38 protein-coding genes are annotated in these 40678 nt (G+C 47.2%); 11 read left to right on the top strand and 27 right to left on the bottom strand.

Translation table 11 applies throughout. From position 1 onward, the window contains the following. The first annotated feature begins 546 nt into the window (after positions 1–546). Together BLS03_RS22875 and modD are read left to right on the top strand one after the other, a co-directional pair. Positions 547–1773 carry an aldose 1-epimerase family protein gene (locus BLS03_RS22875; RefSeq protein ID WP_093279195.1) on the top strand — a complete coding sequence of 409 codons (1227 nt, stop codon included), beginning with the start codon at positions 547–549 and terminating at the stop codon, positions 1771–1773. A 169-nt stretch (positions 1774–1942) separates the two neighbouring features. After that, on the top strand, positions 1943–2767 hold the full coding sequence (modD, locus tag BLS03_RS22880; RefSeq protein ID WP_093279196.1) for a ModD protein: 825 nt from the start codon (positions 1943–1945) through the stop codon (positions 2765–2767). Between the two features lie 62 nt (positions 2768–2829). On the opposite strand, the gene BLS03_RS22885 is transcribed toward modD, so the two are convergent. The 3 genes from BLS03_RS22885 to BLS03_RS22895 form a co-directional block, all read right to left on the bottom strand. Further along, a complete protein-coding gene (locus tag BLS03_RS22885) occupies positions 2830–3834 on the bottom strand; it encodes a tetratricopeptide repeat protein (protein ID WP_093279228.1) in 1005 nt (334 codons plus the stop codon). 168 nt (positions 3835–4002) lie between these two features. Further along, positions 4003–4590 carry an outer membrane beta-barrel protein gene (locus BLS03_RS22890; protein WP_176765672.1) on the bottom strand — a complete coding sequence of 196 codons (588 nt, stop codon included), beginning with the start codon at positions 4588–4590 and terminating at the stop codon, positions 4003–4005. Between the two features lie 157 nt (positions 4591–4747). Beyond that, positions 4748–6196 carry a hypothetical protein gene (locus BLS03_RS22895; RefSeq protein WP_093279198.1) on the bottom strand — a complete coding sequence of 483 codons (1449 nt, stop codon included), beginning with the start codon at positions 6194–6196 and terminating at the stop codon, positions 4748–4750. 374 nt (positions 6197–6570) lie between these two features. Between BLS03_RS22895 and BLS03_RS22900 the strand changes: the two genes are divergently transcribed. Then, positions 6571–7323 carry a hypothetical protein gene (locus tag BLS03_RS22900; protein ID WP_093279199.1) on the top strand — a complete coding sequence of 251 codons (753 nt, stop codon included), beginning with the start codon at positions 6571–6573 and terminating at the stop codon, positions 7321–7323. A 75-nt stretch (positions 7324–7398) separates the two neighbouring features. Here BLS03_RS22900 and BLS03_RS22905 read toward each other — a convergent pair whose 3' ends face one another. The 3 genes from BLS03_RS22905 to BLS03_RS22915 form a co-directional block, all read right to left on the bottom strand. After that, on the bottom strand, positions 7399–7872 hold the full coding sequence (locus BLS03_RS22905; protein ID WP_093279200.1) for a hypothetical protein: 474 nt from the start codon (positions 7870–7872) through the stop codon (positions 7399–7401). Between the two features lie 151 nt (positions 7873–8023). After that, positions 8024–8254 carry a DUF3820 family protein gene (locus tag BLS03_RS22910; RefSeq protein WP_093279201.1) on the bottom strand — a complete coding sequence of 77 codons (231 nt, stop codon included), beginning with the start codon at positions 8252–8254 and terminating at the stop codon, positions 8024–8026. 96 nt (positions 8255–8350) lie between these two features. After that, positions 8351–8707 (bottom strand): helix-turn-helix domain-containing protein, encoded by a 357-nt coding sequence (locus BLS03_RS22915; RefSeq protein WP_093279202.1) that lies wholly within the window; start codon positions 8705–8707, stop codon positions 8351–8353. Positions 8708–8988: 281 nt separating this feature from the next. On the opposite strand from BLS03_RS22915, the gene BLS03_RS22920 reads away from it, so the two are divergent. After that, positions 8989–11046 (top strand): alpha-amylase, encoded by a 2058-nt coding sequence (locus tag BLS03_RS22920; protein WP_093279203.1) that lies wholly within the window; start codon positions 8989–8991, stop codon positions 11044–11046. Positions 11047–11164: 118 nt separating this feature from the next. Here the strand turns inward: BLS03_RS22920 and BLS03_RS25745 are convergent, their stop codons facing one another. Next, positions 11165–11338: a hypothetical protein gene (locus BLS03_RS25745; RefSeq protein WP_176765671.1), complete on the bottom strand. Its 174-nt coding sequence runs from the start codon at positions 11336–11338 to the stop codon at positions 11165–11167. Positions 11339–11573: 235 nt separating this feature from the next. Between BLS03_RS25745 and BLS03_RS22925 the strand changes: the two genes are divergently transcribed. After that, positions 11574–12428 (top strand): CPBP family intramembrane glutamic endopeptidase, encoded by an 855-nt coding sequence (locus tag BLS03_RS22925; RefSeq protein WP_093279204.1) that lies wholly within the window; start codon positions 11574–11576, stop codon positions 12426–12428. Between the two features lie 127 nt (positions 12429–12555). Beyond that, entirely contained in the window at positions 12556–12831 is a 276-nt protein-coding gene (locus BLS03_RS22930; protein ID WP_093279205.1) for a nitrogenase-stabilizing/protective protein NifW, read from the top strand. Positions 12832–12860: 29 nt separating this feature from the next. On the opposite strand, the gene pbpC is transcribed toward BLS03_RS22930, so the two are convergent. The 8 genes from pbpC to BLS03_RS22970 all read right to left on the bottom strand — a co-directional run bounded on the left by pbpC (position 12861) and on the right by BLS03_RS22970 (position 26599). Then, positions 12861–15047, bottom strand: coding sequence for a penicillin-binding protein 1C (gene pbpC, locus BLS03_RS22935; protein WP_143015678.1), 2187 nt, complete (start codon positions 15045–15047; stop codon positions 12861–12863). Beyond that, on the bottom strand, positions 15044–19861 hold the full coding sequence (locus tag BLS03_RS22940; RefSeq protein WP_093279207.1) for an alpha-2-macroglobulin family protein: 4818 nt from the start codon (positions 19859–19861) through the stop codon (positions 15044–15046). The genes pbpC and BLS03_RS22940 overlap by 4 nt, the downstream gene beginning before the upstream one ends. A 160-nt stretch (positions 19862–20021) precedes the next feature. Then, complete coding sequence (gene aroG, locus BLS03_RS22945) at positions 20022–21074, bottom strand: 3-deoxy-7-phosphoheptulonate synthase AroG (RefSeq protein ID WP_093279208.1); 1053 nt, start codon at positions 21072–21074, stop codon at positions 20022–20024. Positions 21075–21496: 422 nt separating this feature from the next. Next, entirely contained in the window at positions 21497–22588 is a 1092-nt protein-coding gene (locus BLS03_RS22950) for a DmpA family aminopeptidase (protein WP_093279209.1), read from the bottom strand. Positions 22589–22609: 21 nt separating this feature from the next. Then, complete coding sequence (locus BLS03_RS22955; RefSeq protein WP_093279210.1) at positions 22610–23443, bottom strand: ABC transporter permease; 834 nt, start codon at positions 23441–23443, stop codon at positions 22610–22612. A 33-nt stretch (positions 23444–23476) separates the two neighbouring features. Continuing rightward, positions 23477–24373: an ABC transporter permease gene (locus BLS03_RS22960; protein WP_093279211.1), complete on the bottom strand. Its 897-nt coding sequence runs from the start codon at positions 24371–24373 to the stop codon at positions 23477–23479. Next, a complete protein-coding gene (locus BLS03_RS22965; protein ID WP_093279212.1) occupies positions 24370–25482 on the bottom strand; it encodes an ABC transporter ATP-binding protein in 1113 nt (370 codons plus the stop codon). Before BLS03_RS22965 ends, BLS03_RS22960 begins: the two co-directional genes overlap by 4 nt. Before the next feature lie 52 nt (positions 25483–25534). Further along, complete coding sequence (locus tag BLS03_RS22970) at positions 25535–26599, bottom strand: polyamine ABC transporter substrate-binding protein (protein WP_218122043.1); 1065 nt, start codon at positions 26597–26599, stop codon at positions 25535–25537. Positions 26600–26884: 285 nt separating this feature from the next. Here BLS03_RS22970 and BLS03_RS22975 point away from each other — a divergent pair, with 285 nt between their 5' ends. Further along, complete coding sequence (locus BLS03_RS22975) at positions 26885–27760, top strand: MurR/RpiR family transcriptional regulator (protein WP_093279213.1); 876 nt, start codon at positions 26885–26887, stop codon at positions 27758–27760. Between the two features lie 90 nt (positions 27761–27850). On the opposite strand, the gene pncA is transcribed toward BLS03_RS22975, so the two are convergent. The 4 genes from pncA to pnuC all read right to left on the bottom strand — a co-directional run bounded on the left by pncA (position 27851) and on the right by pnuC (position 30831). Beyond that, entirely contained in the window at positions 27851–28471 is a 621-nt protein-coding gene (gene pncA, locus BLS03_RS22980; protein ID WP_093279214.1) for a bifunctional nicotinamidase/pyrazinamidase, read from the bottom strand. Positions 28472–28537: 66 nt separating this feature from the next. Next, a complete protein-coding gene (locus tag BLS03_RS22985) occupies positions 28538–29227 on the bottom strand; it encodes a Crp/Fnr family transcriptional regulator (RefSeq protein ID WP_093279215.1) in 690 nt (229 codons plus the stop codon). A gap of 138 nt (positions 29228–29365) precedes the next feature. Further along, positions 29366–30097 (bottom strand): nucleoside phosphorylase, encoded by a 732-nt coding sequence (locus BLS03_RS22990; protein ID WP_093279216.1) that lies wholly within the window; start codon positions 30095–30097, stop codon positions 29366–29368. Continuing rightward, entirely contained in the window at positions 30094–30831 is a 738-nt protein-coding gene (gene pnuC, locus BLS03_RS22995; protein WP_093279217.1) for a nicotinamide riboside transporter PnuC, read from the bottom strand. The genes BLS03_RS22990 and pnuC overlap by 4 nt, the downstream gene beginning before the upstream one ends. Positions 30832–31062: 231 nt before the next feature. Here pnuC and BLS03_RS23000 point away from each other — a divergent pair, with 231 nt between their 5' ends. Continuing rightward, positions 31063–31665, top strand: a complete 603-nt coding sequence (locus tag BLS03_RS23000; protein ID WP_093279218.1) for a type 1 glutamine amidotransferase family protein — start codon at positions 31063–31065, stop codon at positions 31663–31665. A gap of 73 nt (positions 31666–31738) precedes the next feature. Next, positions 31739–32122, top strand: coding sequence for a prenylated flavin chaperone LpdD (lpdD, locus tag BLS03_RS23005; RefSeq protein WP_093279219.1), 384 nt, complete (start codon positions 31739–31741; stop codon positions 32120–32122). Here lpdD and BLS03_RS23010 read toward each other — a convergent pair. From BLS03_RS23010 to BLS03_RS23020, 3 genes are all read right to left on the bottom strand, one after another. Beyond that, positions 32113–33129 carry a COX15/CtaA family protein gene (locus BLS03_RS23010; RefSeq protein WP_093279220.1) on the bottom strand — a complete coding sequence of 339 codons (1017 nt, stop codon included), beginning with the start codon at positions 33127–33129 and terminating at the stop codon, positions 32113–32115. The genes lpdD and BLS03_RS23010 overlap by 10 nt on opposite strands. A gap of 80 nt (positions 33130–33209) precedes the next feature. After that, on the bottom strand, positions 33210–33758 hold the full coding sequence (locus BLS03_RS23015; RefSeq protein WP_093279221.1) for a hypothetical protein: 549 nt from the start codon (positions 33756–33758) through the stop codon (positions 33210–33212). Then, positions 33751–34416, bottom strand: coding sequence for an SURF1 family protein (locus BLS03_RS23020; RefSeq protein WP_245696785.1), 666 nt, complete (start codon positions 34414–34416; stop codon positions 33751–33753). The genes BLS03_RS23015 and BLS03_RS23020 overlap by 8 nt, the downstream gene beginning before the upstream one ends. Positions 34417–34486: 70 nt before the next feature. Here BLS03_RS23020 and BLS03_RS23025 point away from each other — a divergent pair, with 70 nt between their 5' ends. Beyond that, positions 34487–34714, top strand: coding sequence for a DUF2909 domain-containing protein (locus tag BLS03_RS23025; RefSeq protein ID WP_093279223.1), 228 nt, complete (start codon positions 34487–34489; stop codon positions 34712–34714). A gap of 10 nt (positions 34715–34724) precedes the next feature. On the opposite strand, the gene BLS03_RS23030 is transcribed toward BLS03_RS23025, so the two are convergent. Genes BLS03_RS23030 through coxB form a run of 4 tightly spaced genes read right to left on the bottom strand, consistent with a single transcriptional unit; the run spans position 34725 to position 39002 of the window. Next, positions 34725–35609: a cytochrome c oxidase subunit 3 gene (locus BLS03_RS23030; RefSeq protein WP_093279224.1), complete on the bottom strand. Its 885-nt coding sequence runs from the start codon at positions 35607–35609 to the stop codon at positions 34725–34727. After that, positions 35606–36241, bottom strand: coding sequence for a cytochrome c oxidase assembly protein (locus tag BLS03_RS23035; protein WP_093279225.1), 636 nt, complete (start codon positions 36239–36241; stop codon positions 35606–35608). Before BLS03_RS23035 ends, BLS03_RS23030 begins: the two co-directional genes overlap by 4 nt. A gap of 8 nt (positions 36242–36249) precedes the next feature. Next, entirely contained in the window at positions 36250–37851 is a 1602-nt protein-coding gene (gene ctaD / locus BLS03_RS23040; RefSeq protein ID WP_425445128.1) for a cytochrome c oxidase subunit I, read from the bottom strand. A gap of 26 nt (positions 37852–37877) precedes the next feature. After that, positions 37878–39002 (bottom strand): cytochrome c oxidase subunit II, encoded by a 1125-nt coding sequence (gene coxB / locus BLS03_RS23045; protein WP_093279230.1) that lies wholly within the window; start codon positions 39000–39002, stop codon positions 37878–37880. Positions 39003–39380: 378 nt separating this feature from the next. Here coxB and BLS03_RS23050 point away from each other — a divergent pair, with 378 nt between their 5' ends. Beyond that, on the top strand, positions 39381–39794 hold the full coding sequence (locus BLS03_RS23050; RefSeq protein ID WP_093279227.1) for a VF530 family protein: 414 nt from the start codon (positions 39381–39383) through the stop codon (positions 39792–39794). Between the two features lie 161 nt (positions 39795–39955). Here the strand turns inward: BLS03_RS23050 and BLS03_RS25750 are convergent. Next, positions 39956–40678: hypothetical protein (locus BLS03_RS25750; RefSeq protein ID WP_176765673.1), on the bottom strand; the 723-nt coding region annotated here is incomplete at its 5' end.

A 40678-nucleotide genomic window follows, 5' to 3' on the forward strand; every position in this document is an offset into this window, starting at 1 on the left:
GGTCTGCTGCGCTACAATCACTTGCTCAAATGTCGGCCAAAAGGCGTCAAAATCAGCCTTTGTCATCGGTCTTATCACGTTGTATTCCCTTCCCTTAGTGATCAAAAAATCTTCGCGTAGCTAAATTAGCATATTTGTATCGCAAAACGCGCCAATAGCGTTGATTGATTCAAACCTTGCTCGATTCAATGCTGTGAAATAACACTATACCCAAAGTACTTGGAGTTGCAGGTAGGCGGCAAGTGAGTGAGGCCCCATGAGCATAGATAACTATGTGATTGGGGTGAACAAACGTAGCCAACACCGCTGCAGCTTCAAGTAAGACGGGTATATCAATAAAAATCATCCTATTGATAAATAACATAATATTTGCTGAACGTGATTCACCAATCATTGCTGCATGAGAAATTCATCAACTCAATGAACTGAATCACATTCGTTTGTTCAGCACTTTGATCCGCACATTTTGCTGAGTATCTTTTTAGCTGAATCGATTCAGTTGTAGTTAAAAGCATAAATAATAAAAAAACATAAAAGGATCATCAAATGAGAATTAAGCCACTGATTACTGCCCTCGCTCTACTATCTCCTTGCTACGCACAAAGCGCCGAATTTACTCTCACCGACGCGGCCAGTAACACCTACCTAGAGCACTGGAAAATCGATAACCAACAGTTAGGGTTAAATTCAAAAACGCCGTTTAGCATTGAGAAAATGCGTCTTCATGGCGGAAAACAAGAAGGGGTCGACGTCATCATCATTAACAATGGCGAACTGGAAGTCACTTTGATTCCGACTCGCGGTATGGGTATCTTCAACGTCAAAAAAGATGGCAAGCGCATACTCGGCTGGAACTCTCCGGTGAAAGAGATCGTCAATCCGGTGTATATCGATCTCGAAAGCCGCAATGGCTTAGGGTGGCTTGATGGCTTCAATGAAATGATGGTGCGTTGCGGATATGAATGGACCGGTCACCCAGGTGTTGACGACAATGGTCAGTTGCTTAGCCTACATGGCCGAGCGCAAAATACGCCAAGCTCGCTTATCAAAGTTAACATCAGCGAACAAGCGCCATACACGATTACCGTCGAAGGCCAACTCAGCGAGAAAACCTTTAAGAAAGCCAACTTGGTTACCCAAACCGCGTTTTCCATTACGCCAGGAGAAAACCGCTTTTCAATTCATGATGTGTTAACCAATCAAGCCGATTATAAAGACGAATACCAGATTATTTACCACTCAAATTATGGTCAACCGATTCTAGAACAAGGCGCCAAAGTCTACGCAGCCGCCAGCGAAATTTCGCCGTTTAACGATTATGCCAAACAAGGCCTAGCCTATTGGCAAACCTACCTTGGTCCAACCAAAAACTATGATGAGATGGTGTTTAACCTTAAGCCGATTGCCGACGCCAATGGCAATAGCCTAGCAGTGCTGCACAATAAAGCCGCCAACTTAGGGGTCGAAATGCAATTTAATACTCATCAGCTGCCGGTGCTAACGCTGTGGAAAAACACCGATACCTTGCAACAAGGTTACGTAACCGGCATCGAACCGGGCACCAGTTACGCGTACAACACCAAGTTTCAGCGTCCGCTGGGATTGGTACCCACCATCAACCCTGGCGAAAGTAAGCACTTTGATTTGACTTATACCGTGCTCGATTCAAAATCTGCAGTGACAAACGCAGTCAAAGCGGTCAACGACTTACTCGGCAATAACAGCGTTAAACAGGTCAGCACACCGCTTGTAGACTTAACCAAGGCTGAATAACACTTATCGCTCAAAATCTTATTGCGGCTCAGTGTAGAGCCGCAAATTCGACGCCACAGTGTTCTCTGTGCCTCAACCACGCTAAGTCTTGTTTTTGGTCATTGTTTGTCCAGCATTCGCGGCGCAAACTAACTGGCATATGCTAGTAAATCAAATTCAAGGAGGATGTATGCGCTGCGTATTACATGATCAACAGTTACTGGAATTGCTGGGCGACGATGTACCATTTGACGACTTAACCACCGAGCTGCTGATCCACAAAAACACTCATATTCAGATGGATTTTTCGGCGCGCTATGCGATGACCCTATGCGGCGTCGAAGAAGCGGCACGAATGCTGACGTTAAGCGGCGCACAAGTAGAACTTCTCCACCCATCCGGCAGTGAGCTTAACGCCGGGGATGGGATTTTGACGGCCTGCGGGCCTGGACACGTGGTGTTTTCGGTGTGGAAATCCGCGCAAGTATTGATTGAATGGGCAAGCGGCATTGCCAGCGCTGCAGCGGCGATGGTGGCGAACGCCCAAGGCGTCCCCATTACTTGCACCAGAAAACAGGTCCCCAATACCAAAGCGCTGTCGGTGAAAGCAGTGCGAAGTGGCGGCGCACAAATGCATCGCCTAGGCACATCGGAAAGTATTTTGGTGTTTGCTGAACATCGCCAATATTTATCAATGACGCCAGCACAAACTGTTGAACATTTACGACGCCACGCGCCGAAAGATCGTGCGGTGTTTGAAGTGCATGATGTGCAAGACGCGCTGGTTTGGGCCAAAGCGGGCGCAGAACTGTTGCAGCTCGATAAATTCAGCCTTGCGGATATTAAACACTGTAAAGCGCAGCTGATGGGATTAGGACTAACGCCGCAATTGGGGATTGCGGGTGGCGTAACACCGAGCAACGTTGCCGATTATGCCGCCGCGGGCGCAGATAGCATAGTGACGTCGTATCCTTATTACGCCAAACCCAAAGACGTTGAAGTGGTGTTTCACTAAGCACCATCGCAGTCGATGGTGCTTAGCCTTTGAACATCCAACCTACACTGAGACTGAGAACATTAAAACTCGTTTTCGATCGCTTCTTGAAGCTTGTTGGCTTTTTCGATGTCTTGGTCAGACATCTGGTTTTTCACTTCATCAATGGCAGATTGTGCATCGTCATAACCATATTCTAAAGCGATTTGAAACCAAGCCAGCGCTTTGACAAAGTTACTCCAGTCGCCGTGACCATTGCGATAGGCATAGCCGACTTGAAATTGGCTATAGCTGTCGCCTTCAAGCGCGGCGCTTTTGTAATAGCCAAGCGCTTTTTTGTAATCGCTTTTTTCCAACCCACAAGGTGCTTTGTATTCGGTGTAGGAGTAGATATCGCCAAGTTTGGCGTACGACAAAGCGTGGTCGTTCGACTCAATCGCTTGATTAAAAAGCTCCATCGCTTTTTTACAGTCTTTCCCTACCCCTTCACCGTTTAGGTACGAAATACCAAGGTTATACATGGCGCTTTCGTCACCTTCATCGGCGGCTTTTTGAAACCAGTAGGCCGCTTTTTGGTAATCTTGCTTAACGCCTTTGCCGTCGTTATAGGAAAACGCCAATTGGTACATCGCATCGGCGTAACCCGCATTGGCTGCCTGCTCGTAATATTGGTTGGCTTTTTGGTAATCCGGCTCAGTGCCTTCACCATCAAAATACATCACGCCCAAGCTGTATAACACGTAAGGATCTTTGTGACCTTCGGCTTGGTGATACCATTTCAGCGCATTAACGTAATCGTCTTCGCTGTAGTAATAGTCGGCTAACTCAACTTGCGATTCCTCATCGCCAAGCCCCGCCGCTTTGCTTAAGTATACCACGCCTTGGTCGACGTTTTCTTGCATCATCGAATCGTAAATCAGAATGTTCGCCGCTTCATTCAATACCGAAATATCACTAGATGTTTTCGCCTGCTTAATCACCGCCAGACTCTCTTGATCAAAATCTTCAATACTGAGGTCAAACGCGAGGGCGTGCGTGCCCCAAGTGAGTGCCATAGTGGCAAGGAGTAATTGAGGTCGTAACGTCATCATATCTAGACTCTTAAAAAATTTTTCAGCGCCGATAATAGCGCTGTATTCACGGTTATTATGCCTATTATTCACAAGCTTAACGCCAAAATGTGATATTGCGTTAAAACTCGATGAGCGCAGTTAAGTACGCGATAAAACGCCGCCAAAATCCGCTTGTCACCTGGTTTAAAAACGAAACCCCAAACCAGCAACACCAATCAGCGAGGTTTCGCTGATATCAATATCGCCCGAGCCTAAATCAACCGATTGCCAAGATCTGTATTGGCCGCTTAAACCAAGATGAAAACGCCAAGCTTCGGCGATATACAGCGCCATACCTGCAGTGATTTTTAGATTCATGGTACTGGCAGAATCATTCGAATAGACCGACGGGTCCAACTCAATGCTGCCAATACCAACCGCGCCTTGCACGTAAGGCGTAAAACCATAGCCGAGAGGATATTCACGCAAAAAGCCAACGTTAAGTGACGTCAGTTTCTTATTGCTGTTGTCGTAAATTCCGTGGTCAAACTCTTCACTCTGATACTCCAAAAAAAACGCGATATTTTTTGAGGTGTAGTAAGACAGTGTCAACGCGAGCGCCGTGCTGTCATTATCGTCGTCAGCACTGGCGCTGCTGGTGTCGAGCTCAAAAGTATTGGTGGAACTTAGGCTTTGAAAGCCGATCGCTAAATTTCGGCTATTGCGGGTGACGACATCCTGCGCCGCGGCAGACATCGATATCACCAGCATCATTAGAGCTGCAATTCTCATCGCTTTCCTCATTACAAACTTTTTTATAACAAGGCGACGCCATTGAGCAACAATCGGTACTTTATGGCGAAATGCTCTTCACAACGTGAAGCTGTGCGAAAAATGGGTAAAAAAAAGCCACATAACGTGGCTTTTCACTTCGAAACAGACCGAACCATTATTGGCTTAGCGATTTGCCTGCCACATAAATTTGATGGCCGTTGAACGACACTTGGCTAAGCTGTCCCTTAAATTCCGTCACATAGCTGTCCGCTGTGAGCGACCAATGGCTGGTATTATCTAAGCTCACCACCAACGACTGCGCTTGCTCGCCATTTGGATTTATCGCACCCGTATATTGCGCACCCTGCTCGAGATTTAACTCAAGCGCAGAGATAGGATCAACCCGGATATCTCCATCCGCTATCTGATTGAGCAAGTTCATCTCGCAAACGCCACCATTGGCCCCTACTCTTCCCCAACCACGCTTACCACTGTTACCAGCAATCACTAAAAGTTTACTATTAGCCGCTCGCTTTAAAATCACATGATTGAGGTTAATCACACTGTCGGTATTGGTGACATAGAACATATCGCCATTATTTGAGCGCAGCGATCCACCTTGCATGGTAAATCGGCTGGTACCGTTTTGCGCATCGCCAGACATGCTTTGATAGAGCATCACGTTACGAATCACATCATTGCTGTCTGGCTGATAATTGCCATCCATTCGCCCCGTCACCGCGCTGTCACGAATCGTCACCGAATTCAGCCCTTCAATCACCACAGCTTCAGAGTTGTGAGAATCTAGCGTCGCGTTATTGACTTCAATGTCTGCGGTACTGTAAATCGCGGGGGCACCCATACTGCCCTGAGTCGAATATTGACCGCCGTTAACCACGAGTTTACCGCCGCCGCGATCGCTGCGGATCGCCGCTTTAACTCGGCTATTAACCGTTAAGTTATTGGCATAAATTTCACCGCCACCAGCAACTTCGATACCTCCAGCATTGCCGCCAGAGACGTTGATTTCAGTATCGTTGAGATGGATCACCGCGCCATTGTAGGCAAATACGCCCGTCGAACCTTCGCTACTTGCGTCCACAGTTCCGCCGTTGATAGTGAGCGTCGCATTATCCAGAGCCAAAATGGCCGCATTTAAGCCGTAAAAGCTCGCCGCATCATTGCTCGATGGTTTTCCAGCCGTTTTGTGTACATGGACGCTGCTTAAGCTGGCGTTAATATCACCTTGCGCACGAAATACGTTTTGGTCATCTTGGTCAGATTGATATTGCCCACCAATCAGCTGTTCGCCATTTTTAAGTACATACAATCCCGAGCCAGTCACGACTTTGCTTGGCCCTCCCGGGCCTCCAGCAAATCCACCTAGCGGAAAACCGCCCGGTGGTGGACCCGGTGGTTTTTGCCCCATGGAAGGCGGCGGCCCTGGAGGCATCTCTGCGTTTGGTGATGAATTAGGCGGCGGAGGGGGCGGCCAATGTTCGCTAGCCAGCACGTTCGCATGAGCAGAATCTGCGGTTTGTGGATTGCCATCGACTTGAGAAGGGCTCGGCGCGCAGCCGCTAAGCGCAGCCAAAACCGCGACTGTGATGATTTGTCGTTTCATTTCAAAGCCTTTTTTATAAATCCCTGTGATGATACGTAATCTCACACCATTAAATCTGGAACTGACATCACAACAACATCTTTACAAAACTTAGCGGTTAAGCGGTGCGTAATCGATCAATAGACGTAATTCAAGCGCGAAAGAGACAATATTTTTTACGCGTAAATACTGTAAAACTCCGTTTGAGAAAATGTATATTTTACATACACCTGACAATGCATTGGAAATAGCAATTCCAAGATAATGTATTAAAAGCAAGAGACACCCTTTTATACCATTAATAAAGTTAGGCGCTCAGTTTCATCTCAACTAAAAATAACCAAATCGACGAAGGACAGTCGATACGAAATAACAGTTAGATGGAGTTAACAGCAATGAATAACCTGCAATACTTTTCTAAGCAAATAGCGGTGGGTCTATGCCTTGTTAGTCTCGGCTTTACGTCGTTAGCCGAAGGAGAAGAGGAAGATCAAACTCAATCCACAACATCCAGTGATAATACGCTGTATGACGATTTTTTTAGCCTTCCTTATACACTTAATCTTAGTAACGGTGTATGTATTCCGGCCAAAGCCACCCTAAAATTGAGCGTAGACAGTAGCTCTAATGAATATAATCTTTATAGGCCAAAACGCGCTTGGCTAGGCAGTAAACTTGAGAATTTAGCGGTTGATAATTCAACTTGTGAACCAAGTAAATTACTCAAAGTTGGGGCAGCACCAGTACCGATAGTAAAATCGAAAATAGCAGAGCAAGATATTAACCGCTTTGGTTGGAAATATGGCGCTCTAATTGCGCCATATAAATATTATAGAAGCTCACACACAGTAAAAAGTTCAACCACTATTGCCCCATATGCAGGCTGGAAATTCGACAGCAATAGTTCAGGGTTCGAAATTGCACCGATTCTATTTTCTGGCCCGGCGATGATTGAAGCTACCGACTCAAATGGCAATACCTCGTCACTATTTGGCATCAGTATCGGAATGGGGTTGTTATTTGAACTCAATGATGAATTTAATATCGGCGCACTGTATGGCTATGACGTGGTTAATAAATCGGAAGATTTTGCTGATAACGGCCGTCCATGGGTTTCCCTCTCGATAGGCTACAACCTAAGTAATTAACCGCTAAAAAAGCACCGCGATAACGCGGTGCTTTTTTAATCTCATTCAGATTGAAACAGCGAATATACCGCGGAGCTATTGGAATGCTTTGTGCTCAAATCCGCTTAATTCGCCCTCTTTTAAGCCTGTGATTCCAGCAAAATAATGAATCCCATGCTCTTTAAAACTGTATGACACTTCATACAGCTCATAGATATCTCGTTTAACATCATCGAATTGCAGACGATGTTTCAGATCATCAGGCAGCGCGGTTTTCGCTTTGGTCATTTTGATTTGATAAGGGAAAGACTTAGCTTCGTCGCGGAAAAAATCATGCGGTGTATTGATAACCTGCGGCTGCTTAGTATCCACTTCAATCATTTCCGTTGGCGAGTAGAAATACACATAGCGATAAACATCAACCTGTTCACTTGGCGGCGCCATGTAGTAGCCGTTAGCAATATTGCTGGCAAAATCGGCTATCCGATCGCCATTCAGCGAAGAACAGCCGACAACAGTAGTCAGAAGCACGATGTAGACAGCGCGAAGTACCCAAAACCTAACCTGCATAAATATCCTTATTTGTGTCTTTTTTAGTTAGTAGCTCTAGGCGACATTTTACGCGCGGTGTTTAACTGTTTTGTGAAACCAGGAGCGTGGTCAACAATATTGGCGATACAAACAAGGCGGTGAATGGAATACTTCAAGGCAAAGTCCCCGATTAGTAACCACCGGTCTGCGGGCGTTTTAACGGCTTCACCACACTGTCCAAACCTTCGATTTTCAATGCCAAACACAGTTTGAGCAAATCGCCGAGTTCGCCATTGGGAAAACCTTTTTTATCGAACCACAACAGATACTCTTCGGGGAGATCGATCAACACGCGTCCAGCGTATTTTCCAAAGGGCATCTGCATGCGCGCCAATTTCAGTAAGTTTTCTTTTTCTAACATGGTGTATGAATCAGTGAGCCATCAAGGCTGCCACTGTACCATTAGTGCAAGGTTAGACTCTAGAGCTTGGCAACGGCAATGCTGCATCAAGCCAAATTAAGACGGTTGTTTCACCGTATGCGCATATTCCACAATCACTTGATTGCCCTCGATATACGCACGTTGGATTTCGCCATCCACCGACATACGGCTTTCCAGATACACGACTTTCGGCGCTTCAGACACACCCGATTTTAGCGAAGGAACCACACGTTCTGGCTCGATATGTAGAAGGTGACAGAACTGCCCAATGAAAGACATCGATAACTCGCGTTTGCCACGCAATAATTCTGAAAACTCAAGCTGGCTGAGGCCGAGCTTTTTAGCAAATTCCATTTGGGTAATGCGCATTTTGGCTTTTTGCGACATCCAGACATTGTATAACGCTTCTTTGTCCTGTTGAGTAAACTCCATAACCCTTCCTTAACTGACGACGTGATTTTTGTGCCAAGAGTGTCAGGAAAATACCCAGAGCACATGTCAGCGAGACGTGAAGTTTTTATCAAGCTTTCAAGAAGTGGGTGGTTTTTAGCAATTGCCAAAGCAATCATGTCGATTATGTCTCATCCTTGTGGCGCCAATTATGTGAATAACAGCAAGTTTTAAGGCGTACTTCGGGGCGTAGAAGTGAGTAGGATGTCAGCTTAAAAAAGCAGCGTTACGATAGAGAAAAATAAAACTAATAAGGATATAACGTGAAACTCTCACCTCTCTGCTACGCACTCGTCGCCGGCCTTGTCAGTGCTCCGCTGCTGGCCGCGCCAAACATCACCATTTCAACCACCACAACCAGCCGAAATTTCCCGCTGAGTAGCGATGACTCACTGGTCATTCCGCTACCAAAAGACAACTACACCGTCAAAGTCTCTGGTGTGGTGGGAAATTGCATCGCGCCAAGCGGAGCCAAAATCCGCTTTGCCAAACCGATTGCCCTTAACTGCGGCACCGATACCGAGTTTGAAATTAAGGTACGCTTTAGCGGCGATTACGCTTTTGATTTTGACCCAGGCGCCCATTCTCTGGCAATTCGCCGCGCGGCAAAAAAAGCGCAAGCGACCACCTTTACACGCCCAATTCCAGATGTGCAATGCGAAACCTACGCAGGCGGCGCAGTGACCCTTGTAACCGGCGATACCTATCCAGATGGCACTCAATTAAAAGACGCCTTGAGCGGCCAAGTGGTCACGGTAAAAAATGGTCAGGTAAGCTTAACGCCAGCAGCCGATAGTGGTGGCTTGGTACTGCTTTCACCGCTCAATTCACCAAGCAAAGCCCCTTTTACCTATAAATCCGCCAACATTTATTTTGTGATGATTGATAGGTTTAACAATGGTGACAGCTCAAACGACAACAGCTACGGGCGCAAAAAAGATCATCAGCAAGAGATTGGCACCTTTCACGGCGGCGATTTAAAAGGCGTGATCGAAAAACTCGATTACATTCAAAGCCTAGGTACGGATGTGATTTGGCTATCACCTATCGTGGAACAGATTCACGGCTTTGTTGGCGGTGGTGACAGCGGCAGTTTTCCTTTCTATGCCTACCATGGTTATTGGACTCGCGATTTCACCAAAATCGATGCCAATCTTGGTGATGATAACGACCTCAAAACCTTAATCAGCGAAGCACATAAACGCGGCATGAAAGTGCTGCTCGATGCGGTGATTAACCACTCAGGTTACGCCACACTGGCCGATTTACAGACCGATGACATCGATGTGGTAAACGCAGCGACATTGCCAACTCGCTGGAGCGACTGGCAACCGAAATCCGGAGAAAACTGGCACAGCTTCCATCAGGCCATTGACTATCAAAGCCCAAATTGGCGCGATTGGTGGGGCGGTGATTGGGTAAGAGCCGGCCTTCCTGGCTACCCAGCGCCGGGCGGCAGTGACATCACTATGACACTTGCAGGCTTGCCCGACTTTCGTACTGAATCGGCCCAAGCGGTCACGCCGCCAAAATGGCTACTCAATAACCCGGGGACACGAGTTAAAGCACGCGAAAATTATACCGTCGCCGACTATCTGATCGAATGGCAAACCGATTGGGTAAAACGCTTTGGCATCGATGGTTTTCGTGTCGATACCGTCAAACACGTTGAAGGTGATGTCTGGAAACGCTTGAAGCAACAGGCCAGCGCCAATTTAGTATCGTGGCGTCAAGCACATAACCAGCAAGGTGCGCCATTTTGGATGATGGGCGAAGTGTGGGGGCATTCGGCTTATCGCAGTCCTTATGTTGATGATGGTTTTGACGCATTGATTAACTTCGACATGCAAAAGCGTCTTGATAGCGGCGCTGCATGTTTTAGCCAAATGGCCGACACCTACCAAAATTACGCGACCGAAATGAACAACTCGCCAGATTTTATGCCGGTTAGTTACATGTCATCACACGATACCGAGCTGTTCTTTAGCCGCTTTAACTCATTTGAGATGCAGCGTAATGCGGCCAATGCGCTACTGCTTAGCCCAGGTGGCATACAAGTCTATTACGGCGATGAAGTGGCGCGAGAACTTGGTCCATACGCTGACGATTTCCATCAAGGAACCCGTTCCGATATGGTGTGGCAGTTAGATGAACAGCGCCAAGCCCTGCTCAAACACTGGCAGACACTTGGCCAATTTCGCCGCGCCCACCCGGCGATTGGTGCGGGTATCCATCGTGAAATAAAACAAGATGGTGCTTACGTATTTTCGCGCACCTTAGGCGATGACAAAGTAGTGGTTGGCTTTGTTGGTAGAAAATAGATGGCCAGTTCCTAAAGTCGTAAGCACTGAACCTTTATTTTGGCTTGCCATCTTCTAATAACCCAAAGCCCTTATGTATCATTGATGCATAAGGGCTTTTATCCGAGATAAGTAAAGCTTAGCTTTGAGTGGTTTGTCCTTGCTTTTGGCACTGAATAATATCGATCGTGCCGATATATTTGCCGTCAACATAACAAGGCACGGCGGGTGCGCCGCCAGTACCGCTGCCAGCAGCCAGCGCCGGTGCTGAAAAAAACGTTACCGACAAACACACGCCCATCATCCATTTCATGGTATTTCTCCTTATTTACGCCATCAAAACACAGCAAACCAAAGTTTAGAAACGCCGCCATTAATATTCAACAAAATGCTTAATATAAATATTTTACAACCTGCCTGACTCGAGTTTAAGCTCAGTGACTCTTGAGCAATAATTCCATGCTATTCATCCACCTAAGCCTTCATACTCGATAACAAACGGTCGCCTTGTTGTACACCTGTATAACGTTCTGCTTGGATATAATGGCATGGAAAAACATCCCAACTTTCCAAACTTTTGGCACACGATTTTAATTTTGTGTCTATGGTTTGGGCTGACGGTCTTAGTTCAGTTTTTAGCTTATGATTTGGGCTGGCTAATGCCGATTGGCGACCCTCGTAACCTGCTTTACCCGAGTTTAACAACGGGCATCGTTATTTATGGGTTAATGCGCTATCAAGGTTTAAACTATCGCCAGTTATTTTCCCCTAGCTCAACCACGCCTTCGACGAAAAGCTTGGTCACGCTACTGACGTTTCCCATCGCGCTGCTATCAATCAGTGCACTGGTTTGGATGACCAACATTTCGTGGTGGTTGGAGCAACGTTTTCCGATCGCACAGAGCCAACAATTGATGGAATTTCGCTTGATATCGAGCGGTTGGCATTCATTGCTTTGGGTCGGGTTGATAACTCCGCTGATTAATGAACTTTTATTTCGCGGCATACTGCTGCGAGCCTTTGTCAGCCAATACACAGTCACCAATGCTATTTTGCTGTGCTCACTGCTGGCAACCGCCATACAGCCATCTGTTGCCTACATGCCTGAAGCATTTCTGTTTAGCTGTTTACTTGGCTGGCTGTATGTACGAAGCCGCTCGCTATGGCCGTCAATTATCGCCAGTGTGATTTATTGCACGGTGGGTATTGTTGTTTGGCATCAGTTTCATGTCGGCCACCTGTTTTCAACCTCGCAATCCGCCCCGTTTTCGCTGTTAGCGACCGTAGTCGCATTACTCGGTTCTGGGGTTGGTGCGGCAATGTTGTGGTACTTACTCGGCTCACGCGGTCAGGCGTTTGTGCCGTTTAGCGATTCGGACAAAAAACCGCCAAACTCGTATTGATATCAAAGACGCCGCGCGCGTGCTTAATTACACTAAGCCAAGTTTGTTAATCTGACCTGGCTGGTGTATTAACTAAATCGCACTGGCTAAGCCGTATTTCCTCACATCTTGCTTAGCGAGCGACATCATGAGTAATAAGGATATTTTGCAGACGATAGCGGAGTTTACATCGATAGAACAAGCGCTCGACTATTTTGAAATCGAGTTTGATAGCCGCTTTATCGAAGAGTATCGCACCGAGTTGGTCAAACGCTTTAATGGCTACGTGATCATTGCCAAACCTGAAGACTGGTTTTCAGCGCGGCGCGCACTCAAAAATGCCTATTGCAAAGTCCAACGCGGCCGTCTCGACCCGCATACCCGCTCCGCCTGCCGTGGCTGCACTTCTTGCCAGCGCCGTTAGGCACAAGGTAGAGCCAGTTCATTCAACCATCAGTGCAAAATAATCGACACGCTGTCACAACGCACGTTACATGCGCTGATGCGATACTGCCCTGCCGGCATGTTGATGAGATCCAAACTCGGCAGCTCTAACGGTTGATCGTTTAAATACCAAACCGCATTGGAATCATTGGCTTGCAGCGCCAAGACTTGACCTTGGTAGGGAAAAATTTGCGAGTTGTTCTTCGGCGCCAAAATCGTTAACTGGGTTTGTGGCGCTTCCACCAGCGCTCGCCCAGAGCGTCTCGCCCAATGCTCAAGTGGCTCAGGCCATTGATGCATCACACTCCAACTTGAGCGGTCACGTAAGGTTGGAGGAGTGTGACGTTTAAGTGTCCAACTCGGCTGCGGCTGCAAACAGTCTGCAGATTTTACCAAGGTCGAATCCAGCCCTGATGGCCAGCAGATGGTGCGTGCTTGAACGCTTGCTGGGCGAGTCAATTCTGGCTGCTCTTGAGGCAGCAAATCAAAAATATCAAACAGCACCGGGCCGGCTTGATTCGCACCGGTTTGCCCGACATAAGGCGCGCCGTCTGGTCGGCCTATCCACACGCCAACGGTATAGCGTTCACTGCTGCCCACCGCCCACGCATCGCGATAACCGTAACTGGTGCCGGTTTTCCAGGCGATTTTTCGCCCATAAGCGGGTTTGACCCGATCCGGCGGTGCGATATCTTGCAAAATCGAGCGAATAATCCAGCTGCTTCCCGGCGAAAGCAATGGCATGGTTTGCTCAGCGTCACTGGCCACATAGCGCGGCAATATCACCTCACCTTCGCGGCCAATGGCGGAAAACAGCGCCACGAGATCTTCTAAGCGCACACCAACGCCGCCAAGCGCTATCGCAAGGTTGGGCTGCTCGGTTTTAAGCTCAATATGGGCTTTGGCTAAAGCACTGACAAACTCACTCGGGCCAAGGTAGTAAAGCACCTGCACTGCAGGAACATTCTTTGATTTCTGCAGCGCCTTGTCGAGCCGAATCGCACCGTCAAAGCGGTGGTCAAAATTTTTCGGGCTATATCCGGCAAACGAGCTGGGTACATCAAGTAGCAAACTCCCAGAATCGACCAAACCACTGTCCAGCGCTAAGCCATAAATAAACGGTTTCAACGTCGACCCCGGCGAGCGCGAAGCGCGAGTCATATCCACATAACCAAATCGGTCGCTGTCGCTAAGCTCTGCCGAGCCTTTATACGCAATCACTTCGCCACTGCGATTGTCCATCACCATCACGGCAGCCGACAGAGGTTTTGACCATTGTTTGGCGCGCGATTTTAGCACCTGCTCAACATCCACTTGCACGGTGTAATGAATAAAAGTATCGATTTTACTCCGTTGACTGTGCGCGGTTTTCAACCTTCTGGCTAATAGCGGGGCATGCAGCGGCGCAAAATGACGCGACGCATTAAGCGGTGATTCCAGCATTAAGGTTAAGTCTTGATCGCTCAGTGCCAGCGCACTTGCCGCGCGTCTGAGTACCTTATTGCGCATCTCAAACGCCTTAAACGGATAACGGTCTGGCCTGTGTAATGTCGGACGCTGCGGAATCGCTACCAGCAACGCCGCTTCTGCCGGCGACAGATACTGCGCGGATTTACCAAAATAGCGCTGACTCGCGGCTTCAACACCTTCGATATTGCCGCCCATCGGCGCGTAGGTGAGATAGAGGGTGAGAATCTGGTCTTTGCTGTAGTTAAGCTCCAGTTGCAGCGCGCGAAAGATTTGCTGCAACTTGCCAGCATAGGTGCGATGGTGCGGATAAAACAGCCGCGCCACTTGCATGGTGATCGTTGAGCCACCGGAGATTACTCGCCCGTAGCGCAGCTGTTGGTAGACTGCACGCACCAACGAAAAAGGGTTGACGCCTAAATGGTGGTAGAAATATTTGTCTTCGTACTCAAGCAAGCACGTTAAGTAATAATCGGACACCTGCTTAGCGTTGACCGGAATGCGATAAATCCCCGAATCGGTAGCGAACTGGCGCAGTACATCCCCATCTTTGGCGTATACCGTCACTGAGGTATTGAGGCGGCTTTCAATATCCAGTGGATAGCGCGCGTTAAGCAGCGCAAATCCCGCCACCACCAAAACCAGCAGGGTAAAGCAAATTTTGCCGGTTCGGCCAATCATCAGATTGAACAGCCCGCGCCCGATTCGGCGCACTCGGTTTAGTCTCACTTAGCCAACTCTAACGGCTTAATCGTCATCGACGTAAACGCGGTCATTGGCTGATAAAGTAAGTTTTCCGGTTGATACATCGACTCAACATACAATGCCGGAACACTCGCGGTGCCCGCGGTTTCGGCGCGAATCACATAGTTAAAGGTGTAAGTGTAACCAGACTTCATGTCGAGTGATGCGACAAAACGGTCGTTGCGATATTCTTGCATATTGGTGCTCGAGGCCGATTTGACCTTAGCGCTGCGGATCAAATCACCGCTGTCAGTAAACTGCGGATCTTCAAGCACAAAGCCAGTTGGAATGTATTCCACCACCAGTGCGTCTGGCACTCGTTGCGTTAAACGATAAGTCACTGACACCACAAGCTTATCCCCCATCGAAAGTGGCTCGCCATGATAGGCGCTGCCATCCGCCTTGAGATATTTACGTTCTGCGTTACTCGCTTTCAGCGTCGAACGAATTTGATCCTCGATGGCTAAACCCGAAGTGGTCACTTGAACATAAATCGGCTTGGCGGTTTTATTGATGATGGTATCACCCGCTGCCGCATCAATCGTACCAAGCCCATGGGCTTGGTAATCTTTCGGCTTGCGATGATGTACCAAAGTCAATTCTGCAAAATCACTGTTGCCGGCTTTAAGCGCCAGCCCAGCTTCCACCAACGCAGTTTGCTCACGAGTGCTGAGGTAACGACGCTCAGCGGCGCGTTTGATGACTTTCTCCACTAGACGATTACGTAGCGCGAGCATGTCATCACTGAGTTTGATCACTTTCTCGACTTGAGATAACACCACAATAGTCTTGGCATAATCACTGACAAACGATGAATAGCTGTAATCGTCATAGTGATAAGGGTATTTTTGCGCATCGAGTACTTCGACTTGGTTGAAGAAGCGCTCCCCTTCGCTTTGCTGGCCTTGCAATAAGAACGCGCCACCAAGATACGCAGAAGACACCGGTGATAACTGTTTACTGATATTGGTGCGCGACAAGGTCCACAACTGGTTGTAATCCAGCTTGTTAGCCTGTTGCAGCACCCATGCTGCGTAGTATTTGGTATCAATAAGGTCATTACGGCCGCCATAGCGAGTCAGATTTTGCAGCGCGTTCTCGAGCATAGAATCCGGTACGACATCTGGGTAACGCTGCGCCGTCTTAAACAAAAAGTCGCTAACGTAGACACTGACCCAAGGGTTCTCACGACCATGCTTATTCCACAGCGAAAAACTGCCGTTGGCTTTTTGCATGGTCATCAAGCGCAGTACCGCGCTGCGCAAACGCTGCTCGGCGCTGTCATCATCACCCAGTTGCTTTTGCTTAATCGGCGTCAGGCTGTCATCTTCCAATAGCCAAGGCATGGCGGTACTGGTGGTTTGCTCCGCGCAGCCATAAGGGTAGCGGAACAGATAATCGATGTAGTTCAGATAACTGATTTGCGGCGTGGTCGAATAACCGACACGCATGTTGGTCAGGTTGGCTTTATCGATCCCTGTCCAAAACGGCGCATCGATGGTGGTTTTAAAGCCGCTGGCAAACAAGCTGGCATCATACGCACTGAGCGTCACTGAGGTTTTCTTGCTGACAATCGGCACTGCGCTGCGCACCGGAATACTCCAGCTTCGCTGCTGGCTAAAGGCTTGTTCGCCATTCGCCCCTTGCGCCTTAATGTCGATATTGATCTTAGCCACTGAGGTAATTGAACTGAGTGGATTAACTTGATACGGAAGCGTAAATGCAACGCGTTGATTGGCAGCAAGTTTAGCGCTGAACTCGGTTTTTTCGCCAAAGTTCAGCATCTCGTTCGCACTGACTGTGGCGGTAACGGTTTGTGGCTCTTGTGTGGCATTAAACAGTTCAAGCAGAGTTTGGCTGGTGTCGTTAGGCGCTAAGAAGCGCGGCACCGCTAACTCTGCGACAATCGGCGCGGCGATTTTGACGTTCGACTGTGCCTGACCAAATTGCGAGCCATTAAACGCCATCGCCACCACTTGAGCTTCACCGTTGTAATCGGGGATATCAACGTCAATAAACGCTTGCCCTTCGGCATTAAATTGCACGGGCTTCGACATCAAGGTGACGGTTTTGCTCTCTACCGTCTGACCCAGCGCCGAGTTGGCGCCTACGTCACTATCGCCGCCGTAACGATGAGTGAGAAACGAATCTGGTCGCTGCTGATAAAGGCGCGAATACAGGTCAACCACATCACCGGCATAGCGGCGCTGCGCAAAGAACCAATTGTAGATGCTGGGCACTTTATAGCGCGATAAATTGATAATGCCGCGATCCACAAGTGACAAGGTCACCCAAGTCGGTGTGGTCGGCGGGTTTGCCAAACTCACTTTGATGGTCGCCGGTTTGAGCGGCAGCAGTTTATCGTCGTGTTCAATGGTCACCGTAAGACGGCGCGGTTCACGGTCCAGTTTAATCGGTTTGATGGTAAACAGCCGCCTTGGCATCTCGGCGTGGCTGTCAATCAAGGTCGCGGTTAAATACACATCGTGACGTTTCAGCCCATCCAGCGGCAGATTAAATTTGTGGCTGCCTTTATCAATTTTGGTCTCTAGATGCCACTCTACTTGGTTGGTTTCCAGCGACAGCATCAGCTCGCCTGCGACCTCGCTGTTAATGGTCGCCACTACAGTATCGCCATCTTGATAACTCGGTTTATCAAGCGTCATCGCCAGTTGATCCGGTTTAACCGGTCTTTGTTTCTCGCTGTCGTTTGACCAACCCGCATCAAAGCGGTAAATGGTTTGGTTTTGCTGGCTATCTTGCACGATGAGTCGATATTCACCCCAACGAACCTTGAGCGATAGCGGCACGGTTTCACCCGCTTTGACGTGCAGCACATCGGAACTTTCTGGCGCCCAGCCAATGTCGCGTTTGAGATCCCAACCACTTTCTTCACTGTAAACCCAATAATAATCGCCGCGGTTGCGCTCCAGTACGTAAGTCAGTTCGCCGCCGAGTAACTTATCCCCCTCTGCATTAAGAATGCCGACTTTAAATTCAGCATCACTGTAGTAATCGAACTCTTTTTGCGCAGGTAAAATCGCGGGAATCGATTTGCCCGTCCAAAGTTGCAGTGTGTGGCTACGCTGAATGCTCGCGCCGCCCGTCTCGTACAAAGAGAAGTGAAATTTCGCCAGCAGCGGCGACTGAATCAGCGCCTGTTTTACCAGCGGAAAATCAAACTCTAGCTGACCGTTGTCATCCAGAGTCATGGTGTCTAGGGTCGGCACATCTTGCCACGAGCTCAGCTTAAACGGCTTGCCGACATAAAAATCTTGATAAGGCCCAGGAAAATGTTGTTGGGGCTGATAATACGACGACACCGTCAGAGCATTGCCTGCCGCTGGCGCGCCAAACAGATAGCGCCCCGACAGCTTAACGGGCAATGATTCAACCTTGTTCTGAAGCCCTTTCGCCATGGTCACTTGCATGTCCATACGCTCAGGCACAAATTCACTGACGTTAAAACTAAACTGGCCTAGCGGCTGCTTGGCTTGCTTGTGGCTCAGAATATCAACGCGCCACTGCCCAAGCGGTGCGCTACTTGGCAGCGTAAAACGGTCTTGGTAGAAACCTTCGGCTTCGCTAGGTTCAATCCAGCGCCCACCAACCACATCGCCATTGGGCTTACGATATTGCAAATAAAGGCGCTGCGAAGAGACTGGCTCACCATCATCGCTACGTAGCACAATGTTCAGTGGTACACTTTCACCCGGTTTGAACAAATCGCGATTTGAATAACTGAACGCCTCTACCGCTGCCCAATCACGTCCGGCAACATCAAAATCAGACAAGTCCAGCGGCACCTCTTTGAGCGGCAATACGCTCATTTGATCACCAGCGTAAACCTGCAGCAAATCGCCTTTTTTCACTTGGTAGTCGAACGTTTGCTGCGCTGAACGCATTTCGCCAAGCTTAATCGTTTGGGTTTGATCGTCTTGTTCACTGACCACAGTCACTTGAGCAGGCAAAGACAGAGGCTGACCAGAAAAACGGTTTAAAGACAGCACAAGCTGGCTTGGAAACACTTTGGCTTGAATACCAATGTCGCTAAGCAATACTTGCGCGACCGCATAGTGGCTTGAGTTGAAATCACCGGCGACTTTAATCACCAATAGATACCAGCCATCTTTTAAGCTCTTTGGCAGTTGAATCGCCGTAAGATAATCGGAATTAATCGGTGATTTAGGCACATCGAAACTGAGGCTGGTAACGGCTTGGTAATTTTTTCTTAGACGTTGCAGATCCCAAGTATCGGCGGCTTTATCGTAGTAATTGCGTTTAAGGAACGCCTGCGGTTTATCGACGCTCATGACTTCCACACTCAGCTGAGAGGTATTCACCACACTGAGTGGCAACGTTCGACTGCCATTGGCGGGTACCACAGGACCGCGCCCGAGCAATTTAACCGCTGGTTCGCGCTGATAGATGGTCACAGTTTGGTTACGCGAGATCTCTTTGTTTTGCTCGATGCCATCTCGCAGCTTAATTTTATAGCTGCGATCCATTTCGACATCACTGAAGATCAGCGCATTTTTAGCCGGAGAAAGCGCCCAACTCGCACTTTCGATCAAGGTCTCGTTTTTCTTGCCATCTTTTTGCTCAATTTTGTACAAATCAGCGGCATGACGATCGGTAATGGTTTGATCAAATTGAATGATTAAGGCAGGTTTACCTTGATAGATGTAATTGCCCATATAAGTCACTTTCGCGGCCAGCGCCAAAGAGCTACAACACATGTAAACCAGCAGCGCCCCAAGCAGGGTACGCGCGCGATAACCAATACCTAACCTCAACATATCCTAAGCCTTCATCTTATTGTTAACAGGTGAAGTGCGACCAATAAATCATCACCATTAAGTTGTTAAAGCTTAGTTAACCACTTGATCGCAGGCAAAAAAAAGCCCCATATTTGGGGCTTAATTAGCGTTAGAATAAGTAACCGACGATGGCTAAGTATTAGCTAGCGCGACGAGCTTTGACCGCATCGGCTAACTGGCGTAGAACTTTCTCAGTGTCAGCCCAACCAATACATGCATCGGTGATGGATTGACCATAGGTCGCCACTTTACCATCGACAAGATCTTGTCGACCTTCTGTCAGATGCGATTCGATCATCACGCCGAAAATGGCATCTTCACCGCCACTCAATTGGGCACTGATATCATCAGAAACCACCATTTGACGTTGGTACTGTTTCGAGCTGTTGGCATGGCTAAAGTCGATCATGACTTTTTGACGCAAACCTGCCGCTTCCAGTTTCTGTTTCACTTCACCGACGTGCGCCGCACTGTAGTTTGGCTCTTTACCACCACGTAAAATGATGTGGCAATCTGGGTTACCGCTGGTTTCAACGATCGCTGAATGACCAAATTTGGTTACCGACAGGAAGTTGTGTTCTGAGCTAGCTGAGCGAATTGCATCAGCGGCGATTTTGATGTTGCCGTCAGTACCGTTTTTAAAACCAACCGGGCAAGACAAGCCAGAAGACAGTTCACGGTGAACTTGAGATTCAGTGGTACGAGCCCCAATCGCGCCCCAGCTAATGAGGTCAGCAATGTACTGAGGTGAAATCATATCGAGGAATTCGGTTGCCGTTGGTACACCCATATCGGTCAGATCCAGCAGCAGCTTACGGGCAATACGCAGACCGTCGTTGATCTTGTAAGTATCGTTAAGGTACGGGTCGTTGATCAGCCCTTTCCAACCTACCGTGGTGCGTGGTTTTTCAAAGTACACACGCATGACCACTTCAAGGTCTTCGCTTAGTTCTTCGCGCAACGCTTTCAAACGTTCAGCGTATTCCAGCGCCGCTTTAGTATCGTGAATCGAACACGGACCAACGATCACCAACAAACGATCGTCTTTGCCTTGCAGAATATTTGAAATCGCTTGGCGGGTTTGAAAAGTGGTCGACGCAGCGGTATCGGTTGCTGGGTATTTTTCCAAAATAGCAACGGGTGGCAATAACTCTTTTACGCGCTTAATTCGTACATCATCGGTCTGAAACATGCTCGGGCTTCCTGTCATTCTTATGCTGGCGCTCGGTAATGTTGTCGATTGCAATGATCGCTAACCGTTACCCAACGCCATGTCGGTTCTTGTTTGTCTGACGGGTAAGTTATCGAGGTTCGACAAAACACGCAAGCACTATTTTAAATAAAAGGCAATATTGATTACTATTTTACACAAAATCCAAAACGTACAATTATATTTACAGTTGATATTTCATTTAAAAACATGTAATTAGATAAATTATGCCGATATCATGGCCATTTCATTTGCCTATAGGCGCTCGGTGAAAAATTGCCGAACGTGATATTAAGCACAATAAAAAATGAGCTTAGCATCACAGACATGACGCTAAGCTCAGACTCATTTCAATGTTATTCGCTGTAAGCCCACTTTATTTGTCAGCAAACACCACCTAACAACTAAACACTGTGAAAGCGATCCACCAAACTTAGCAGTTGCTGCGGGTCAATCGCTTTGACGTTAAGTCCAGCAGGCTTAAACGTTGGTGCATCCTCGGCGGCCAACATTGCATTTACCACCGACTCTTCAACGCTCTCCACTGCGGCAAGATAGAACTCATCAAATCGCTCATCATTAAGGCAAGTCATATTCGTGTAGCTTGGCGACAACTGCGGCAGTGATTGACGATTGGCGGTGCTAAAGGCAAGGAAAATATCACCAGAATTATTTCCTCCAGGAGAGCCATTTCGACCAATGCCGATCGCGGCACGTTTCGCCATTCGTTTAAGCTGATGTGGCAGCATAGGTGCATCCGTTGCCAGCACCACAATGATCGAGCCCATCTCCTTTTGCTCCATCAGATCATCATCCGTAAGATAACATCCTATCGGCGCGCCAAGCACGTTAAACCAAGGACGCACACCGTGATTGGCTTGCACAAGCGCTGCCACCGTGTATGTTTCGCCTTCAACGTCAACTACACGCGATGCGGTGCCCGTTCCCCCTTTAAAACCATACGCAATCATCCCTGTACCGCCGCCGACACATCCTTCAGCAATATTACCACCAGTCGCATTTTGCAGCGCACACAGCGCATCTTGCTCAGTGACGTGCATCGCGTTGATGTCATTTAACACACCATCATAAGTTTCAGCAATGACGGGCATAGCCCAGAGATGATGTTGCTGCCATTCGCTCTGATATTGCTCAACCATCCACTTCACTGTGGCGTGGTGCGTGATACCAATCGCATGCGTATTCGTAAGCATGATGGGGCCGCAAAAATAACCGCCATCTTGAATCCAGTGCGTCCCTGTCATTTCTCCGTTGCCGTTGAGTGCATAACTTCCCGCCCAAACAGGTTGTGGCTCAGTTTGATAACCATGGGGGAGAATCGCGGTAACGCCCGTTCGCGCAGGCGATACAGGATCGTGGTTAATAATCGTTTGGTACCCGACCAACACACCGGGAACATCGGTAATCGCGTTATGTTGACCAGTTACACCGGGAAATGGCAGTCCGAGTTGTCTTGCGCGCAGTTTTTTTGTCATCCTTAACATCCTAGCTATTGATTAAATAGACGTTTTCTTTGATTTGAAATAGATACCCGCATAGGCGAACAACAGTGAAAAAATCAGCATTAACGTCGCGATAGCATTAATTTCCGGTTTAATGCCTTTGCGAATCATGCTCAATATATATACGGGTAAAGTGGTCGAATCGGTGCCGCTGATGAAGTAAGTGATCACCACGTCATCCATTGAAATGACAAAACTAAGCAGCGCTCCCCCAACAACGCCAGGCAAGATAAGTGGCAAGGTCACGCGACGAAATGTTTGCCACTCATTGGCCCCCAAATCGGCTGAAGCGCGTTCAAGTTGAGGGTCCATATCGGCCAATCGCGCGCTGACCACAATAAATACATAGCTGATTAAAAAAGTACAGTGGCCAATTACAATCGTACTTGAGCCCAAAGTCAGGCCTGAACTAATGAAAAAAATCAGTAGCGCAATGCCGAGTACAATGTCTGGCATCACCATAGGTATGTGCATAAACATGCGATATAACGGCTGGAGTTTAAAGCGAAAACGAGCGAGAGCGAGCGCCACCATTGTGCCAAGCAATGTTGAAATCAACGTCGCAAATAACGCCACCACAAGGCTATTTTTCAACGCACTCAAAAGTGAACCCGTTGAATCAATATAGGTTTCCGGCATCGGTTGGCTCGCTTGATAACCAAACATGATTCGATACCAGTCCAAACTGGCTTCGGTCCAATTCATAATATTGATTGGGTTCGCGTTAAACGAATACACCACAATCAGCACGACTGGTGCATAGAGAAAGACAAAAAACGCCAAACTGTAGGCTGATAGTAGCCGCTTCAGCATTGTTGTTTTGGGCATAACCACACTCCTTATTCGCCTTTAGCTCGGCATTTAAGCCGAACGAGTTTTATTGACTCGATAAAAAAATACGCTAAGCAAAATTAGCATCAACAACGTCAGAACCATGGAGAGTGCCGCGCCAAACGGCCAGTTTCGGGCATAAAGGAATTGCTGTTCCACCATGTTACCGATCATCAGCACTTTCGCTCCGCCAAATAAATCGGGAATCACAAAGTTGCCAAGGCTTGGAATGAATACCAGAATGCTGCCAGCCATGATGCCTGGCAGAGTCATAGGAAAAACCACTTTACAGAAAGTCTTCCAGGGTGCGGCGCCCAAGTCTTGAGAGGCTTGGATTAATCGACTGTCTAGCTTTTCTACACTGGAATACAACGGTAAAAACATAAACGGAATAAAGATATACACCATGCCGATGATCACCGCGACGTTGCTGTACATCAAGCTGAGTGGCTGATGGATAATTCCCACCCACTCAAGGAACTGGTTGGCAAATCCCGAATCACGCAGAATAAGCATCCATGCGTAGAGGCGAACGATCATCGAGGAGAAAAATGGCAGGGTTATTAATAAAATAAAGCACGACTTCATTTTTGCCGATAACTGACTCACCCAAAAGGCAACCGGATAACACACTACCAAAGTACACACTACCGTCGCTAACGCGAGTCCGATTGAGCGCAGTAAAATATCCAGATAGACGATATCAAACTCTTCATAAAAACCATCTGCCCAACCTAGAATCCGGCCATAATTCCAATGGTAAAATGTCCATTCAACTCCACCGTATAAACCAGGCTCCAAAAAGCTGTAAGTCAATATAATCAGCAATGGGATAACAAAAAAGATCGCCAGAAAAACGCTGGTTGGTGACAGCATAAAGAGCAACGAAACTTGCTGGCGTGAAAAACTTCGTGCGTAAGATTTCATGCCGCCTCCTGTTTCGCATTCGCGCGATGGCTGACAACATGAGCCGCTTCAAGCCGATAAGACAAGCTAATGGTATCACCGACATTGACCTCTCCATCTTCGTGTCTAACCAAAGCGGATATTTTTTGCCCGTTACTTAACGTTCCGTGTAACTGATAGTCAGTCCCGACGAACACACGTTCTTCAACAGTTAAACTCAATTCATATGTCGCGGTATTTGGTGTGCGGACCAACGAAAGTTGCTCAGGTCGCAGCAGTAACTCAACTTTGTCCCCTACTTGCAATTGCTTGTCTTGCAAAAATACTTTCACACCTTGGCAATCGACTACTGCTTTGCTGTGCTCAATCAATATCACGTTACCTGCAAAAATATTGCTCTCACCGATAAAATCAGCAACAAAACGATTGCACGGCGTGTGATAAATCTCATCTGGAGTACCGATTTGCTGCACTTTACCCGCATTTAGAACCACAATGCGGTCTGATAGCGTCAAGGCTTCTTGCTGGTCATGAGTAACAAACACAAAACAAATACCCAGCTCTGATTGCAGGCGTTTCAGTTCCAACTGCATCTTTATGCGCAAATTTTTATCCAGCGCAGATAAAGGTTCATCTAATAACAATAGTTTGGGCCGGTTGATGATCGCGCGAGCCAAGGCCACACGTTGTTGCTGACCACCAGAGAGCTGCGCAGGCATGCGGCGTTCAGTCCCTATTAAGCCGACCATTTCCAATGCTTGTTTGACTCTTTGGTTGCGCTCTAGCGCATTCACTTTGGCAATGTCCAATCCGTAACCAACATTTTGTTCGACCGTCATATGTGGGAACAGAGCATAAGATTGAAACACCGTATTGACCGGACGTTTATGTGCGGGCAAATTAGTAATCGACTGTTGCTCAATCAACACATCTCCGCTATCGAGACGTTCAAAACCTGCAATGATCTTAAGCAAGGTGGTTTTACCACAACCAGAAGGCCCTAACAGCGTAATGAACTCCTGCTTGGCAATCGAAATATCGATACCATCAAGTGCTTTAATCAAATTACCTTCAGGTGTCGTAAATTGGCGATATCCTTTACGGATACGAATATATTCATTAGCTGACATAGCATCCCCTGCAAATAAAAACGGGTGACGGCTTACACCCGAAAATAACCCATTAATGAGTACGAATTTTGGTCCAAACACGGTCGTACAATTTAATGTCTTTACCAAGTTCAGCAAACATTTGTAATTTCGAACGCACTTGTTCAGGTGGATTAATACTTGGGTTGTCGCGAATATAATCGGGTAATAACGCAATAGCATCTTTATTCGTAGAACCATTCATCTGCTGCTTAGTATTAAGCGCAGCAATTTCAGGTTGAGTAAAAAACTCCAAGAACTTTTTGGCGTTAGATTTATTTGGCGCGGATTTTAAAACACACATGTTTTCCTGATACATGGTCGCGCCTTCTTTGGGAATCACAAAATCCAATTCATCTGGGGTTTGAAATACGTAAAGCATGCCGCCGACATACCATTGTGCCGCCGCAATATCACCGGATTGCACCAATGGCGCACTATCATAAGTAAATGACGAAACGTTGGGTTTCTGCTTGAGAATAAATTCCTGCGCCAGTTTTAAATCTTCACGCCGAGTCGAATTAACACTCTTACCATGCTCGATTAACCCAACACCAATGACTTCTCGCATATCATCAAGCATCGCGATTTTCTTACCTTGCTGAGGTAAATTGAAAAACTCTTGCCAAGAATCCAAACTCTTTACTTGCTTTTTGTTGTACAAAATCCCAACCGTTCCCCATGCATACGGTAAACAATATTCACCTTTAGGGTCAGATTTCGCGGTTAAAAAATGCGTATCGATGTGTTTAAAGCCGCTGAATTGATTAATATGGGTTTTCTCAAGCAATCCAAGATGGGACATAATGTCTTGCATGTGAACTGATGGGAAGACAATATCGTACCCTGTTGCACCCGCTTGCAGTTTTGCCAACATTTCTTCATTGGATGTGTAGGTATCCACGCTAACGTCGATACCTGTTTGAGCTTTAAATTGAGTCAGTACCTCAGGATTTATATAATCTCCCCAGTTGTATAATTTCAAACTCTCTTGCGCAGATATCGATGGTGCGTTGAACATTGCTGCAACTAAGGCAACGGTAAGCAACCGCTTTTTATTAAGTACGCGATTGTCGTGATATTTATTTTGTTCCTTCACTGGCAACTCCCTTATTTTATAAAACTAAGTGATTTTTATTTTTTCTAAAATACTCGACTACAACCTTTACTTAATTATTCTATTTATGGCATAAACATTTCAATATCATAATATGTTAACCCTCTAACATATTAAATAATTCACAATAAAACATAACGTTAGGGTAAAACTGTATATTAATGGAATAAATTTGGTCTATAAATAAATAATCAAACGCACCAAATGTGGGAATCTTAAATTTAACAACACTATAAGAGTGCAATATTAAAATGAAAAGGAACATGGATGATCGATTCATTAAATAATCAATCTGAAGTCATTACGTCTGCTATCGCACAAAAAATTAAGGGATTAATTAGTGAGATTTCAGTTTCAGAAGCGCGAGTGGCGCAGTTTATTCTACTCAACTTAGAACAAATCAGTTTTGAAACTGGAGCTTCAATTGCTGAAAAGGCGGCCGTTAGCCAAATTACCGTCAGTCGTTTCTTAAAACGCGCGGGCTATCAGGGAATATCTGCGTTAAAAGAAGAGGTGAAGAAGGAGATCATCGCACAGAACTACACCGCCAGTAACGCATCGCTCGTCGACAGTTTTTATCGCCAGAGCTTGAAAAATGAAATGCAAATTCTGATGCGTATCTACGAACAGTTTGATAGTGATGCTTGGCAAAGCATCGTGGGGTGCGTTTCTTCGGCAAAAAAAGTCTATGTGACTGGCTTTCAGTCGATTCGTGGTATGGCGGAAGATACCGCTCGACGATTACTATTTGCTCGTGACAATGTCCAGTATTTATCTGCTCATGACGGAATGCTCGCCGAATGGCTGGGATTAATTGAGCACCCTAGTAATCAAAAGCATTATGATGTGTTGATCATGCTCGACATTGTGCCTTACTCCGCCGAAAGCAGGTACTTATGCGAAGAAGCTCGTAAGCGCGGCATTCAACTAGTTTTAATCACCGACGAATTTTGCTATTGGGCCGAGGAATTTACGAGTCATGTTTTCCATACAAAATCTAAAGCTGGGTTATTTTTGGAGTCTAATTGGGGTATCGCCATGGTGACCAACATGCTTATCCATTGCATTGCACAAGAAACCCCAAATAGCGAACAAAGAGTGAAACGTTGGCAGATGCTATGCAAAGGTATGAACCTGTTTTAATTACGGCCAAATGATTGGGGAATCATCTATCAATTTTACAATGTAAATCCCTCACGCCATCGGCGCTGCCGACGCGTGCGGGGGTACTTTTTAATTCACGACTAATGACTCAGATTGAATCAAGATACAGCCAGCTTGCTGCATCTGCTCGAAAGCGTTATCGACATCACCTTCGCTCATATTGACACCGCGACACGCATCTTGAATGACCCATGTATTAAAACCGAGTTCAGCCGCATCTAACGCAGTAAATTTCACGCAATAATCGGTTGCTAGGCCAACGATATACACATCGGTCAGGCCTTTTTCGAGTAGGTAATCTGCCAAACCCGTGGCTTGCAAACGCTGATTATCAAAAAAGCCACTGTAGCTGTCGATATTCAAATTGGTACCTTTTTGCACCACATGATCGATAGCATGGGTATTCAGTTCAGCGATAAACTCCGCGCCATAAGTCCCTTGTACGCAGTGATCTGGCCACATTACTTGAGGGCCACCATCAAGTTCGATTAACTCACCAGGCGTTTTGTTGTGTACCGAGGCAAAACTGGCGTGACCTTGTGGATGCCAATCTTGAGTGGCAATGACATGATCAAAATGTGGAAGCAACTTATTGATGATAGGAACAATTTGATCGCCTTGAGGTACAGGCAGAGCCCCTGAGGGCGAAAAATCGTTTTGTACATCAACTAAAATAAGCGTTTTAGTCATGGTAAATCCTTGTTGAACATGGGTGACGTAACACCATAAATTCGGTTATTGGCGCTCTTGTCCGTGCTACTCGAGATTGATTTTATCATCGAGAAACGCTTTCAGCTTAAGCGGATCCGAAATGGTTAAATGATTGTCGTGTTTTTCGACTAGCCCTCGCTCAAGCAACGCCTTCACTGCACGGCGATAAACTCGGCTGGTGGTACCAAATCGCTCCGCTTCGCTGGTCACGCGTTCAAAGCCGCCAAGGGCAACATTGCTTTGATGCCGAATCCATAAATCGTGGGCGATATTATACATGATGGGCCTGAGCAGTCGCTGAGTATAGATATCTAATGAATCTTGATAATCTTCAGCCAATGCACAGGCGAAGAACATTGTTAGTTGCGGATGATGAATCATGGTTTGCGATAGGCGCGCAGCAGAGATGACTGAAACATCAATTTCTTCTTCCGCCACCACATTCCACTGGCATACAGTTTGGGTAAAAAATTCCATTTCGCCAAAAATATGGTCATCACACTGCGCTTCGCCAAGTTGAAAACGCTTACCGCTTGCGACGGTAATATTCATCGACACACGACCCACTGAGACGATATACAAATGATCAACTTGCTGACCTTGAGTCAACAAAGATTCACCTGCAGCAAAGCGTCTTTGGGCGACACAACAATCAGCTAACGCCTTCTTAAACAGCGGAAGATGAGTAGTTAAATAGCGATAAAAACGTGTGTTTTCATGCGGTTGAACTTGCATATCGGTTTGTCATCCTTTTCATCGATAGCGTTCTAGCTTACAAGGTCAGCAGCGCCTGAGTCTATTGTCAATTCAGTCAATCTGGCCTGACACAACACTGCGAGTCACCACTTGCGTTTGGGACTCGCAGTGCAGTTTTTATCGCTTCGCCACCAACGCATGCAATGCGGTCAAAGCAGAAAGTTTTTCACCTTGAGCCATATGAGCTTCCGCCTGATTAAATTGACTAATGCCTTGTTGAACATCCTGTTCATACAAAACCACATTATTGAGTACTGACGCAACATTCAAGCCGCGATAGCGCCCGACTGCCAATAGCGCTGCGGTTTCCATATCTGCTGCCAGTACGCCTCGTTGGTGCCAAAATTGACAAATTTGCGCTTCTTCATCCGTGTAAAAGCTGTCATGAGAGCGCACCAAACCAAGATGATACGCCGCGCCAATTTGCTGAGCCGCGTTGACCAAGCCTAAACTCAGCTCAAGGCTTGCAACCGCGGGAAAGCTTTGAGGTAAATAACTCAGCGAACCGCCGTCATCACGTACAGCGCCCTCTGCAATCACCAGTTCACCTAGCGCTACCTGTGGTTGCAACGCCCCCGCAGAGCCAACGCGAACAATACTTTTCGCTCCGCACTGCTTAAGCTCTTCAAGCGCAATCAACAGCGACGGCGCACCAATGCCAGTGCTGCATAGCGTCACCTCTTGGCCCTGAAACCAAGCGCGGTAAAGGTGAAACTCGCGATTGGTCGCCAGATGCTCTGCTTCATCACACCAACTGGCGATACGCTCAGCACGTGCGGGATCTCCACAGACGATCACTCGTTCGGCAACCTGTGCGCCTTGAACACTGATATGCGGTTGAATACTCACAATGCAGGCTCCTGCTGTTTGTATTCACTTTTATTGGCCTTTGCGGTTTGCATCCACTCTTTGGTCCCGTTGAGTGCAATAAACAGCAAAATCACATATTCAATCGACATCGCATACACACCTTGGGCGGCATAGACACCAACACTGATAATGTTAATGACCACCCACAAAATCCAGTTCTCAACGTATTTTCGCGTCATCAAAATTTGCGCCACAATCGACAATACCGTCATGGCTGCGTCCCAAAACGGGAAAGCATCTGGGTCGAGCGCGCCAAGAGTAATCGATGAACCGAAAGCGTTCATCACCGCAACCGACAAAGCGGCTAACGCTGAGAAAAACGGATCAATAAAAATAGTCAGTAATACAATTGCGACCGCGCTGATGATTGAGGTTTTTACCAGTTTATCTTTACTCAGCCAGCGAACTTGCAGCGCTTCGCCGTCCATCGCATCGGGTCGAGTCCACGCATACCAACCATAAATGTTGGCGCAGAAGAAAAACAGTTGCAGAATCAGCAATCCATACAGCTGAATTTGGTAGAAAATAATCGCAAATAAAGTGACATTAATCAGTCCAAACAAATAGTTAATGTTCTTTTCTTTACTCGCATACCAAATGCAGAGCAAACCAAACAGTGTGCCTACCATCTCTATCCATGACATTGCGTAGCCGCCGCCAATCGGAATATTGACCAAGGTATTATTGATGTCGAACCATGAAGTTATATCCATATTTATGCCCTTTTCCTTTTATCAAGCTGTATCGAACATAACCAGAATGCGAAACTCAGCAACGGACATTTGTCCCTTTTAGCTGGTCACAGATCATATTTTGTAACAATAACATTGTTAAGCGTCGCAATTGTTGTCGCCAGCGCGCCGCTTTTTAGGCAAATTGAAGGGCACACCACCAGCCGTGATTCACTACATAACACCACTGCCAAGCGTTAAGGATAACCACACATGCACATTTCGATTCTCACTTTTGATGGTTTTAACGAACTCGACTCAATGATCGCCCTTGGCATACTCAGCCGAGCCAAACAGGACCACTGGAAAATTCACATCGCCTGCCCTACGCCAACAGTGTCGTCGATGAACCAGTTAGTTATAGAGCGCCAGGATAGCATTGAACAAGCTAACCATGCCGATGTTGTGATCATCGGCAGCGGTACTCGCACACGTGACGTGGTCAAAGATCAAGCCATTATGGACCGCCTCAAGCTCGACCCCAATCGCCAACTTATCGCGACACAATGCTCCGGAGCGCTCGTGATGAGTAAACTTGGCTTACTGGCCCAAATGCCAGTGTGCACCGATACCACGACGGCTCCTTGGTTAATTGATAGCGATATTGAGGTGCTCAACCAAGCATTTTACGCACGGGGAAATATCGCCAGCGCTGGCGGTTGCCTCGCTTCGACCTATCTCGCGGCGTGGGTTATCGCCAAAGTTCGCGATACAGAAGCGGCACAAGCCGCCATTGAGTACGTTGCACCCGTGGGTGAAAAGGCGCAATATGTCGAGCGCGTTATGACGCATATCACGCCATACCTAGGCAATTAGTACACCTTGGTCATTAACCCAACCTAATTTGGCTCATTGAGTTCAATCGAGCAGAGTAACAACAATGACATCGATGCATTTTTCAATATCACTTGCTCAGCAAAAACTGCAGCTTGTGGCGACATCGCTCGGTCGCGACATGAACATTGCGCTTTTTGGTGGCGATCGCGCGCATATTGGCGCCATGGCGCTGGCACAAAACAGACCCAGTTTACAGACGCCCGGCAAAGTCAGTGCATCGACCTCGGTCATCACCGTGTGTGGGCATAAAGAAGATCAACTCGCCAAATACGTCGCAGAACAAGTCGCAGTAAAAATCGACGCGATTGTCACGGTTAGCTGTGGTATCCACTTTGATGACATTGATGATGCGACGCTCAACGCGATCCCCACAGCAGTGGACTCGCTTATCAACCAACTGTTTGACGCCATTGACGCTCAAAAACGTCAAGATTGATAAGCGTTATGCGAAGAGAAGCGAGAGTGAGCCTGCCAAGTCAGCCAATTGACATAAACGGTCATAACCAGCAGTAACGCGGCCACCAAGTTATGCCCAACCGCGGTCAACAGCGGCAAACTGAACACAACGTTACTGATCCCTAGCCCAATTTGGCTTATCAGCAGCAGGAACAAACTCAGTGCGCAGCGACGAGCTAATGGGCTGGCCTGACGCCACAACTGCACGCACAATCCCAATATCACCACACTCACCAGTAAAGCGCCCAAGCGATGGGTAAAATGAATTGTCATTCGCGCGCCATAATCCAAGGTGCCAAATTCATAGTTACCATGAGCTGGTGGGTTTAGAGAAAACGCGCCGTCAAAGTCGAGAAATCGGCTCCATGACCCCTCGCAAAACGGCAATTCACTGCACATAAACGCCGCATAATTTGCTGAAGTCCAGCCACCAAGAGCGATTTGCGTCAACACCGTTACCAACGCCAACGGAGCGAGCCACACAAGACCAAAATGAGCTGAAAACGCCTTATGAGCTTGGCTGTGCTCATTACTGCGCCAATAGAGCAAGCACGTTAGGCACAACAAACTGAATCCGCCCAACAGATGACCAAGTACCACCAAAGGATGCAATTTAAGCGTCACCGTCCACATGCCAAGCAGGGATTGAAAGACAACCACAGCGCACAGCGCTATCGGTAATAATTTACCAACCAATGCCCGTTTTAAGGCGATCGCACTGACCGCAAAAATGCATACGCCCAGCAACGCAGCAAAGTAACGATGTATCATTTCAAGCCAAGCTTTATGAGGTTCGAGTTGTACAGCGGGAAACAAGTGCTGCGCACGCTGAATATCGCTTGGCTGTTGAGGTACACTCAACTGTCCATAGCAGCCGGGCCAGTCCGGGCAACCTAATCCTGCGTCAGATAAACGAGTGTAAGCTCCGAGCACAATCACGGTTAAGGTCAGCACAATACTGAATTTCACTAACCAAGTGAACGGCATCTTTTCCCTCACTGTTTGCGAGCCCTGAATAAGCAAATCTGGACGGCTTAACAACCCACTAAGCTCAGACTTACTCTAGGTTAGCCCAAGCGCGATAGTTTGAGCATCTTACGTAAATCGGCCAATAAACCTTGGCTCTGTTCGACCAACTCTTCAGGCTGAGATAATTTTTGATAACGCATCACCAACTGGCCTAGAGGGTCAACAATCAGATATTCCGAGGCTTCAACCAATTCAAGAAACTGCGCCGATACTTCGATCGCTGTAACTTTGCGATCGTATAACTGAGCGAGATCGCTATCTGGCGTTACAAACACCACTGGCGCAACATTGTCTTGATACTTACCCAGAGCAACATGGCTTTGCTGCAGTAGATGCATCTGCTGCTGACAAATGGCGCCGCATTCGGCAGGCAGTACATAGCCGAGCTGCCATTGCTTGCTCGCAAATGGATTCGTCATCCCCAAAGTTTGATAAGTCACGCGCGGCTCAATTAATATGCCACGGTTAGTCACGCCAGGTTGATACCATTGATTGACTAAAATCGCTTTAGCCACAAATACAGGCACAGCGAATAACAGCACTAACCCGATAAGAATTAACCGTCCTTTGATAATGCGATTAGTCATCCTTTTTCCTCACCACATACCCAATCCATGCCCATAGCGATAAACACAGCAAAGCAAACGCTAAACCAAACCATTGAATGGCATAACCGAAATGTCGCTCTGACCCCAAAGCAATAGGCTGCCAAGGTTGTGGATATGGCCAATCCTCGCTTTGTGGTTGAAACATATAGGGTTTTATCCTTAAGCCCCATCGCTTCTCCAACTCATCGAAATTCAAATTTTGTATGCGGCCTACAGCGCCCGGTTCAAGCTCTAACGATGAGCTCAGCGGGTTTACCGTACGCTGGTATAGCCTACCTTCAAAGTTATCCTCGAATCGTAACCAGTCAACTTTTGGTAGCCATTGACGTGAACTTAATGCGGATATAAATCCCATTTCAAACAGCAAATTTTCACCGTTTTCAGCGCGCATTAATTGATAAGCTAGGTAACCAACCTTGCCGTTATAAGTTTGATTATCAAGAAGTAAATAATGATTCGCGACAGGGGTTAGCCTGCCATGCACGTGCAGGCCAGTATAATTAGCAAAACGTTTATCGCTAAGCTCAGTGATTGGCATCGATGCTGCGACTTCCCTCAACTCAAGTTGCAGTTCTAGGCCTCGTTTAAATTCGGCACGTTGCAATTGCCACAATCCCAAGTTGATCAGTAGCGTCATTACAGCCACAGTTAATACAGCCCCTAACCAAACTGCCTTGGACCGGCCAATTCGCAAATGGAACAGTTTTATGGTCTCAGTATTTAAAATCGGTTTAGTTTTACTGCTGCTGTTTATCATCTATAACCTCGCCAGAGCGTTGTTTCTGATGTCTAAAATGACCGAAGATGACACCGATGAAAAACCGTCGATGAGCCATTATCTTGGCCGTCGCGTGCTGTTCTCTGCCCTCGCTGTCCTACTGCTTATCATTGCGTTATTCAGCGGATTTTTAGAACCTAACCCTCGCCCTTATTAGCGCTGAGCGCCTAAAGCACATAAACAAATACAAACAGGCACAGCCACACGACATCGACAAAGTGCCAATACCAACTGCCGGCTTGAAACGCAAAATGCTGCTTGGGTGTGAAATGATCCTTGGCAATACGAACAAGCAGTACTAAGAGGAAAATCGTGCCTAAACAAACATGCAGACCATGAAATCCGGTTAACAGAAAAAACGTATTGCCATAAATGCCGGACTGTAGCGTCAGCCCGAGTTCTTGATAGGCGTGGTGATATTCGACGCCTTGAAAATAGAGGAAGAACCCGGCCAATACGATGGTCAATTCGAGCCAAATCACCAACGCAAAACGCTTATTGTGCTCAAGGCTGACATGCGCCATCTGTAACGTCACCGAAGAGAGCAATAAAATCACCGTATTGCCAAGTGGAATACCTTGCCAACCCATGGCTTGAGTGGTTGTCCCGCTTGGCGTTTGGGTAAGTGGCCATATCGCCTCAAAGCTTGGCCACAAAACCTCGTTCGTCATTAGGTTGTTACTCGCCCCGCCAAGCCATGGCACCGCCACCATGCGGGCATAAAACAGTGCTCCAAAAAAAGCGCCGAAAAACATCACTTCGGAAAAAATAAACCAGCTCATGGATTGGCGAAACGAACGACTGAGCTGCGCCGAATAAAGCCCGCTTAAGGATTCACTAATGATGTTGCTAAACCAGCCAGCAAACATCACCACAAGGATAATAAAGCCCAAGAATAAAACGATGCGACTGGCAACGCTGGCACCGCCGCTTTGGCCAAGATGCTGCACAGTAAGACCAGCGCCGACCGCAATCATAAACAGCGCAACCGCGCCCATGATAGGCCACGAGCTTTGCGCAGGGACATAATAACTGGGAGTCTTAGGTGTCATCGCACACCTCCTTGAGCATAAGCCAGTTCAACCCTCGAATTAGCAGGTAAAACTGGTAAAGATGGGCGAATAACAGCCAGATGTTGCTGCTCTGCCGCGGTTTTCTTGGTGATATCAAACAAGGTATAGGAAAGAGTTAACGTGGTAATCGATTCAGGAATATTCGGTTCAATATAGAAAATTAATGGCAGCTCTGCCGATTGATGCGCATTAAGCCCCTGCTGATTAAAACAAAAACATTCGATCTTGTTGAAGTAGCGCGCCGCTAATCCAGGAGACACCGAAGGCACTGCTTGGCCTATCATTCGCTGCTCGGAAAGATTAACGGCAGTATAAGCCGTTTGAATCACCTGCCCGGGATGGACATCAATCGTCGACTGCGTGGGGGTAAACGTCCAAGGAATGCCTTGATTCAAATGAGCGATAAACTCAACATGAATCACTCGCGTTTCATCAACCACCAAACCTTGCGGCTGCAGCGCAGCGCTGGAGTTGGTTTTGCCATTGATACCAAGCACATCACACATCACATCGTAAAGTGGCACCAAAGCAAAGCCAAAGCCGAACATGACCAGAGCGGCGACAAACAGCTTCCCGCTCAAGCGACGATTCGATTGCTGTTGATTGTCCATATTCGCTCCTAATCGATTTTAGGGGGCTGAGAGAAAGTATGGTGCGGCGCTGGGCTGGCAACCGTCCATTCAAGCCCCTGTGCACGCGCCCAAGGTTTCGCTGAGGCAGGCGTACCGCCACGCACACATTTCACCACCACCCAAAGAAATAGCAGTTGCGACAAACCAAACGCAAAGCCACCAATCGACACCACTTGATTCACATCGGCAAACTGAATCGCGTAATCAGGAATGCGCCGCGGCATACCGGCAAGCCCCAAGAAATGCATTGGGAAAAAGAGAATATTGACTGAGATAACAGAGCACCAAAAATGCCACAAACTCAAACGCTGGTCGTACATATGTCCGGTCCATTTTGGTAGCCAGTAGTACGCTGCAGCCATAATCGAAAACACCGCGCCAGAGACCAGCACATAATGAAAATGCGCGACCACAAAATAGGTGTCGTGATATTGAAAATCCGCCGGCACGATGGCAAGCATCAAGCCGGAAAAGCCGCCGATGGTAAACAAGATAATAAAGGCAATAGCAAACAGCATCGGCGTTTCAAACGTCAGCGCACCGCGCCACATGGTGGCAACCCAATTGAAAACCTTGACCCCCGTTGGCACCGCGATCAGCATGGTGCAATACATAAAAAACAGCTCAGCAAACACCGGCATACCGGTTGTGAACATGTGATGCGCCCAGACTAAAAAGGACAACAGCGCAATCGAGCAAGTCGCGTAAACCATGGAATGGTAGCCAAAGAGTTTCTTGCCGCTAAAAGCTGGGATTATCGCCGAAATAATACCGAATGATGGCAAAATCATAATGTAGACTTCAGGGTGACCAAAAAACCAAAAGATGTGCTGAAACATCACAGGGTCACCGCCGCCCGCCGCATCAAAGAAACTGGTGCCAAAATATTTATCGGTCAAAATCATGGTCACGGCGCCTGCCAACACCGGCATCACCGCAATCAGTAAAAATGCGGTGATAAACCAAGTCCAGACAAACAACGGCATTTTGAACCACCCCATTCCCGGTGCGCGCATATTCATGATAGTGACAATCACGTTGATCGCGCCCATGATTGAGCTGATGCCCATGATATGAATCGAAAATACAAACAGCGCCGTGCTATTCGGACCATAAGTGGTCGATAGCGGCGCGTAAAACGTCCAGCCAAAATTAGGCCCGCCACCTTCGGTAAATAGCGAGGCTAGCAAAATCAAAAACGCAAACGGCAGAATCCAGAAACTGAGGTTATTCATACGCGGTAGCGCCATATCTGGCGCGCCGATCATCAATGGAACCATCCAGTTCGCAAGGCCTGTAAACGCTGGCATTACAGCGCCAAACACCATAATCAGCCCATGAACCGTGGTCATCTGATTAAAGAATTCCGGTTCAACCAATTGCAGTCCAGGTTGAAACAACTCGGCGCGGATCACCATCGCCATCGCACCGCCAGTGAGAAACATGGCAAAGCTAAACCACAAATACAAAGTACCAATGTCTTTATGGTTGGTGGAATACAGCCAGCGCCCCACTCCCGACGGTTTATCATCATGGACATTCGGATTTGCTGTTGAAGCGGTTTGAGTCCCTTCGGCTTGCTGGCTCATCGCCGTCAACGTCGTTTTTGGCGCTTTCATTGCCCCTCCTTAACCGCTTCGAGTCGCTGTTTGTAGGCGTTCACATCTGCTGCTTGCACCGCATCGTTGGTGTTGTTCCCCCACGCATTACGTTGGTAAGTCACCACCGCGGCAATCTCTTGTTCCGTTAACTGATTGGCGAACGCCTGCATCGCCGTCCCTGCTCGGCCATTAAGCACAGTATCAAGGTGGAGTTCGAGTGCACCGGTTGCCACTGGGCTGCCCTTAATCGCAGGAAATGCCCCGGGAATACCAACGCCGGTTGGTTGATGACATACCGCGCAGCGGTCAAGATAAACCGCTTCTCCTTGGCGCATCAGTGCTTCAAGCGATAGAGTCTGACTTAGTGCCGATTGGGCACTTGCCGCTTCCTCGGCCAGCGCGTTTTTCTTATCCGTCAACCATGTATCAAACGCTTCAGGCTCAAGGACTTGCACCACCACAGGCATAAAGCCGTGGGCTCGCCCACAAAGTTCAGCGCATTGACCGCGGTAAATGCCGGGTTTATCAACACGTGTCCACGCTTCATTAATAAACCCGGGAATGGCGTCCTTTTTTACGGCGAAATCCGGTACCCACCACGAGTGAATCACATCATCAGAGGTCAATAGAAAACGGACTTTGCGATGGGCAGGCAGCACCAAAGGTTGGTCGACTTCGAGCAGATAATGCTCGCCTTTTTCATCAACACCTTGAATCTGCTGCTGACTGGTGGTTAGCAAGCTAAAAAACGCGACGTCTTGATCAAAATAACGATAGTGCCACTTCCATTGTGAGCCAGTGATTTGCACAGTGAGGTCGGACTGCGAAGTATCTTCCATCGCAATCAAGGTTTTAGTGGCGGGAATCGCCATAAGAATAAGGATAACAATCGGAATGAGCGTCCAAAGGATTTCAATTTTGGTACTTTCATGAAAGCTTGCCGCCACCGCACCACGTGATTTTCGATGCCTGACAATCGAGAAAAATATCGCGCCAAACACCACCACCGCGATGGCGCAGCAGATATAAAAAATCAGCATGTGTAACTCGTATACGCGACCGCTTATCTCAGTCACGCCTTGAGTCATATTTAATTTTGGTTCAGCAGAGATGGCAGGAGCAGCAAACCCAATCAGCATCAAATCGGCTAGAAACCACAAACGGATGACGAAGTTTTTCACAAGGTTTCTCCTTTTTCGTCACACCTTAAGCGGCTGCTTTCATTGAATTATCTAAATCGACTCATCCCAACAAGCACTTAATCCAATCCGTTTAGCAGCTCGCCCAACCCAGATTGTTATATTTATGTTAATAACCTAGTTAACGATAAGGGATTATGCAAGATGGCAGGCCGCGTAAAATGAGCTGGTAATTTAGCCGACAATTTAGAGGTTATTTCAGATAGGGATTGGCCCCGAACTCTGCTAGACTCGCCGATCCAAACCGAAGCCGCATATACTTAACAGCAATAACGCCGCTGTATTTCGCTGGCTTAAAGATAATTAAAGGAACCTGCCATGATGACTGACGAAGAACGAATTGAACTGCAGCGCAACAACCCACTTCATGGTCTGAAGCTGGAAGTCATGTTGCAAGAGTTGGTCGATTTCTACGGTTGGGACATTCTTGATACCGCAATGCGTTTTAACTGTTTTCACACCAAACCGTCGATTGCCAGCAGCGTGAAGTATCTTAAGAAAACCGACTGGGCGCGGGAAAAGTTGGAAAATTTCTATTTGTATCGCTTTAAGCGTATGCCGCGAGCATCCGCAGAGGAATATGACTTATCGCCGCGTGCTCGTACATTTCCTCATGGTTTGGAGCCGAAGCCGCCGATGGAATTGACCGTTGATTCGATTTTGAAATCTCAAGCCAAAGCAGCGTCAGTCCACAAGCAGCGCTCAGCAAAAGGTCGAAGCCCCCGCCGATAAGTGTATGTAAAAGCGATATCTATCACTGAGGATAAGAAAACATCTTTCAGGCAATATTTGGCCTGAAAGAACAAATTAAACGGTGAAATTTGTCGGCAAGATAAGTGTTAAAATCATTCAACACCAGATGGTAAAAAAAAACGACTAATAGCCCTCACCTTTCAATAACCAAAATATTTTTTCCTATTGGATATTTGTGTTTCTTTATCTGGATAAATTTGGATCATATAAGATATCTCTGGTTTTGAACCAAAAAAAGCATTATAAGAAATTGATGCTTGATTACCTTCCAATGAACTCGTTCTTATAGAATTAAAATGCCCGCTATGTGTTAAGCCCTGTGAATAATCTAATACATTTGACTTTGGAGTATGACTATCTATTATTGCACCAAAAAAATTAATAGCATAGTCGACTGACATAGTATTAAACACCCTACCACTTCGTCTTTTATCAAAATCGAATTCAAAGTTTTTTAAATGTGAGCTAAGCATCACTCGAACCCCCTTAACGTATCGCCCCATTGGATCACTTAGGGTGCCTACTTGTCCATTCACCCAATCTGATTTGGGGTTTTTCCTATTTTTTTCAAGTTCTATATCCAAACCTAACTTAGGGTAAATAAAACGCTGAGCTGAAAATGCATCTAAAGAGTTTAATTCTCCCTGCATATAATCGTCACCAAGCACTGCGACCCAATCTTTAAATGGCTTATCGAAACTTAGCGTTTTACCATCAAAGGCAATACTATCTCTGGTCACCACTAAACGCACAGGAAGAGAACTAGTATTCGCCTTATCATCCAGATCAAATGTATCGCTTACCAGCTGTGAAACATCGGTGTGTTTAATTTTATCGACTATATTGGACGATTTTGATGCAAA

The sequence above is a fragment of the Vibrio xiamenensis genome, from assembly GCF_900100015.1.
Taxonomy (GTDB): domain Bacteria; phylum Pseudomonadota; class Gammaproteobacteria; order Enterobacterales; family Vibrionaceae; genus Vibrio; species Vibrio xiamenensis.

What these genes read in the sequence shown, in the direction of transcription:
- BLS03_RS23015 (WP_093279221.1), bottom strand. Translation starts at nt 33,758, where the DNA reads ATGACTAATCGCATTATCAAAGGACGGTTAATTCTTATCGGGTTAGTG.
- pnuC (WP_093279217.1), bottom strand. Translation starts at nt 30,831, where the DNA reads ATGGATATAACTTCATGGTTCGACATCAATAATACCTTGGTCAATATT.
- BLS03_RS25745 (WP_176765671.1), bottom strand. Translation starts at nt 11,338, where the DNA reads ATGAAATGGATGATGGGCGTGTGTTTGTCGGTAACGTTTTTTTCAGCA.
- BLS03_RS22895 (WP_093279198.1), bottom strand. Translation starts at nt 6,196, where the DNA reads ATGAAACGACAAATCATCACAGTCGCGGTTTTGGCTGCGCTTAGCGGC.
- pncA (WP_093279214.1), bottom strand. Translation starts at nt 28,471, where the DNA reads ATGACTAAAACGCTTATTTTAGTTGATGTACAAAACGATTTTTCGCCC.
- coxB (WP_093279230.1), bottom strand. Translation starts at nt 39,002, where the DNA reads ATGCTGATTGGGTTTGCTGCTCCTGCCATCTCTGCTGAACCAAAATTA.
- BLS03_RS22930 (WP_093279205.1), top strand. Translation starts at nt 12,556, where the DNA reads ATGAGTAATAAGGATATTTTGCAGACGATAGCGGAGTTTACATCGATA.
- BLS03_RS23000 (WP_093279218.1), top strand. Translation starts at nt 31,063, where the DNA reads ATGCACATTTCGATTCTCACTTTTGATGGTTTTAACGAACTCGACTCA.
- lpdD (WP_093279219.1), top strand. Translation starts at nt 31,739, where the DNA reads ATGCATTTTTCAATATCACTTGCTCAGCAAAAACTGCAGCTTGTGGCG.
- BLS03_RS22900 (WP_093279199.1), top strand. Translation starts at nt 6,571, where the DNA reads ATGAATAACCTGCAATACTTTTCTAAGCAAATAGCGGTGGGTCTATGC.
- BLS03_RS22950 (WP_093279209.1), bottom strand. Translation starts at nt 22,588, where the DNA reads ATGACAAAAAAACTGCGCGCAAGACAACTCGGACTGCCATTTCCCGGT.
- BLS03_RS22885 (WP_093279228.1), bottom strand. Translation starts at nt 3,834, where the DNA reads ATGACGTTACGACCTCAATTACTCCTTGCCACTATGGCACTCACTTGG.
- BLS03_RS22955 (WP_093279210.1), bottom strand. Translation starts at nt 23,443, where the DNA reads ATGCCCAAAACAACAATGCTGAAGCGGCTACTATCAGCCTACAGTTTG.
- BLS03_RS22915 (WP_093279202.1), bottom strand. Translation starts at nt 8,707, where the DNA reads ATGGAGTTTACTCAACAGGACAAAGAAGCGTTATACAATGTCTGGATG.
- BLS03_RS22905 (WP_093279200.1), bottom strand. Translation starts at nt 7,872, where the DNA reads ATGCAGGTTAGGTTTTGGGTACTTCGCGCTGTCTACATCGTGCTTCTG.
- BLS03_RS22985 (WP_093279215.1), bottom strand. Translation starts at nt 29,227, where the DNA reads ATGCAAGTTCAACCGCATGAAAACACACGTTTTTATCGCTATTTAACT.
- aroG (WP_093279208.1), bottom strand. Translation starts at nt 21,074, where the DNA reads ATGTTTCAGACCGATGATGTACGAATTAAGCGCGTAAAAGAGTTATTG.
- BLS03_RS23020 (WP_245696785.1), bottom strand. Translation starts at nt 34,416, where the DNA reads ATGACGCTACTGATCAACTTGGGATTGTGGCAATTGCAACGTGCCGAA.
- BLS03_RS22910 (WP_093279201.1), bottom strand. Translation starts at nt 8,254, where the DNA reads ATGTTAGAAAAAGAAAACTTACTGAAATTGGCGCGCATGCAGATGCCC.
- BLS03_RS22890 (WP_176765672.1), bottom strand. Translation starts at nt 4,590, where the DNA reads ATGAGAATTGCAGCTCTAATGATGCTGGTGATATCGATGTCTGCCGCG.
- BLS03_RS22975 (WP_093279213.1), top strand. Translation starts at nt 26,885, where the DNA reads ATGATCGATTCATTAAATAATCAATCTGAAGTCATTACGTCTGCTATC.
- ctaD (WP_425445128.1), bottom strand. Translation starts at nt 37,851, where the DNA reads ATGAGCCAGCAAGCCGAAGGGACTCAAACCGCTTCAACAGCAAATCCG.
- BLS03_RS22965 (WP_093279212.1), bottom strand. Translation starts at nt 25,482, where the DNA reads ATGTCAGCTAATGAATATATTCGTATCCGTAAAGGATATCGCCAATTT.
- modD (WP_093279196.1), top strand. Translation starts at nt 1,943, where the DNA reads ATGCGCTGCGTATTACATGATCAACAGTTACTGGAATTGCTGGGCGAC.
- BLS03_RS23050 (WP_093279227.1), top strand. Translation starts at nt 39,381, where the DNA reads ATGATGACTGACGAAGAACGAATTGAACTGCAGCGCAACAACCCACTT.
- BLS03_RS23010 (WP_093279220.1), bottom strand. Translation starts at nt 33,129, where the DNA reads ATGCCGTTCACTTGGTTAGTGAAATTCAGTATTGTGCTGACCTTAACC.
- BLS03_RS22960 (WP_093279211.1), bottom strand. Translation starts at nt 24,373, where the DNA reads ATGAAATCTTACGCACGAAGTTTTTCACGCCAGCAAGTTTCGTTGCTC.
- BLS03_RS22875 (WP_093279195.1), top strand. Translation starts at nt 547, where the DNA reads ATGAGAATTAAGCCACTGATTACTGCCCTCGCTCTACTATCTCCTTGC.
- BLS03_RS23025 (WP_093279223.1), top strand. Translation starts at nt 34,487, where the DNA reads ATGGTCTCAGTATTTAAAATCGGTTTAGTTTTACTGCTGCTGTTTATC.
- BLS03_RS22925 (WP_093279204.1), top strand. Translation starts at nt 11,574, where the DNA reads ATGGAAAAACATCCCAACTTTCCAAACTTTTGGCACACGATTTTAATT.
- BLS03_RS23030 (WP_093279224.1), bottom strand. Translation starts at nt 35,609, where the DNA reads ATGACACCTAAGACTCCCAGTTATTATGTCCCTGCGCAAAGCTCGTGG.
- BLS03_RS22940 (WP_093279207.1), bottom strand. Translation starts at nt 19,861, where the DNA reads ATGTTGAGGTTAGGTATTGGTTATCGCGCGCGTACCCTGCTTGGGGCG.
- BLS03_RS23035 (WP_093279225.1), bottom strand. Translation starts at nt 36,241, where the DNA reads ATGGACAATCAACAGCAATCGAATCGTCGCTTGAGCGGGAAGCTGTTT.